The 55,675-nt window shown below is 59.9% G+C and carries 59 protein-coding genes and 3 tRNA genes (2 of these 62 running past the window's edge); 33 read left to right on the top strand and 29 right to left on the bottom strand.

The window, feature by feature from the left end; genetic code table 11:
• Positions 1-1,204: the 5' portion of a prolyl oligopeptidase family protein gene (locus tag ABTW55_RS22875; protein ID WP_060420872.1), read on the bottom strand. It extends 890 nt beyond the left edge of the window; only the first 1,204 of its 2,094 coding nucleotides appear in the window; its start codon is at positions 1,202-1,204; its stop codon lies beyond the left edge, outside the window.
• Positions 1,205-1,398: 194 nt separating this feature from the next.
• On the bottom strand, positions 1,399-1,962 hold the full coding sequence (locus ABTW55_RS22870) for a helix-turn-helix domain-containing protein (RefSeq protein WP_060420868.1): 564 nt from the start codon (positions 1,960-1,962) through the stop codon (positions 1,399-1,401).
• Positions 1,963-2,077: 115 nt separating this feature from the next.
• On the opposite strand from ABTW55_RS22870, the gene ABTW55_RS22865 reads away from it, so the two are divergent.
• Both ABTW55_RS22865 and ABTW55_RS22860 read left to right on the top strand, forming a co-directional pair.
• A complete protein-coding gene (locus tag ABTW55_RS22865; RefSeq protein WP_049197123.1) occupies positions 2,078-3,265 on the top strand; it encodes a benzoate/H(+) symporter BenE family transporter in 1,188 nt (395 codons plus the stop codon).
• A 100-nt stretch (positions 3,266-3,365) separates the two neighbouring features.
• Positions 3,366-3,869: a cupin domain-containing protein gene (locus tag ABTW55_RS22860; RefSeq protein WP_033638403.1), complete on the top strand. Its 504-nt coding sequence runs from the start codon at positions 3,366-3,368 to the stop codon at positions 3,867-3,869.
• Here the strand turns inward: ABTW55_RS22860 and ABTW55_RS22855 are convergent.
• Entirely contained in the window at positions 3,834-4,688 is an 855-nt protein-coding gene (locus tag ABTW55_RS22855; RefSeq protein WP_060420865.1) for an aminoglycoside phosphotransferase family protein, read from the bottom strand. The two genes, ABTW55_RS22860 and ABTW55_RS22855, sit on opposite strands and share 36 nt — an antisense overlap.
• A gap of 182 nt (positions 4,689-4,870) precedes the next feature.
• Here ABTW55_RS22855 and ABTW55_RS22850 point away from each other — a divergent pair, with 182 nt between their 5' ends.
• Complete coding sequence (locus tag ABTW55_RS22850) at positions 4,871-5,251, top strand: RidA family protein (RefSeq protein WP_041037983.1); 381 nt, start codon at positions 4,871-4,873, stop codon at positions 5,249-5,251.
• Between the two features lie 7 nt (positions 5,252-5,258).
• On the opposite strand, the gene ABTW55_RS22845 is transcribed toward ABTW55_RS22850, so the two are convergent.
• Positions 5,259-5,639 (bottom strand): nuclear transport factor 2 family protein, encoded by a 381-nt coding sequence (locus ABTW55_RS22845; protein ID WP_033638401.1) that lies wholly within the window; start codon positions 5,637-5,639, stop codon positions 5,259-5,261.
• A 275-nt stretch (positions 5,640-5,914) separates the two neighbouring features.
• Between ABTW55_RS22845 and ABTW55_RS22840 the strand changes: the two genes are divergently transcribed.
• Entirely contained in the window at positions 5,915-6,184 is a 270-nt protein-coding gene (locus ABTW55_RS22840; RefSeq protein WP_060420862.1) for a hypothetical protein, read from the top strand.
• On the opposite strand, the gene ABTW55_RS22835 is transcribed toward ABTW55_RS22840, so the two are convergent.
• Complete coding sequence (locus ABTW55_RS22835) at positions 6,181-6,573, bottom strand: nuclear transport factor 2 family protein (protein WP_033638399.1); 393 nt, start codon at positions 6,571-6,573, stop codon at positions 6,181-6,183. The genes ABTW55_RS22840 and ABTW55_RS22835 overlap by 4 nt on opposite strands.
• Before the next feature lie 201 nt (positions 6,574-6,774).
• Here ABTW55_RS22835 and ABTW55_RS22830 point away from each other — a divergent pair, with 201 nt between their 5' ends.
• The 4 genes from ABTW55_RS22830 (at position 6,775) to gstA (ending at position 9,772) form a co-directional block, all read left to right on the top strand.
• Complete coding sequence (locus tag ABTW55_RS22830) at positions 6,775-7,470, top strand: HD domain-containing protein (RefSeq protein WP_080431128.1); 696 nt, start codon at positions 6,775-6,777, stop codon at positions 7,468-7,470.
• A 94-nt stretch (positions 7,471-7,564) separates the two neighbouring features.
• Positions 7,565-7,828: a DUF3811 domain-containing protein gene (locus tag ABTW55_RS22825; RefSeq protein WP_004938373.1), complete on the top strand. Its 264-nt coding sequence runs from the start codon at positions 7,565-7,567 to the stop codon at positions 7,826-7,828.
• Positions 7,829-8,189: 361 nt separating this feature from the next.
• Positions 8,190-9,074, top strand: a complete 885-nt coding sequence (gene dapA / locus ABTW55_RS22820) for a 4-hydroxy-tetrahydrodipicolinate synthase (RefSeq protein WP_060420859.1) — start codon at positions 8,190-8,192, stop codon at positions 9,072-9,074.
• A 92-nt stretch (positions 9,075-9,166) separates the two neighbouring features.
• Positions 9,167-9,772, top strand: coding sequence for a glutathione transferase GstA (gene gstA, locus ABTW55_RS22815; RefSeq protein WP_033638396.1), 606 nt, complete (start codon positions 9,167-9,169; stop codon positions 9,770-9,772).
• A 39-nt stretch (positions 9,773-9,811) separates the two neighbouring features.
• Here gstA and pdxY read toward each other — a convergent pair whose 3' ends face one another.
• The 5 genes from pdxY to anmK form a co-directional block, all read right to left on the bottom strand.
• Positions 9,812-10,672, bottom strand: coding sequence for a pyridoxal kinase PdxY (gene pdxY, locus ABTW55_RS22810; protein WP_060420856.1), 861 nt, complete (start codon positions 10,670-10,672; stop codon positions 9,812-9,814).
• 83 nt (positions 10,673-10,755) lie between these two features.
• Positions 10,756-12,030 (bottom strand): tyrosine--tRNA ligase, encoded by a 1,275-nt coding sequence (gene tyrS / locus ABTW55_RS22805; RefSeq protein ID WP_060420852.1) that lies wholly within the window; start codon positions 12,028-12,030, stop codon positions 10,756-10,758.
• Between the two features lie 138 nt (positions 12,031-12,168).
• Positions 12,169-12,822: a pyridoxamine 5'-phosphate oxidase gene (gene pdxH / locus ABTW55_RS22800; protein WP_033648477.1), complete on the bottom strand. Its 654-nt coding sequence runs from the start codon at positions 12,820-12,822 to the stop codon at positions 12,169-12,171.
• Positions 12,823-12,911: 89 nt separating this feature from the next.
• A complete protein-coding gene (locus ABTW55_RS22795; RefSeq protein WP_004931294.1) occupies positions 12,912-13,214 on the bottom strand; it encodes an MliC family protein in 303 nt (100 codons plus the stop codon).
• 45 nt (positions 13,215-13,259) lie between these two features.
• Complete coding sequence (gene anmK / locus ABTW55_RS22790; RefSeq protein WP_039566363.1) at positions 13,260-14,381, bottom strand: anhydro-N-acetylmuramic acid kinase; 1,122 nt, start codon at positions 14,379-14,381, stop codon at positions 13,260-13,262.
• A 359-nt stretch (positions 14,382-14,740) separates the two neighbouring features.
• On the opposite strand from anmK, the gene ABTW55_RS22785 reads away from it, so the two are divergent.
• Entirely contained in the window at positions 14,741-15,205 is a 465-nt protein-coding gene (locus ABTW55_RS22785; protein ID WP_033638390.1) for a glycine zipper 2TM domain-containing protein, read from the top strand.
• 92 nt (positions 15,206-15,297) lie between these two features.
• On the opposite strand, the gene slyA is transcribed toward ABTW55_RS22785, so the two are convergent.
• A complete protein-coding gene (slyA, locus tag ABTW55_RS22780; RefSeq protein WP_004931301.1) occupies positions 15,298-15,729 on the bottom strand; it encodes a transcriptional regulator SlyA in 432 nt (143 codons plus the stop codon).
• Between the two features lie 180 nt (positions 15,730-15,909).
• Here slyA and ABTW55_RS22775 point away from each other — a divergent pair, with 180 nt between their 5' ends.
• From ABTW55_RS22775 to ABTW55_RS22765, 3 genes are read left to right on the top strand one after another with little or no spacing between them, the layout of a single operon-like run.
• Positions 15,910-16,146 carry a DUF1656 domain-containing protein gene (locus ABTW55_RS22775; protein WP_049234481.1) on the top strand — a complete coding sequence of 79 codons (237 nt, stop codon included), beginning with the start codon at positions 15,910-15,912 and terminating at the stop codon, positions 16,144-16,146.
• Positions 16,147-16,149: 3 nt separating this feature from the next.
• On the top strand, positions 16,150-17,013 hold the full coding sequence (locus ABTW55_RS22770) for an HlyD family secretion protein (RefSeq protein ID WP_033648187.1): 864 nt from the start codon (positions 16,150-16,152) through the stop codon (positions 17,011-17,013).
• 3 nt (positions 17,014-17,016) lie between these two features.
• The gene (locus ABTW55_RS22765) at positions 17,017-19,047 is read left to right on the top strand and encodes an FUSC family protein (RefSeq protein ID WP_060420849.1); all 2,031 of its coding nucleotides are present in this window, start codon (positions 17,017-17,019) and stop codon (positions 19,045-19,047) included.
• Here the strand turns inward: ABTW55_RS22765 and sodC are convergent, their stop codons facing one another.
• Positions 19,048-19,569, bottom strand: coding sequence for a superoxide dismutase family protein (sodC, locus tag ABTW55_RS22760; protein ID WP_033648185.1), 522 nt, complete (start codon positions 19,567-19,569; stop codon positions 19,048-19,050). It abuts the gene before it with no gap.
• Positions 19,570-19,809: 240 nt separating this feature from the next.
• Between sodC and ABTW55_RS22755 the strand changes: the two genes are divergently transcribed.
• Positions 19,810-21,654 (top strand): polyurethanase, encoded by a 1,845-nt coding sequence (locus ABTW55_RS22755; RefSeq protein ID WP_060420846.1) that lies wholly within the window; start codon positions 19,810-19,812, stop codon positions 21,652-21,654.
• A gap of 60 nt (positions 21,655-21,714) precedes the next feature.
• Here ABTW55_RS22755 and ABTW55_RS22750 read toward each other — a convergent pair whose 3' ends face one another.
• The 3 genes from ABTW55_RS22750 to ABTW55_RS22740 form a co-directional block, all read right to left on the bottom strand.
• The gene (locus ABTW55_RS22750) at positions 21,715-22,611 is read right to left on the bottom strand and encodes an aldo/keto reductase family oxidoreductase (protein WP_033638383.1); all 897 of its coding nucleotides are present in this window, start codon (positions 22,609-22,611) and stop codon (positions 21,715-21,717) included.
• A 99-nt stretch (positions 22,612-22,710) separates the two neighbouring features.
• Positions 22,711-22,950 (bottom strand): DUF1289 domain-containing protein, encoded by a 240-nt coding sequence (locus ABTW55_RS22745; RefSeq protein WP_015377731.1) that lies wholly within the window; start codon positions 22,948-22,950, stop codon positions 22,711-22,713.
• A gap of 23 nt (positions 22,951-22,973) precedes the next feature.
• Positions 22,974-23,903 carry a LysR substrate-binding domain-containing protein gene (locus ABTW55_RS22740; protein WP_195892170.1) on the bottom strand — a complete coding sequence of 310 codons (930 nt, stop codon included), beginning with the start codon at positions 23,901-23,903 and terminating at the stop codon, positions 22,974-22,976.
• A 139-nt stretch (positions 23,904-24,042) separates the two neighbouring features.
• Between ABTW55_RS22740 and ABTW55_RS22735 the strand changes: the two genes are divergently transcribed.
• From ABTW55_RS22735 to rnt, 6 genes are all read left to right on the top strand, one after another.
• Positions 24,043-24,684 (top strand): NAD(P)-dependent oxidoreductase, encoded by a 642-nt coding sequence (locus tag ABTW55_RS22735; RefSeq protein WP_060420840.1) that lies wholly within the window; start codon positions 24,043-24,045, stop codon positions 24,682-24,684.
• A gap of 138 nt (positions 24,685-24,822) precedes the next feature.
• Positions 24,823-26,460, top strand: coding sequence for a phosphoethanolamine transferase EptA (eptA, locus tag ABTW55_RS22730; RefSeq protein ID WP_060420837.1), 1,638 nt, complete (start codon positions 24,823-24,825; stop codon positions 26,458-26,460).
• Positions 26,461-26,563: 103 nt separating this feature from the next.
• Positions 26,564-27,184 (top strand): TetR/AcrR family transcriptional regulator, encoded by a 621-nt coding sequence (locus ABTW55_RS22725; protein ID WP_033654775.1) that lies wholly within the window; start codon positions 26,564-26,566, stop codon positions 27,182-27,184.
• A gap of 90 nt (positions 27,185-27,274) precedes the next feature.
• Positions 27,275-28,378: an alkene reductase gene (locus ABTW55_RS22720; RefSeq protein ID WP_060420834.1), complete on the top strand. Its 1,104-nt coding sequence runs from the start codon at positions 27,275-27,277 to the stop codon at positions 28,376-28,378.
• Between the two features lie 337 nt (positions 28,379-28,715).
• Positions 28,716-29,123 (top strand): lactoylglutathione lyase, encoded by a 408-nt coding sequence (gene gloA, locus ABTW55_RS22715; RefSeq protein ID WP_004931325.1) that lies wholly within the window; start codon positions 28,716-28,718, stop codon positions 29,121-29,123.
• 78 nt (positions 29,124-29,201) lie between these two features.
• Positions 29,202-29,885 carry a ribonuclease T gene (rnt, locus tag ABTW55_RS22710; RefSeq protein ID WP_016927925.1) on the top strand — a complete coding sequence of 228 codons (684 nt, stop codon included), beginning with the start codon at positions 29,202-29,204 and terminating at the stop codon, positions 29,883-29,885.
• Positions 29,886-29,953: 68 nt separating this feature from the next.
• Here the strand turns inward: rnt and ABTW55_RS22705 are convergent, their stop codons facing one another.
• Entirely contained in the window at positions 29,954-30,301 is a 348-nt protein-coding gene (locus ABTW55_RS22705) for a Grx4 family monothiol glutaredoxin (RefSeq protein ID WP_004931329.1), read from the bottom strand.
• Between the two features lie 416 nt (positions 30,302-30,717).
• Here ABTW55_RS22705 and ABTW55_RS22700 point away from each other — a divergent pair, with 416 nt between their 5' ends.
• Together ABTW55_RS22700 and sodB are read left to right on the top strand one after the other, a co-directional pair.
• Positions 30,718-31,536, top strand: coding sequence for a C40 family peptidase (locus ABTW55_RS22700; RefSeq protein WP_033638376.1), 819 nt, complete (start codon positions 30,718-30,720; stop codon positions 31,534-31,536).
• Between the two features lie 199 nt (positions 31,537-31,735).
• On the top strand, positions 31,736-32,314 hold the full coding sequence (gene sodB / locus ABTW55_RS22695; RefSeq protein ID WP_004931333.1) for a superoxide dismutase [Fe]: 579 nt from the start codon (positions 31,736-31,738) through the stop codon (positions 32,312-32,314).
• A gap of 61 nt (positions 32,315-32,375) precedes the next feature.
• On the opposite strand, the gene ABTW55_RS22690 is transcribed toward sodB, so the two are convergent.
• Positions 32,376-32,465 carry a YnhF family membrane protein gene (locus tag ABTW55_RS22690; protein WP_019455989.1) on the bottom strand — a complete coding sequence of 30 codons (90 nt, stop codon included), beginning with the start codon at positions 32,463-32,465 and terminating at the stop codon, positions 32,376-32,378.
• 324 nt (positions 32,466-32,789) lie between these two features.
• Between ABTW55_RS22690 and purR the strand changes: the two genes are divergently transcribed.
• A complete protein-coding gene (purR, locus tag ABTW55_RS22685) occupies positions 32,790-33,815 on the top strand; it encodes an HTH-type transcriptional repressor PurR (RefSeq protein WP_033638375.1) in 1,026 nt (341 codons plus the stop codon).
• Here purR and punR read toward each other — a convergent pair.
• Positions 33,812-34,756: a DNA-binding transcriptional activator PunR gene (punR, locus tag ABTW55_RS22680; protein WP_033648176.1), complete on the bottom strand. Its 945-nt coding sequence runs from the start codon at positions 34,754-34,756 to the stop codon at positions 33,812-33,814. The two genes, purR and punR, sit on opposite strands and share 4 nt — an antisense overlap.
• 123 nt (positions 34,757-34,879) lie before the next feature.
• On the opposite strand from punR, the gene punC reads away from it, so the two are divergent.
• Positions 34,880-36,091 (top strand): purine nucleoside transporter PunC, encoded by a 1,212-nt coding sequence (gene punC / locus ABTW55_RS22675; protein WP_049213019.1) that lies wholly within the window; start codon positions 34,880-34,882, stop codon positions 36,089-36,091.
• A 345-nt stretch (positions 36,092-36,436) separates the two neighbouring features.
• Positions 36,437-37,588 carry a cyclopropane fatty acyl phospholipid synthase gene (gene cfa / locus ABTW55_RS22670; protein WP_033638372.1) on the top strand — a complete coding sequence of 384 codons (1,152 nt, stop codon included), beginning with the start codon at positions 36,437-36,439 and terminating at the stop codon, positions 37,586-37,588.
• Positions 37,589-37,661: 73 nt separating this feature from the next.
• Here cfa and ABTW55_RS22665 read toward each other — a convergent pair whose 3' ends face one another.
• Positions 37,662-37,955 carry an I78 family peptidase inhibitor gene (locus ABTW55_RS22665; protein ID WP_016927929.1) on the bottom strand — a complete coding sequence of 98 codons (294 nt, stop codon included), beginning with the start codon at positions 37,953-37,955 and terminating at the stop codon, positions 37,662-37,664.
• A 54-nt stretch (positions 37,956-38,009) separates the two neighbouring features.
• A complete protein-coding gene (locus ABTW55_RS22660) occupies positions 38,010-38,660 on the bottom strand; it encodes a riboflavin synthase (protein WP_033638371.1) in 651 nt (216 codons plus the stop codon).
• Positions 38,661-38,898: 238 nt separating this feature from the next.
• On the opposite strand from ABTW55_RS22660, the gene ABTW55_RS22655 reads away from it, so the two are divergent.
• The 7 genes from ABTW55_RS22655 (at position 38,899) to ABTW55_RS22625 (ending at position 43,495) form a co-directional block, all read left to right on the top strand.
• Entirely contained in the window at positions 38,899-40,275 is a 1,377-nt protein-coding gene (locus ABTW55_RS22655; RefSeq protein ID WP_033638369.1) for an MATE family efflux transporter, read from the top strand.
• Between the two features lie 181 nt (positions 40,276-40,456).
• Positions 40,457-40,533: transfer RNA gene (locus ABTW55_RS22650), tRNA-Val, on the top strand.
• Positions 40,534-40,553: 20 nt separating this feature from the next.
• Positions 40,554-40,630, top strand: a tRNA-Val gene (locus ABTW55_RS22645).
• Between the two features lie 20 nt (positions 40,631-40,650).
• Positions 40,651-40,727, top strand: a tRNA-Val gene (locus tag ABTW55_RS22640).
• Between the two features lie 111 nt (positions 40,728-40,838).
• The gene (locus ABTW55_RS22635; protein WP_033646294.1) at positions 40,839-41,144 is read left to right on the top strand and encodes a cupin; all 306 of its coding nucleotides are present in this window, start codon (positions 40,839-40,841) and stop codon (positions 41,142-41,144) included.
• Between the two features lie 393 nt (positions 41,145-41,537).
• Complete coding sequence (gene pykF / locus ABTW55_RS22630) at positions 41,538-42,950, top strand: pyruvate kinase PykF (protein WP_033638367.1); 1,413 nt, start codon at positions 41,538-41,540, stop codon at positions 42,948-42,950.
• Between the two features lie 308 nt (positions 42,951-43,258).
• On the top strand, positions 43,259-43,495 hold the full coding sequence (locus ABTW55_RS22625) for a major outer membrane lipoprotein (RefSeq protein WP_004931354.1): 237 nt from the start codon (positions 43,259-43,261) through the stop codon (positions 43,493-43,495).
• Positions 43,496-43,634: 139 nt separating this feature from the next.
• Here the strand turns inward: ABTW55_RS22625 and ABTW55_RS22620 are convergent, their stop codons facing one another.
• From ABTW55_RS22620 to sufA, 7 genes are all read right to left on the bottom strand, one after another.
• Positions 43,635-44,648: a L,D-transpeptidase family protein gene (locus tag ABTW55_RS22620; RefSeq protein WP_033653930.1), complete on the bottom strand. Its 1,014-nt coding sequence runs from the start codon at positions 44,646-44,648 to the stop codon at positions 43,635-43,637.
• Positions 44,649-44,945: 297 nt separating this feature from the next.
• A complete protein-coding gene (gene sufE / locus ABTW55_RS22615) occupies positions 44,946-45,362 on the bottom strand; it encodes a cysteine desulfuration protein SufE (protein ID WP_033638363.1) in 417 nt (138 codons plus the stop codon).
• 36 nt (positions 45,363-45,398) lie between these two features.
• Complete coding sequence (gene sufS, locus ABTW55_RS22610; RefSeq protein WP_060420831.1) at positions 45,399-46,625, bottom strand: cysteine desulfurase SufS; 1,227 nt, start codon at positions 46,623-46,625, stop codon at positions 45,399-45,401.
• Positions 46,622-47,908 (bottom strand): Fe-S cluster assembly protein SufD, encoded by a 1,287-nt coding sequence (sufD, locus tag ABTW55_RS22605; RefSeq protein ID WP_060420828.1) that lies wholly within the window; start codon positions 47,906-47,908, stop codon positions 46,622-46,624. Before sufD ends, sufS begins: the two co-directional genes overlap by 4 nt.
• Positions 47,883-48,629, bottom strand: a complete 747-nt coding sequence (sufC, locus tag ABTW55_RS22600) for a Fe-S cluster assembly ATPase SufC (RefSeq protein WP_016927936.1) — start codon at positions 48,627-48,629, stop codon at positions 47,883-47,885. The genes sufD and sufC overlap by 26 nt, the downstream gene beginning before the upstream one ends.
• A 43-nt stretch (positions 48,630-48,672) precedes the next feature.
• Complete coding sequence (sufB, locus tag ABTW55_RS22595; protein WP_033638360.1) at positions 48,673-50,169, bottom strand: Fe-S cluster assembly protein SufB; 1,497 nt, start codon at positions 50,167-50,169, stop codon at positions 48,673-48,675.
• Between the two features lie 14 nt (positions 50,170-50,183).
• Complete coding sequence (sufA, locus tag ABTW55_RS22590) at positions 50,184-50,555, bottom strand: Fe-S cluster assembly scaffold SufA (RefSeq protein ID WP_004931368.1); 372 nt, start codon at positions 50,553-50,555, stop codon at positions 50,184-50,186.
• Between the two features lie 527 nt (positions 50,556-51,082).
• Between sufA and ABTW55_RS22585 the strand changes: the two genes are divergently transcribed.
• Positions 51,083-51,487, top strand: coding sequence for a hypothetical protein (locus ABTW55_RS22585; RefSeq protein WP_004931369.1), 405 nt, complete (start codon positions 51,083-51,085; stop codon positions 51,485-51,487).
• A gap of 45 nt (positions 51,488-51,532) precedes the next feature.
• Here the strand turns inward: ABTW55_RS22585 and menI are convergent, their stop codons facing one another.
• Both menI and ABTW55_RS22575 read right to left on the bottom strand, forming a co-directional pair.
• Complete coding sequence (menI, locus tag ABTW55_RS22580) at positions 51,533-51,949, bottom strand: 1,4-dihydroxy-2-naphthoyl-CoA hydrolase (RefSeq protein WP_016927938.1); 417 nt, start codon at positions 51,947-51,949, stop codon at positions 51,533-51,535.
• Positions 51,946-55,002, bottom strand: a complete 3,057-nt coding sequence (locus ABTW55_RS22575) for an FAD-binding and (Fe-S)-binding domain-containing protein (protein ID WP_060420824.1) — start codon at positions 55,000-55,002, stop codon at positions 51,946-51,948. Before ABTW55_RS22575 ends, menI begins: the two co-directional genes overlap by 4 nt.
• Positions 55,003-55,246: 244 nt before the next feature.
• On the opposite strand from ABTW55_RS22575, the gene ydiK reads away from it, so the two are divergent.
• Positions 55,247-55,675: the 5' end (the start) of an AI-2E family transporter YdiK gene (gene ydiK / locus ABTW55_RS22570; RefSeq protein ID WP_033646299.1), read on the top strand. It continues 672 nt past the right edge of the window; the window shows 429 of its 1,101 coding nt (coding positions 1-429); it begins with the start codon at positions 55,247-55,249; the stop codon falls past the right edge of the window.

Below are 55,675 nucleotides of genomic sequence, written 5' to 3'. Positions count from 1 at the left end.
GCAGGAACCCGCTGACGGTCAGGAAATAGGCGTTGCTCTCTTCGTCGATGCCGCCGGCGGAAAGGGTGCTGATGGCGCCGGGGTTGCCCAGCGGGCGACGTTGCCAGCTGCCGCCCTTCGGCGTCAGCACTTCCAGCCGGTTGACCACGTTATCCATGATGCTGAGGATCAGGTGATCGCGGGTGCCGCTGTAGCCGCTCAGCGCCTGCTCCGCCGTCGGGGTAAACAGCGACTGCAGCTCGCGCTTGCCCGCCAGATAGTCATCGAAGTTGGCCGCCAGCAGCGCGCCGGACGGATAGCGCTTGCCGCCCACCTCCCAGTCGCTGCTCGGTTTAATCAGCAGCCATTCACGGTGCGTATCCAGCTCGGCGTCGGCCGGGATGTCGATTTTGATCTGCCGGCCGTCCTGAGCCAGCAAGAAGTAGTCGCGGCGATAGAAATCCAGGCTGCGGCCGACGAAATCGCGCTCAAAGCCCGGCGTGCGATCGTGATAGGCGAAGACCGCCATGTCCTCGGGCTGCGCTTCGTACAGCGTTTCGGCGGCGCTCAGCGGCGTGCCGCGCCGCCAGCGTTTGGCGATGCGCGCGTAGCCGGACTGGGTCATCGATCCGGGGCCGAAATCGGTGGCGATGAACAGCGTGTCCCGATCGACCCAGGAAACCCGGCTTTTCGCCACCGGTACGTTGAAGCCGTCCTTGACGAAGCGTTTGGCCACCAGATCGAATTCGCGGATTTCGGTGGCGTCGCCGCCGTCCGGCGACAGCTGCATCAGGCAATAGCGGTATTCCGGCGCCAGCGGCTGCGAGCCCTGATAAACCCAATCCTTGCCCTCCGCCTTGCCCAACGCATCGATATCCAGCACCGTTTCCCAGGCCGGTTTGGCCTTGCGGTACTCGTCCAGCGTGGTGCGCCGCAGCAGGCCGCGCGGGTTAGCCTGGTCCTGCCAAAAGTTGTAATAGTACTCGCCGCGCTTGCTCACCCACGGGATTTGGGTGTCTTTATTGAGGATATCCAGCACCTCGCGCTCAATGCGCTGAAAGTCTTCGCCCTGGCCGAAACGCGCCACGGAGCGCTGATTTTCCTGCTGCACCCATTGCAGCGCTTTTTTACCCTGCAGCTCCTCCAGCCACAGGAATTCATCGCCGGCGGCCGCGCCGCCTTCCGCCGCCATCGCCAGGCGGATACTGTTGGGTAATGAAGTCATCGCGAATACGGCTCCTGCGGTTTGCGCACTGAGTTTAATAAACTGACGTCGATTGGTGACCGGCAAAATCAAGCTCCTTTTGAGTCGGCTGCAACGCCGCCCCGTCGTGGGCGACAGCCTGTGAAATAAGCGTCATTTTCAACAAGGTAGGCGTTTGGCGGCGCGGAGTCAAAGCCCACGGCCGCCGCGTTGAGTCAGGATTGAGGATAGTGGATCAGATCGTGGATACGCACCGTTTGTGAACTGGCGTTGCGGTAAGCGTGCGGCCGATCGGCCTGAAAGCGCATCGCCTCGCCGGCGGCCAGGCTGTGCCATTCGCCGTCTATCGCCAACTCCAACCGGCCGCTGATCACGATGACATGCTCGATCACGCCCGGCTCATGGGGCGACGACTCGCTGAGCGCGCCCGGCGCAAGATCGATGACGAACATATCGAAACCCAGCTGGCGATCGTAGGGAAACAGCGGCACCACGCGCATATCGGCGTTGTCCTGATCGTACACCGGCAGATCGCCGTAGCGGTGCAGCGTCGCCTGCTGCTGCGCGGGAGAAGCCTCGAGAAAGGCGGAGAACGCCACGTTGAAACCGGTGGCGATCTTCCACAGCGTCGCCACCGTCGGGCTGGACTCGCCGCGTTCGATCTGCCCGAGCATCGCCTTGCTGACGCCGGTGTATTCCGCCGCCTGCGTCAGGCTCCAGCCGCGCTGTATGCGCAGCGTGCGAAGGGTGTGCGCCAAGTGGCCGGCAAGTTCCTGCATCCTGTTCTCCTCTGCATGTCGGGCTCGATTATACCCGCTTGTGCGCTATAGCGCACGGTGCTATGCTGATTTCTCATCGTGCGTTATAACGCACAGTCACCGATTGGAGCACCTCATGCGCCCAGCCCTCTCCCTGCGCCACCTGACCCTGCCCGCCGTCATGGCCGGCTTTGTCGCCGTTCTGGTGGGTTACACCAGCTCTGCCGCGATCATTTTCCAGGCCGCCGCCGCTGCAGGCGCCACGCCGGCGCAGATCGGCGGCTGGCTGAGCGCGCTGGGGATCGCGATGGGCGTCACCTCGCTGGGACTGTCGCTTTACTACCGTACCCCGATCCTCACCGCCTGGTCGACGCCCGGTGCGGCGCTGTTGGTCACCAGCCTGCCCGGCACGCCGATCAACGAGGCGATCGGCGTGTTTATCTTCGCTTCCGGCCTGATCCTGCTGTGCGGCGTCACCGGGCTGTTCGCCCGCCTGATGGACTACATTCCGCAGGCGATTTCCGCCGCGATGCTGGCGGGGATCCTGTTGCGTTTCGGGCTGGACGCCTTCGCTTCGCTGCAGCTCAATTTCCCGCTGAGCGCCGGCATGGGGCTGGCCTATCTGCTCAGCCGCCGTTATCTGCCGCGCTACGCCATCGTGCTGACGCTGGCGGCCGGGCTGGCGATCGCCGCGCTGCAGGGCAATATCCAGCCGGCGCAACACGCGCCGGCGTTTGCCATGCCGGAATTTATCGCGCCGCACTTCAGTTGGCCGACGCTGCTGGGCATCGGCGTGCCGTTCTTCGTGGTGACCATGGCTTCGCAGAATGCGCCCGGCATCGCCACGCTGCAGGCGGCGGGCTACCGCGTCCCCACCTCACCGCTGATCGCCTGGACGGCGCTCACCGCGCTGCTGCTGGCGCCGTTCGGCGGATTCTCGGTGTGCATCGCCGCGATCACCGCCGCCATCTGCATGGGCCCGGACGTGCATCCCGATCCGCAGCGCCGCTATATGGGCGCGGTGGCCGCCGGCGGCTTCTACCTGTTGGCCGGGCTGTTCGGCGGCGCCATCGGCCTGCTGTTCAGCGCGTTGCCGGTCGCCCTGATCCACACCATCGCCGGGCTGGCGCTGCTCGGCACCATCGGTGGCAGCCTGCAGCGCGCGCTGCATGATGAGAAACAGCGCGACGCGGCGCTGATCGCCTTCCTCATCACCGCCTCCGGCGTCACGTTACTGGGCATCGGTTCGGCCTTCTGGGGCATCGTCGGCGGCGCGATCGCCCATCTGCTGCTGTCGCTGCCGCAGCGAACAAGCCAAGCATAACGGGCGGTCTACATTGACAAGTGCCGCCGTGGCGCCTTCACTTTCTCTGTCGTCTTGAGATCAATTCACAAAATAAGTGACGCCGTCACCAAGGAAGCCTATGACTGAGAAAGCTGCGCTGTTGGCTCAGCGCCTGATACGCAATGTCGAACGGGTAGATAAGCGGCACGATCGGCGGCCGCCGCTGTATGACAGCGTCGGCGCTCGCCTCGGCACCGGCACCGCCGCCGACAAGCTGGGCGCCTCTTTCGATTGTGTCGCGCCGGGTATGCGCTCCTGCCCCTACCATTTTCACTACGCTCAGGAGGAAATGTTCATCATTCTGGAAGGCAGCGGTACGCTGCGGGTGGCCGGAGAAATGCTGCCGATCGTCAGCGGGGATGTCATCTTCATTCCGCCGGGCCCGGAATACCCGCACCAGATCATCAACACCTCCGATGCGCCGCTGAAGTACCTGTCCGTCAGCACGCGCGAGCAGCCGGAGCTGGTGATGTACCCGGATTCCGGCAAATACCAGGCGATGGCGCGCGGCGCAGACGGCCAGCAGGTGCGCTACCTGCAGCGCCCTTCAACCTCGCTCGATTACTGGCAGGATGAACCCTGAATCGCCGCCCGGCAGCGGGAGATCCAGCGCGCGCGCCGCCAGCTCGGCGACGCGAAAGTCGATGTCCGCCGCCTGCCCGTCTTCCATGAACCAGGCGGCGGAGAGCCCCGACCAGGCGAGGATCCATTGCAGCAAGCGCCGGCGCTCCAGCCCAGCCAAGCGACAGACCTGTTCCACGCGGCGCTGGAAAATGGCCGGATCGGTGGCGATGCCGTAGTTGGGATTGCAGAAGATATTGGCGTAGTCGAAGCCCCGTTCGCCGTACAAACGCTTGGGATCGATCGCCAGCCAGCCGCGTTCGCCGAAGTCCAGCACGTTGTCATGGTGAATATCGCCGTGCAGCACGCTCTCTTCTCGCGGGCTGTGCAGCAATTCTGCCGCCGCCGTGGCACAGAGACGCAGCATGCCGCCGTGCGCCTGCGCCGCCGGCCACAGTGAGCTGAACCACTCCTGCAACGGGATCAGCTCGGGCAACGGTTCCGCTCGCGGCGCATGCAAGGCGGCGATCGCCCGGCACAGGATTTGCGTGGCCTGCTCATCGTCGCCGTCACGCACCAGCTGCGCCAACGAGCCTTCACCCTGCGCGCGCTCCAGCAGAATGCCGTCGTCATGCCACGCCAGCACCTGCGCGGCGCCTTTCCCACGCCACCAGCACATCAGTTGGCCACCGAAGCGCTCCTCCTGCTCGCGGGCGATCTTCAGCATCGCCGCCTCGCCCCGGTAACGCACCGGCATCAGCAGACTGCTGTGGGTTTCGAAGGCTTTGCCGTCCTGTTCCAGTTGCCAGCGTTGCAGGTAGGGAGTAAAAAGCGGGTTCATCGTCTCATGCGTCCTTGTGGCCGATCTGCGCCGCACTGTCACATTCAGGTGAAAGACGACGTATAAAATAAAGAGGGATGATACTCTCAAATATCATCGGTGCGCGGCGTCTGGCCGCCGTTTCCTCAGTATCCTAACCAAGTTTGTCGATTTTATTAACCGGTCTTGCGCGGGGTTTGATCATGACATCATTAAAACGCACGAATTATCCGCAGTTGCCTACGCCGGGCGGCCCCTATGTGCATGCGGTGCGCCACGGCGATCGCCTGTACGTGTCGGGATTGACGGCCTTCGCCACCGACGCGCAAGGCTTGAGCGCGCCGGAGCAAACGCAGGAGATCCTCGAGCAGTTAGCCACTATCGCCGCCAGCGAAGGCGTTAATCTTAAAGCGTTGATTAAAATCAGCGTGTTCCTGACCGACATCGCCGATCTGGCGGGCGTGCGCCCGGTGCTGTTTGACTATTTCGATGGCGCGCTGCCGGCCTGTTCACTGATGGCAGTCAGCGCGTTGTTTTCACCGCAGGTGTGCGTAGAGATAGAAGCGGTGATGGCGTTGCAATAATGCGCGGCTAGAGCGCGCCCTCATCCGGCACGCAGGGGCCGATCTTGAACCAGGCTTTGGCGATCCGCCCCTGTTCCACTTCGTAAATGGCGATGACATCCATTTTGCCACGCCCCTGCGGGAAGTTGCGCGTCACCACTTCCTGATCGACCACCATGTTCCCCACCGCCATGCGTTTTATCCGTTCACCGTACAGACTTGGCTCCTGGAAACGCACCAGATGGCGTTCGCGGATCGCCGCCTTGCCGCTGGCCAGCAGCGTGTCGGGATGCTCGTAATACTGCGCGTCGTCCGCCCAGCAGGCCATGAAGGCGTCGATGTCGCGGGCGTTATAGGCGTCAAGCTGTTGCTGAACCACATCCTGCGGGCGTGCCGTTTTATCGTTCATCACATCCTCCTGCCGAAGTTAACCGCCGCATGTATCGAACCCATCACGTTAACCGCCCGGTGCTGCAGCTTGATGACACGGCGAATGTTGAATAAAAACCCAAAAATAGCGAATAAATAACCTACCACGCTCGATGGACAATTCAAGCGTTCGGCATAAATTTTCTGCCCCGCGCCAGCGGCGGGGAAAACCGCATGGCACCGCGCGTTAATCTTTGCGGCGGTTAGGGAAATTCTGCTAATTTAGCGTGAACAGCCTGATGATAACGAAACGCTATGCAGCAAAAACCGGTGTTGGACGAAGCCAGACAGTTAAAGCGACTCAACGCCGCCACGCGGCGTCAATCCCATATGTATAAATGGATCGCGCTGATTGCGGCGCTGGATGCGCTGCTGGTGTTTTGGTATGACCGGGATATGCGCAACGTCACCTTCTCGGGAGCGGTTGCGCTGGTGTGCGGTTATCTGTGGATCTGCGATCGCAACAAGGCCCGGGGTTACCGGCGCGAGTTCGACCGCAAATTCGGCAAGCGCAGCGGCGATTAAGGCTGCATCGCTTCCAGCACTTTGGCGCTGTCGACGATCTGCACGAACTTCACGATTTTGCCGCCGCGCAGCGTATAAATATGCGCAAAAGAGGCGCTGAAGGATTTGCCGGTGGCCCGGTAGGTGCCGTGATAAAAACCTTGAGCGATCACATTGTCGCCGGCGTCGTAAAAGTGGTCGACATCGGCGCGGTAACCTTGCCATTCGCTGCCCAGGCGCTGATGCACGTTCTTGATGATATTTTCCGGGCCGATATAGGTACCGGCGTAGGGGAAACCGGCAGCTTCGGTCCACTCGGCATCGGGGGCCAGCGCCGCCAGCAGATTACGGCCGTTTTCTTCGGAGCTGCCTTCATAGGTTGCGCGCACTATTTCAAGAGGGGTTGGCATGTCTCTTCTCCCATGGCTGATGAGGATATTCCGGCCATCTCCGCGGACACAGGCTCTCACCAAGCGGAGACGGCGGAATGCGGCTATTCTAGGTTGCTTGTTTCGCTGCAAAAACCGCAGTTATGACAATAGTGGGTTGCACTTTAGTAAACAATAGCCGTTTTTCTGTCATTCTCCCGGCATCCGGCGCGGCTATGCTGATTGACCGATTTCCCCCAACAGGAGCTGAACGTGTCTTTACCCTCGCTGACGCAAGAGCTGTTACAACCTTTTTCCCCCTACCAGGCGCTGGCGCAAACGCTGCTGCCGCTCACCCTCGAGTCGGACGATGGTTCGCATGACGTGGCGCATCTGCACCGGGTCTGGAAGAACTGCCGCCGGATCAGCAAGCTGGAAGGCGGCGACCGGCGCATTCTCTGTGCGGCGGTGCTGCTGCACGACGCCGTCGCGGTGGAAAAGAATTCGCCGCAGCGCCATCTGGCCTCACGCATGGCGGCGGAGCAAGCCACGCTGACGCTGACCCGGCTGGAATGGGCGCCGGCGGATATCGCGGCGGTGGCTCACGCCATCGAAGCGCACAGTTTTTCCGCCGGCATCCCCCCGCAAACGCTGGAGGCGAAGATCCTGCAGGATGCCGATCGCCTCGACGCCATCGGCCTGATCGGCGTGGCGCGCTGCTTCTATATCGGCGGCCGCATGCGCAGCGCGCTGTACGACGCCGCCGACCCGCGGGCCGAACATCGTCAATATGACGACAAGCGTTTCAGCCTGGATCACTTCGAAACCAAGCTGTTCAAACTGCAAGACTGCTTCCAAACCGCCGCCGGGCGGCACATGGCCGAGCAGCGCACCGAACGCATGCGGCGCTTTGTCGACGATCTGCTGGAAGAGGTGTAATGCCGGCTTACCGCGCATTTCGTTATGCCCATAACATTTTCGGTCACATAACGCCGCTAAACTGTAGGTCAACTTCACCGAACGGGCGGCACAGATGAAAAAGTTGACGTTGAAAGAGATGACGGAAAGCGAACAGCGGGAAGTGAAAACCGAACTGGACAAGGCGCGCAAGAGCCACGGCAGGCCGCTGACCAACGCCGAACAGCACAAGGTCAAGGATGAAGTGGTGGCGCGCATCATGGCCGCCAGAGCGAAGCTCGCCAAGGCGGAGCGTGCAGAACGCAAGGCCAACCGCTATCGGCCGAGCGGCGACACCTTCAGTTGGTCCGCCACCATCGGCTCCCGCCCGCCGCGCTGAACCAGCCAAACTCTCCCCGCCGCTGCGGGGATTTTTATTTATTAGCCAAACTCATCCTCGCTACCGAATCATGAATAACAATGTTATCAATCTGTTGTAAATTGACAGCCTGATTAAGAATATTCATTATCACCCCACTTCCCCTTTTCACGAGACCGCCATGGCCTACCCACGCAACGCTGACATGCTGATGACGCCCGCGTTGCCCGTTGGCGGTTTGGCGGCGGTTAAATCGAAGAAACAGACGCTCATTTGACCGGGGCGAGCTGTCCCGTCAGATGAGCTGACTGGATGGCGCGCAACGCCCCGCCTTCAATTTTCTCATCTGGCTTCTCTGTCGGTCACACAGAAGGAATATTTTATGGCCTCATTTTCGGGTATTTGGGTGGCGATGGTTACCCCTTTCAATCACGATGCCGTCGATTTGCCGGCGGTGAAACGCCTGGCGCGGCACCTGCTTGACGCCGGCATCGATGGCCTGGTGGTCTGCGGCTCCACCGGTGAAGCCGCCGCGCTGAGCAAAGAAGAACAGATGGCGGTGCTCGACGCCGTGCTGGAAGTGGCGCCCGCACACCAGGTGGTGATGGGCCTTTCCGGCAATAACATGGCCGCCACGCTGCAGATGCAGCAGGCCATTCAACTGCGCGACATCGCCGGCGTGCTGATCCCGGCACCTTACTACATTCGCCCTTCGCAATGCGGCCTGATCGATTATTTCACCCAGTTGGCCGACGCCTCCAGCGTGCCGGTGATCCTCTACAACATTCCGCAGCGCACCGGCATCGCCATGGAGCTGGCCACATTGCGCCGGCTCGCGCGCCATCCGCGCATCACCGCCATCAAGGACTGCGGCGGCAATCCTGACGCCACCATGGCGCTGATCGCCGACGGCGAAATCGATGTGATGACCGGGGAAGACAGTCTGATCCTCACCACGCTGTGCCTCGGCGGCACCGGCGCCATCTCCGCCGCCGCGCATGTTCACCCGGAACGTTTCGTGCAGCTGGTGCAGCAGGTCGCCGCCGGCGATTTGGCCGCGGCGCGCAGCAACTTCTATGAGCTGCTGCCGATGATCCACCAGATGTTCAGCTTCCCGAATCCGGCGCCGGTCAAGACGGTGCTGGCTCAGCAGGGGCTGATCGCCAACGAGCTGCGCTCGCCGATGCAGGTAGCGCCGCAGGCGTTGCAACAGCAGATCGCCGCAACGCTGGCGCAGCTGCAGCCCGCCGAGGCGATCATCGGTTAAATTTGTTAGCTAAGCCGCTGTAATTTTGGCGCTATGGGACTACGATGAGAGGTTAAGCATGCCCGTCATTCGTCATCAACAAGGAGCTTCCGATGAAACTGTTCTATAAAGCCGGCGCCTGTTCGCTGTCCCCGCATATCGTGCTGCGTGAGGCAGGGCTGGATTTTACGGCGGAGAAGGTCGATCTGGCGCAGAAGAAGACCGAGAGCGGCGCCGATTACCTCGCCATCAACCCCAAGGGACAGGTACCGGCGCTGCTGCTGGATGACGGCAGCCTGCTGACCGAAGGCGTAGCGATCGTGCAATACCTGGCGGACCGCGTGCCCGATCGCAACCTGATCCCGGCGGCGGGCACCCTGTCGCGCTACCACGCGATCGAATGGCTGAACTACATCGCCACCGAACTGCACAAAGGGTTCAGCCCGCTGTTCAACCCGAAAACGCCCGAGGAATACCAAACCATCGCGCGCGCCAAGCTGGAGCAGCAGTTCAGCTATCTGGATTCGGTGCTGGCGAAGCAGCACTTCCTGTTGGGAAGCCGTTTCAGCGTAGCCGACGCCTATCTGTTCACCGTGTTGCGTTGGGCGTTCGCCCTGCAGTTCGACGTGCGCAAGCACGCCCATCTGGCGGCCTGGTTCGATCGCGTTGCGGCGCGCCCGGCGGTAGATGCGGCGCTGAACGCCGAAGGATTGAAGTAAAGTTTCAGCCCCGGCGGCTGTCGCCGGGGCTCGATGCACTTACAGCTTTACCGCTTTGAATTCGCTGAGCGGCTGCACGATCCGATCCTGCGCCGCCACCACCTGCAGTTCGTATTCGCCCATCTCCTGCGTGGTCAGCATCACCTCATACACGGCGGCGGTCACGTGCTCCAGCGCTTTGTCCAGCGCCTCGCCCTTCAGCAGATCCACCAGCAGCAGACCGCTGGTCAAATCACCGACGCCAACCGGTTGACGCGCGCCGAAGTCCACCAGCGGCCGGCTGATGTGCCAGGCCTCGTCCGCCGTCACCAGCAGCATTTCGAAGCAGTCGGCGTGATAGCCAGCGCGGGCCAGGTGCTTGACCAGCACCAGCCGCGGCCCCTTGGCGATCAGCACGCGGGCGGCCTGCACCGCGTCGGCCACGTTGGCGACGGCCATCTGGCTCAGCATCTCCAACTCCAGCAGGTTCGGCGCCACCATGTCGCTGCACGGCAGCGCCTGGCGGCAGTGAAACTCGGCCACGCCCGGCGCCACGATGCAGCCTTTTTCCGGATGCCCCATCACCGGATCGCAGAAATACCAGGCGTTCGGGTTCGCCTGCTTAACCTGACGCACGATCTCCAGAATATGATCGCCCTGCTCCGGCGAACCGATATAACCGCTCAGCACCGCATCACAGCGTTGCAGCTGCTCGATATTGGCAATACCCTGCGCGATCTCGGTCAGGTGGCTGGCAGGCATGACGCAGCCGGTCCACTGGCCGTATTGCGTATGGTTGGAGAACTGCACCGTGTTCAGCGGCCAGACATTGACGCCCATGCGGCGCATCGGGAATTCAGCCGCACTGTTGCCGGCGTGACCAAACACCACGTGCGACTGGATAGAAAGAATGTTTTTCATCGACAGAACTCGTTCGGAATACCGCAGCCGGGCGGCTGCGCAAAAATAAAGGGGCCACCAGGGCCCCTTACCGTCATTATTCGTTACTGCCAATCCACCAGGCAGTAGTGTTTCTTGCCGCGGCGCAGCAGCGTGTAGCGGCCGAACAGACGGTCCGCATCGCTGAAGCGGTATTCGGCATCCGATTGTTTTTCGCCGTTGATGGTCACCGCGTTGGAGCCGATCATGGTGCGCGCCTGGCCGCGTGACGGCACCAGTTCGGCATTCACCAGCGCCTGCTGCAGGTCGGCGTCGCGCTCCAGTTTAATGGTCGGCATGCCGTCCTGCGCCAGCTGGGCGAAGTCCGCTTCGGTCATGTCGTGCAGCGCGCCGGAGAACAGGCTCTGAGTGATGCGCTTGGCGGCCGCCAGGCCTTCCGCACCGTGCACCATGCCGGTCACTTCTTCCGCCAGCACGTACTGGGCGCGCGGCGCCTTGCCGCTGTTCTTGTCTTCTTCCTCCAGCGCGTTGATGTCTTCCAGGCTCATGAAGGTGAAGAACTTCAGGAAACGGTAAACGTCGGCGTCGGCGGTGTTGATCCAGAACTGGTAGAACTTGTACGGGCTGGTTTTTTCCGGCGCCAGCCAGACCGCGCCGCCTTCAGTTTTACCGAACTTGGTGCCGTCTGCTTTGGTGATCAACGGCACGGTCAGGCCGAACACCTGCTTCTGGTGCTGACGACGCGTCAGATCGATGCCTGAGGTGATGTTGCCCCACTGATCGGAACCGCCGATCTGCAGCTCCACCTGGTGGCGGTTATATAGCTCGGAGAAATCGTAGCCCTGCAGCAGGTTATAAGAGAACTCGGTGAAGGAGATGCCGGTGTCGTCGCGATTCAGGCGCTGCTTGACCGCTTCCTTGTTGATCATCTGGTTGACGGAGAAGTGCTTGCCGATGTCACGCAGGAAGGTCAGCACGTTCATGCCGCCGAACCAGTCGTAGTTGTTGGCCGCGATAGCGCTGTTGCTGCCGCAGTCGAAATCGAGGAACGGGGAAACCTGTTTGCGGATCTTCTCGACCCACTCGTTCACCGTATCGGTGGTGTTCAGCTTGCGCTCCGCCGCTTTGAAGCTCGGATCGCCGATGAGGCCGGTGGCGCCGCCCACCAGTGCTACCGGCTTGTGGCCGGCCAGCTGGAAGCGCTTCAGGCACAACAGAGGAACCAGATGGCCCAAATGCAAGCTGTCAGCGGTCGGATCGAAACCGCAATACAGTGCAATTGGCCCTTGCGCCAGTCGCTCCGCTAACGCTTCCTCATCCGTAACCTGGGCAACGAGGCCCCGCTCTTGCAGTTGTTTAATCAAGTTGCTGCTTGCCATCAATGACTCCATGTATAAACGAATGCACCTTTGCCGGTACACGGCCTTTCGCCCAGTGGCGAAATAAAAATTCAGGGTAGCGCATAGAATAAAGCGCCGGCGGCGTCAGCACCAGCGCTTAGAGGGGATTTTCCGTCTTCAGGGTGCCAGTCGGTCAATTTTCCAGTCATTCCCGTCCCGCTGATACAGGAAACGGTCATGCAGGCGATGGGCGCCGCCCTGCCAGAACTCGACGGAGTCAAATTTCACGCGGAATCCGCCCCAGAAACTCGGCAACGGCACCTCGCCCTGCTGGAACTTCTGCTTCAGCTCAAGGAATTTGCTTTCCAGCACGCCGCGCGCGGAAATGCGCGACGACTGCTGCGACACCCAGGCGCCGATCTGGCTGTCTTTCGGCCGGCTGTTGAAATACTTCAGCACTTCGAGGGTCGACAGGCGCTCCGCCTGGCCGAGGAAAATCACCTGGCGATCGAGCATGTGCCAGGGGAACAGCAGGCTGATATGCGGGTTGTGCGCCAGCTGCTGCGCCTTGCGGCTGCCGAGGTTGGTGTAGAACACCAGCCCCTGCTCATCGAAATGCTTGAGCAGCACAATGCGTTGATAAGGCTGGCCGTGTTCGTCGACGGTCGCGACGCACATGGCGGTGGGATCGGCCAGGCGCGCGTCGCAAGCCTGTTTCAACCAACGCTCGAACAGTTCGAGCGGGTTGGCGGTCAGATCGTTGCGGCGCAGGCCGCCTCGGGTGTATTCACGGCGCAGGTCCGCAACATCAAACTCACTCTTTTCAATCATCTGGGTTATCGACCAACTGAAAAAATCCGTCGTTACATTCTGCGCCTGCGGCGTCAGGAACTCAATCGCTCCGACGCCGCCGTCGACCTTCACTCCGTCAACACGCAGTCGCTCATGACTACCTTGCCGTTGCGCTCAAGATAGGCGTTACGGTCTTTCGACCAAAAAGTGTATTTGCCGTCGCTGTATTTGGCGCCGGTCAGCGCCAGCACCTGCTTGAGATGCAGCTGTTCGCCGTCCATCAGCAGGCTGACTTCGCTCGCCTTGCCGTCAAGCGCCACCGTCAGCGGCGTGGTGCCGCACTGGTAGTGCATCGTCTGGCTGCTTTGCGGCAGGATGTAGCTGCAGCCGGACAGCGCCAGCGCGCCGGCGACGAAAATGACTTTTTTCATGCTGTTGCTCCTTAGAAAAATCCTTCACAGGCTATCCTAACAGAGCTAACGGGCCCCCAATGGCAAAACCGGATAAATCCCACCCAACACCGTTTCACGGCTGGCGCCGGTCACCGAAGGCAGATTGCCGGCCTGGCCGGACAGCGTGCGGAAGGCCAGCCAGGCAAAGGCCAGCGCCTCCATGTCGTCGCCGCTGACGCCAAAATCATCGGTCAGCCCGACCTCCGTGCCCGGCAGCAGCGCCGACAGGCGCGCCATCAGCAGCGTGTTGCGCGCCCCGCCGCCGCAGACCAACAGGCGCTCGCACCCGCCGGCCAGCAACACCTGCTCGCTGATGCTGACCGCGGTCAGCTCCGTGAGCGTGGCCTGCACGTCGACCGGCGCAATCGCCGGCAATCCGGCCAGCTGCCGCTCCAGCCAGGCGATATTGAAATACTCGCGGCCGGTGCTTTTCGGCGCCGGCAGCGCGAAGTACGGATCCGCCAGCATCTGCTGCAACAGCGGCAAGCAGACTCGCCCCTGCATCGCCCAGCCGCCGTCCTGATCGTAAGGCTGCGCGCGGTGGCGCCATACCCAGGCGTCCATCAGCATGTTGCCCGGCCCGGTATCGAAACCGCGCACCGGCGTACCGGGCAACAGCAGAGAAAGGTTGGCGATGCCGCCGACGTTCAGCACCATGCGCCGCTCGACGGGATGCCCCAGCAGCGCCTGATGAAACGCCGGCACCAGCGGCGCGCCCTGCCCGCCGTAGGCCATGTCGCGCCGGCGGAAATCGCCGACGGTGGTGATATCGGTCAGCGCGGCGATGCGGTTGTTATCACCGAGCTGCATCGAGAAACGCGCGTCACCCTCCGGTTCGTGCCACACCGTCTGGCCGTGGCACCCGATGGCGGTGATCTGTTCTGCGTCGATGCCGGTTTGCTTCAGCAGGCCGAGCACCGCCTCGCCGAACAACGTGCCCAATCGCGCGTCCAGCCGGCCGACGGCGGCCAGCGTGGTTTGCTGCCCCTGGCACATGCCCAGGATCTCTTTTTTCAACGCCATCGGCATCGGATGGCTATAGCTGGCCTGCTGCGCCACCATGCGATCGTCGATCGCGGCCAATACCACATCGATTCCGTCCAGACTGGTGCCGGACATGACGCCTATATAGCGGCCTGACTTCATAGCAACATCCTCTAACCCGCGCGGTAAGCAAAATTCATCCTGACAAATAAACCAGAATTGCCGGATTAACGCCATGAATTATGATGCTTTTTTTACGGTTCGTGAGCCAGATGCCCCCCGACGCCGCTGTGGCACGGGTTATGTGTTAAACCGTGCCATAACAGGCGACGGAATGTCGCCAAGGCTGTCATAAAGGTAAACCGCGGTTTATTATTGGTTGAACAGAGAAAAGTTAAGCTGCATGCAGCGATGAAGCATGGCGGTGTGTCAACTTTCAGCCATACTTTGTCTATCGTTTTCACTGAATCTTGCCTGGGGAGCATTGCCAGGTTATGGACTACTACCATCAGGAGTTTTGTATGATCAAGCGTCTTCTCGTCGTTGCCGTCGCCGCCGTTACGCTGGCCGGCTGTGCCAATGAATCCATGTCCGGTGATGTCTACTCGTCCTCGCAGGCCAAGCAGGTGCAGAACGTCACCTACGGGACGCTGGTTTCCGTGCGTCCGGTTAAAATTCAGGGCGGCGAAGGCTCCAACGCCATGGGGATGATCGGCGGCGCGGTGATTGGCGGGCTGTTGGGCAACACCGTTGGCGGCGGCACCGGTCGTACGCTGGCTACCGCGGCGGGCGCTATCGCCGGCGGCGCGGCGGGCAACAGCATCGGTGAAGTGGCCGGCCGTACCTCCGGCTACGAGCTGGAGATCAAAACCGACCAGAAAGAGAACATCGTGGTGGTGCAGAAAGCGGGCGACACCAAGTTCAGCCCTGGCCAGCGCGTGCGCATGGCGCGCATGGGCGACACCATCACCGTTTCCCCGCTGTAAGCCAGCCGGCGACAAGCGGCAAACCGGAGGCAATCGCCTCCGGTTTTATTTCTGATGCTGTGAAACTGTAATCGTAGAAAATAAGAATATTATTATTTGTTCTGCAGTTCGGTGATATTTTGTTCTAACTTGCCAATCAGCCCTACCAACAGATGCACTTCGTCGGCGGTAATGCCGCTTAAAATCTCACTGCGCGTAGACGTGATCACACTGTCCACTTCCCTGATGATCGGATCGGCCGCTTCGGTCAGCTTGATGCGCTTCGCGCGGCGATCGTTGGCACAGGTGTGACGCGTGATCAGCCCTTTCTCCTCCAGTTGGTCCAGCGTACGGACCAGTGACGGTTGCTCGATACCGATCGCCTTGGCCAGCTGGATTTGCGACTGCTCCGGCGGCAAGCGATTGATATTGTGCAACGTGACCCAATGCGTTTGGGTCAGCTCCAACGGCTTGAGCCGATGATCGATGAGCGCGCGCCACACACGAACTAATCGTGCTAAATCTGAACCTAATGTTGACTCCACTTCCCCCTCCTTATAATTAGCATGCTAACATTACCTCCCAGAGCTTAGACTATTTTGGGTAACTCACATTAAAAACACAAATGTATATAATGTATATTGTGGAAATAGCCACTATTTTTAGCCGCTATTGTTTAATCGTTATGCAAATATTCAACATATTCACCCTTAGGGATTGTTAATGTGAATACATCATGGTTACACACCTCATCTCCCTTGCCCGATTTGGTCCTGGGAGCATCGCTTTATTTTCCACCTATATTTAAAGCTTTTTTACTAGGACTGCTCTTATGGCTGCTGATTCATCAGCTGCTGAGAGACTGGATGTATTCCGGTGAAATCTGGCATCCCATGTTGATGGACCTGTCCATTTTCGTTCTGACCGTCAGCGGTTCCTTATGGATTTTAGCGAGTTGGTAACCCATGCAGCATAAAACATTAAAATACTTCTCTACGGTGATCGTCTGCGCCATTGCCGTCTGCGCCGGTTGGTGGCTCTGGAATTATTATATGCAATCCCCATGGACCCGTGATGGAAAAGTGCGCGCCGAACTCGTCAATATCACCCCTGAAGTCTCTGGAAGATTAGAGAAAATAAGCGCGAATGACAATCAGTTCGTACCTGCGGGAAGTCTGATTTTTACCCTCGACCCGGTGCCCTACCAGATTGCGCTGGACAATGCCGAGGCCGCGGTGGCAAAAGCGCAATCCGATCTGGCCAAAGCGGACCACGAGGCTGCCCGCCGCCGCGGTTTAGCGCGTAACGTTATTTCCGCTGAAGATTTGGACGAGTCAAATTTAGCCGCGCAGGCAATGAAGGCCGCCTATAAAGCCGCCCTGGCCAATCTGGAACAGGCCAAATGGAATTTGAGCAAAACCAAAATTTACGCGCCAACCGACGGTTATATCACCAACCTGCAGGCGAGGGTCGGGAACTACGCCAACGCCGGTACGCCGCTGGTGGCGTTGGTGGATGTGCATTCGTTTTATGTGCTCGGTTATTTCGAAGAAACCAAGCTGAAGCATATAAAAGAAGGCAATAAAGCGGACATCGTTTTATATAACGGCAACACGCCGCTACAGGGGGAAGTAGAGAGCATCGGCCGCGCCATTTACGATCAGAGCGTTGACAGCAGCAACGATCTATTAATGGACGTAAAGCCTAATGTTCCTTGGGTGCGTTTGGCTCAGCGCGTGCCGGTACGGATAAAATTGCTCAACGTGCCCGCCGATTTGACGCTGGTCGCCGGCACCACCTGCACCATTTCGATTCATCAGCGGAACTAAAGTGTGAACCTGCCTTTTTTGGAGTGGAGCCGCAGCCCCTGGGGTAAGGCGACCGGCGGCCAATGGCGCTATGCGCTGCGCAACTCACTGGCGATGTGTCTGGCGCTATGGGTAGCCTTCGTGCTCGAACTCGACGAACCCTATTGGGCGCTTACCTCCGCCGCGGTGGTGAGCTTCCCCACCATCGGCGGCGTGACCAGCAAAAGCATCGGCCGCATCTTCGGCAGCCTGGTGGGCGCCGCCGCGTCGGTGGCGATCGCCGGCCACTGCCTGAACGATCCCTGGCTGTTTACGCTGTTCATCGCCGCCTGGATCGGGCTGTGCACCTACGTCTCCAACCATTACCAAAACAACGTCTCTTACGCCTTCGCGCTGGCGGGCTATACCGCCGCCATCATCGCCTTCGGTACGGTCAACGTCACCGATACCCAGCAAATCTTCGATATCGCGCAGGCGCGGGTTTGCGAAGTGATCACCGGCATTCTGTGCGGCGGGTTGATGATGATGATCCTGCCCAGCACCTCGGACGGCGAAGCCCTGCTGACCTCGCTGCGGCGCATGCAGCTGCGCCTGCTGGAGCATGCCGCCATGCTGTGGCAGCCGGAGATCACCGCGCAGATGCGCACCTCGCACGAAGGGGTCATCGGCCAGATCCTGACCATGAACCTGCTGCGCATTCAGGCATTCTGGAGCCACTACCGGCTGCGGCGGCAAAATAACCTGCTCAACTATCTGCTGCACCAACAGCTGCGCATGACCAGCGTTATCTCCAGCCTGCGCCGCATGCTGCTGAACTGGCCGGATCGCCCCGCCAATCTGATGCCGGTGCTGACACAACTGCTGGACGAGTTGCGCGATCCCGCCACCGACAAATACCGTTTGGCGCGCCTGCTTCAGCAGATCGCCCCGCAAGAGGCTACGGACTACCGCCATCGCGCCTTCTGGCTGCGGCTGCGCGATTTCTGTTGGCTTTACCTGCGCTGCAACCGCTGGCTGCGGCGGTTGGAAAGCGCCACGGCGGTCAGCGATCTCCAACCGCCGCGCGTCACTTCGCTGGCGCGCCATACCGACAGCTACGAAGCCGCCTACAACGGCCTGCGCACCTTTTTGTGCATTGTGATCGGCTGCGCCTACTGGATCAACACGCAGTGGGACGCCGGCAGCGCGGCGCTGACGCTCACCGCCATCAGCTGCGTGCTCTACTCGTCCACGCCTTCGCCGATCAACAGCGTCAGCACCTTGCTCAAGGCGGTGCTGCTGCTCTCGGTCGCCTGCTTCGTGGTGAAATTCGGTTTGATGATCCAGATTGACGACTTCTGGGTGTTCTGCGCCTTCCTGTTCCCGATCCTGGTGACCATGCAGATGCTCAAGCTGCAGAATCCGCCTTATGCCGCGCTCTGGGGGCAACTGATCGTCTTTATGGGCTCGTTCCTGACCGTCAGCAATCCGCCGAGCTATGACTACCAGTCCTTTATCAATGACAACATCGCTAAAATCGTCGGCGTGCTGCTGGCCGGGCTGGCGTTTCAGATCCTGCGCCCCAGTTCGGACAAACGCAAAAGCCGCCGCATTATCCGCGCGCTGCGGCGCGACTTTATCGATCAACTGAGCAAACGGCCGCAGCAGAGCGAAAGCCAGTTCGAATCGCTGATCTACCATCGCATCAGCCAGCTCAATCAAAGTCAGGATCAGGACGCTCGCACCTGGCTGCTGCGCTGGGGCGTGGTGCTGCTCAACTGCAGCCATATCGTCTGGCAGCTGCGCGACTGGCAAACCCGTTCCGATCCGCTGTCGGCGGTGCGCAACGTCTGTATCCACTGCCTGCGCGGCATCATGACGGAGAAAGGCGTGCAGCACAGTTCGCTGGACGCCACGCTGCAGGAGTTGCTGCGCATGAGCAACGCGCTGGCGCACCACCCGGAACAGGCGGCGCGCGATCTGGCCGGCCTGATCTGGCGGCTCTACTGCTCGCTGCAGCAGTTGCAACAGGCGATGGGCCAGCCCACCGCCGTACCGGCCGTTAGCGGCGGATAATCACTTGATCACACCGCAGGCGAAGCGTTCTCCGCCGCCGCCGAGCGGTTGTGGATGATCCGAATGGTTGTCGCCGCCGGCGTGCACCATCAGCGCTTTACCCTCAATGTCGCTGATTTTTTTCAGCCGCGGCGCCAACACCGGATAGTTCGCCATGCCGTCGGCGGTCACATAGATGGCCGGAAGGTCACCCAGGTGCCCGTCGGCATACGGCCCGAGGTGTTTTCCGGTCTTTTGCGGGTCGAAATGTCCGCCGGCCGCCAGCGCCGCCACCGCTTTGCCGTCCTTCATGCCCGGCTCGCAGCTGCCTTTCTCATGCACGTGGAAGCCGTGTACCCCGGCCGGCAATGCTTTCAGGCTCGGCGTGAACAGCAGGCCATACGGCGTTTCGCTGATGGCCACCTTGCCGATGTCCTGACCGATCCCCTGCCCGGTCACCAGGTGCATCTCGACGTCGGTTGTCGCCGCCTGAGCCGCACCACACGCCATCAGGCCGAGCGCTGCATACCAATAACGTTTCATCAATCAGTCTCCTTAATGACTATATCGAGCTATCAGTATAGGAGAGCCTGCGCCGGCACTGTTAACCAACGCACAATCTCGCTAATTTGATTCGCGGGCCTAATATTTAACACTAATAATAATTCTACCGATGTTGGTCCTCTGACCAGCTGTCGTTCGGCTAACGTTGTTTCCCTGTTTCCACCGCCGACGCATGTGAGTCCACTTACAGGCCCGCGGCATACTTCATAAGGAACTGATATGGGCATCTTTAGCTATAAGGATCTGGACGAAAAGGCGTCGAAAGCGCTATTTTCCGACGCCTTGGCCATCTCTACCTACGCTTACCACAATATCGATAACGGCTTCGATGAAGGCTATCACCAGACCGGTTTCGGGCTGGGCCTGCCGCTGACGCTGGTCACTGCGCTCATCGGCAGCACCCAATCGCAGGGCGGCCTGCCCGGCATTCCCTGGAATCCCGATTCCGAACAGGCCGCGCAGCAGGCGGTGAATAACGCCGGCTGGTCGGTGATCAGCGCCGCGCAGCTGGGTTACGCCGGCAAAACCGATGCGCGCGGCACCTACTACGGCGAGACCGCCGGTTACACCACCGCTCAGGCCGAGGTGCTGGGCAAATATGACAGCGAAGGCAATCTCACCGCCATTGGCATCTCATTTCGCGGCACCAGCGGCCCGCGCGAGTCGTTGATCGGCGATACCATCGGCGATGTGATTAACGATCTGCTGGCCGGCTTCGGGCCGAAAGGCTACGCCGACGGCTACACGCTGAAGGCCTTCGGCCAGTTGCTGGGCGACGTGGCGAAGTTCGCGCAGGCGCACGGGCTGAGCGGAGAAGACGTGGTGGTCAGCGGCCACAGCCTCGGCGGGCTGGCGGTCAACAGCATGGCGGCGCAGAGCGACGCCAACTGGGGCGGCTTCTACGCGCAGTCCAACTATGTCGCCTTCGCCTCGCCGACCCAGTACGAAGCCGGCGGCAAGGTGATCAACATCGGCTACGAGAACGATCCGGTGTTCCGCGCGCTCGACGGCACCACGCTGACCGGGGCGTCGTTAGGCGTACACGATGCGCCCCATGCCTCCGCCACCAACAATATCGTCAACTTCAACGACCACTACGCGTCGGACGCCTGGAACCTGCTGCCATTTTCCATTCTCAACATTCCGACCTGGCTGTCGCACCTGCCGTTCTTCTATCAGGACGGCCTGATGCGGGTGCTGAACTCCGAGTTTTATTCGCTGACCGACAAAGACTCGACCATCATCGTCTCCAACCTGTCGAACGTGACGCGCGGCAATACCTGGGTGGAAGACCTGAACCGCAACGCGGAAACGCACAGCGGGCCGACGTTTATCATCGGCAGCGACGGCAATGATCTGATCAAGGGCGGCAAAGGCAACGACTATCTCGAGGGGCGCGACGGCGACGATGTCTTCCGCGATGCAGGCGGCTATAACCTGATCGCCGGCGGCAAAGGCCACAATATCTTCGATACCCAACAGGCGTTGAAAAACACCGAGGTCGCCTACGACGGCAACACGCTTTACCTGCGCGACGCCAAAGGCGGCATTACGCTGGCGGACGACATCAGCACCCTGCGCAGCAAAGAAACCTCGTGGCTTATCTTCAACAAACAGGTGGACCATCAGGTGACCGCCGCCGGATTGAAATCGGACTCTGGCCTCAAAGCCTATGCCGCCGCCACCGCCGGCGGCGACGGCGATGACGTCCTGCAGGCTCGCAGCCACGACGCCTGGCTGTTCGGCAACGCCGGCAACGACACCCTTAACGGCCACGCCGGCGGCAACCTGACCTTCGTCGGCGGCAGCGGCGATGACATCCTGAAGGGCGTCGGCAGCGGCAATACCTTCCTGTTCAGCGGTGACTTTGGCCGCGATCAGCTGTATGGCTTCAACGCCACCGATAAGCTGGTGTTTGTCGGCACCGAAGGCGCCAGCGGGAATATCCGCGACTACGCCACGCAGCAAAACGACGATCTGGTGCTGGCCTTCGGCCACAGCCAGGTCACGCTGATCGGCGTCTCGCTCGATCACTTCAACACCGATCAGGTGGTGTTGGCCTAAAGATCGACGTAAAAAAGCCGGGTGCTTTCGCCGCCCGGCTTTGCTCTTTTTTACTCCGCCTTAAGGCACGTCATACCCCAGCGCCGCCTTGCGAATGCGGAACCACTGCTGGCGGTTCAGCACCAGTTTCTGCGCCTTCAGCGCCGAACGCACCCGCTCAATCTTGCCGGAACCGATAATCGGCAGCGGCGACGACGGCAGGCGCATCACCCAGGCGTACACCACCTGCTCGATGGTCTCGGCGCCGATTTCTTGCGCCACCCGCTGCAGCTCGTCGCGCAGCGGCTGGAACTCGGCGTCGTTGAACAGGCGCCCGCCGCCCAGGCAGGACCAGGCCATCGGCTTGATGCGCAGTTGCTGGCACTGGTCGAGCGTGCCGTCGAGAATAGCCGGTTGGTGAATCGGCGAGATCTCCACCTGATTGGTCGCCAGCGAGAACGGCAGGCGCGACTGCAGCAGCTGGAACTGCGCGGGCGTAAAGTTGGAGACGCCGAAATGGCGCACCTTGCCGCTTTTGTGCAGCGCAACAAAGGCTTCGGCCACGTCGTCGGCGTCCATCAACGGATCCGGCCGGTGGATCAGCAGCAGATCGAGGTAGTCGGTATGCAGATGGCGCAGCGATTGTTCCGCGCTCTGTACGATATGGTCGCGGTCGGTGATGTAGTGGCCGATCGGGTTGCCGGGCTTGGCGGTGGTGGCGATGCCGCATTTGCTCACCAGCTCCAGCGACTGGCGCAGCGCCGGCTTCAGGCGCAGCGCGTCGCCGAACGCCTGTTCGCAGGCATAGCCGCCATAGATATCGGCGTGATCGGCGGTGGTGACGCCCAGTTCGACATGCTGTTCGATGAACGTCAGCAGCTGCTGCGGCGACATGCCCCACTCCATCAACCGCCAGTAACCGCAAATCATGCGGGAAAATTCAGGCCCCTGCGGCGCGAGACGAATACGTTCTACCATTGCGAAAACCTCATGACATTAGTTGTCAGTCAGCATACACAAGCCGGTGAGGCACAGGGAAGCGGTAAGCCACACGAACGTGCGGCAGATCAGGAAAGGTTAAAACAGCGACGGCTGCTCCGGCAGCGGCTCGTCGGGCGCTTTATTGGCGCGCTGCAGGCGCAGGAAGCGTTGACGGCACAGGCGCAGCACCTCGCGCTTTTGCGCGTCGCTCATGTTCATCCAGCCAAAACGCTCCTCGCGGCTGCGCAGGCAGCCACGGCAGAATCCGCGATCGTCGGCCTGGCAAATGCCGCGACACGGGCTGGGAATGTCGAAAAACTCAAGCTGCTGCGCCACGGGGCTCCTCCTGCGTTCTCTTGCTAATTGAAGACGCCATCGCCGCCGCTGGCAAGTCCCTTTTCGCCATTGCGGCGAAAATAGTCGCGCAAATAGCGCAGCGCCTGGCGGCTTTTCTCCGGCACGTTGCGCTCGAGCGTCAGCGCGTGCAGCCGCAGCGGCGCCGGCCGCCACTCAGGCAACAGCAGCAACAGCTCGCCGCGCTGAAGCTCGTCGCCAATTTCATACAGCGGCTGAACGGAAATGCCCAGCCCGGCGCGGGTAAAGGCGCGCATCACGTTCATGCTCTCGCTGACGATCTGCCCTTCCGCCAGCCGCAGCTTAACCTGCTGGCCGGACTGGTGCAGCAAGTCCAGATGGGCCCCGCTGTAGCCGCTGGAGATCCAGCGGTGCTGCACCAAATCCTGCGGCCTTTCCGGCACCCCATGCTGGCTGAGATAACGCGGCGCGGCGCACAACACCATCGGCCACGCCGTCAGCGGATGCGCGATCATATTGGCGTCCGCCAGTTGACGGTTGGCCCGCAGCGCGATGTCGACCCGCTGCTCTATCATATCGACGATGCGATCGTCCGCCAGCACCCGCAGCGTCAGCTTGGGGTGCGCCTGCAACAGCGGCGCCAGCGCCTCCGCAAGCGATCGGCCGCCGATGCCGACCGGAGTGGCGATGCGCAGCTCGCCCACCAGCGTATCCCGCAATTCCGCCAGCCGCTGCTCCGCCTGCTGCGCCTGTTGCAGCATCGCCTCGCAGCCGGGGTAAAACGCCGCCCCGGCCTCGGTCAGCGCCAGACGGCGGGTGGAGCGATGCAGCAACGGCACCCCAAGCGCCTTCTCCAGCGAGCGCATGTGCTGGCTGACCGCCGACGGCGTCATGCCCAGCCGCCGCGCCGCGCCGGCCAGCGATCCCTCCGCCACCACGGTGGCGAATACCGCCATTCGATTGAGTTTATCCACGATTATGAAGTTTTACTTAATCAAGAAAGCATGAATATGGCACTAATCACGGCTATTGTTAAGGACTAGAGTAAACACCACGCAGCAGGCACATCGGCCTGCGTCACGATACTGAACCTATCCCCGAAGGAGCATGCAGATGAAAGTAGCCATTATTGGAGCAACCGGTTTTGTTGGCCGCCGCGTGGTGGATGAAGCGCTGGCTCGCGGTATTCAGGTAACGGCAATCGCCCGCCAGAAAAAAGATTTGCCGGAGCAAGCCAACCTGACCGTCGCGCTGGGCGACGTTGCCGATACCGCCTGGCTGGCGGGGCAATTGCGCGGTCAGGATGCGGCGATCAGCGCCTACAACCCCGGCTGGGGCGAAGACAACCTGTATGAGAAAACCACCCGAGGTACCCAACAGATCCTCACCGCGGTCGAACAGGCCGGCGTCAAGCGCCTGCTGGTGGTCGGCGGCGCCGGCAGCCTGGAAGTGGCGCCCGGCGTTGAACTGGTAGATACGCCGCAGTTCCCGGAAAATATCCGCCCCGGCGCGCAGGCAGTGCGCGATCTGCGCAACAAACTGCGCAATGAATCGGCGCTCGACTGGACCTATCTCTCGCCGGCCGCCCTGCTGGAGCCGGGCAAACGCACCGGCCAGTTCCGCCTCGGCACCACGCAACTGCTGATGAACGGCGAAGCGCCGGCCAGCATTTCGGTAGAAGACCTGGCGGTCGCTATCGTTGATGAAATTGAAAAGCCTCAGTTTATTCGCGCGCAATTCACCGCCGCCTACTAAACCGCCCCACCGCCAGGCCGCCCGGCCTGGCGTTTTCCGCGCAGGCTCCGCCGCCAATATTCTGAGTTTCTAAGGTTTCCTTAAGTTTCATCCGGTAGATTTCAAAGCATTATCTACTTTCAGGATCCCGATTCGGCAATGTGGTTACGTCAACGCTTACGGTGCAACAGCCTCGGTTTTACCCTCGCCACCGCCCTGTTCTTCACTCTGTTTCAAAACGCGTTATTCCTGCATCGCGCCTGGTCGTATATCACCTTCGATAGCGTCCACAGCGTGATTTTCGCTGCCAGCATGCCGGTGGTGATCTTCTGTGCGCTGAATATCATCTTCAGCGTGTTGACCGTGCCCTACCTGCGCAAGCCGCTGATCATCTTTTTCTTGCTCGGCAGCGCCGCAGCCAACTATTTCATGTTCAGCTATGGTGTGGTGATCGACGGCAACATGATGCAAAACGCCTTCGAAACCAACCCTCAGGAGGCGACGGCGCTGCTGACGCCGCGCATGGGATTGTGGCTGGCGCTGCTCGGCATTCTGCCGGCGGTAGCGGTCTGCTTCACCCAGATTCGCCAGACTCGCCCCTGGTGGTACATGGTTGGACTGCGCGCCGCCAACGTCATGCTGTCGCTGGCGGTGATCCTGATCGTCGCCGCGCTGTTCTACAAAGACTATGCTTCGCTGATCCGCAACAATAAAAGCGTGGTGAAGATGTTGACCCCTTCCAACTTCGTCGCCGGCACCATCAAGTTTACCGAACAGCGTTACTTCACCCGCAATCTGCCGCTGGTCAAGATCGGCGAGGACGCGCGCAAAGGGCCGCTGATCGCCGGGCAGGCCAAGAAAACGCTGGTGATCCTGGTGGTGGGCGAAACCGCCCGCGCCGAAAACTTCTCCCTCGGCGGCTATCAACGCGAAACCAACCCGCGCCTGAAGCAGGACGATGTGATCTACTTCAAGAACGCCAGTTCCTGCGGCACCGAAACGGCGATCTCCGTGCCCTGCATGTTCTCCAACATGCCGCGCAAGGAGTACGACGCGACTCAGGCAACGCATCAGGAAGGCATGCTCGACGTGCTGGCGCATGCCGGCGTCAGCGTGCTGTGGCGCGATAACGACGGCGGCTGCAAAGGCGCCTGCGACCGGGTGCCGCACATCGACATGACCAAGCTGAAACTGCCGCAGGACTGCGACGGCGAGGTTTGCATGGACAACGCGCTGCTGTATAAACTGAACGACTATATCAATGGCCTGAAAGACGACGGCGTGATCGTGCTGCACCAGATGGGCAGCCACGGCCCGGCTTACTACCGCCGCAGCACGCCAGAATTCCAAACATTTTCGCCGACCTGCAACAGCAATCAGATCCAGGATTGCAGCCATGAACAGCTGGTGAACACCTACGACAACTCCATCCTGTATACCGACGCGATGCTCGATGCCACCATCAAGCTGCTGCGGCAGTATGACGACCGGTTCAATACCGCGCTGGTCTATTTGTCCGATCACGGCGAATCGCTGGGGGAAAACGGCATGTATCTGCACGGCACGCCCTATGTCTTCGCGCCGAGCCAGCAGACGCACGTGCCTTTCCTGATGTGGATGTCGGCCGACTATCAGCGCAATTTCGGCGTCGATCGCCAGTGCCTGAACGCGCTGGCGGAAAAGGACGACGTGTCACAGGACAACCTGTTCCACACCCTGTTGGGCATGCTGAACGTACAGACCCGCGAATATCAATCCCGGCTGGATATCCTGCAGCGTTGCCGCAACGCGGCGTAAGGGCTTAACTTCCGCGTGCCGCTGGGGCACAATAGTTTGCAGACAACCGGCGTTTTGTGCGCCGGTTTTTTTATTCCCATTGACCTAGACCAATCGGTCTATTATGCTCGGCACCATGATGACCAAATCAACGCATTGCAACGTGGACACACGTGAACATCTGCTCGCCACCGGCGAAACCCTCAGCCTGCGCCTGGGCTTTACCGGCATGGGGCTGAGCGAACTGCTGGCCACCGCGGGCGTGCCGAAAGGCTCGTTCTACCACTATTTTCGCTCGAAGGAAGCCTTCGGCGAAGCGATGCTGCAACGCTATTTCGCCCATTATGATGCAGAAATGCAGGCGCTGTTTGCCGACAGGCGCGGCGATGCCCGCCACCAGCTGCTCGGCTATTACGCTCAGGCCATCAGCTACCACTGCCGCAGCGAATGCCACAACGCCTGCCTGGCGGTGAAGCTTTCCGCCGAGGTGAGCGATCTGTCGGAACCGATGCGTCATGCGCTGGAAACGGGCACCGCTCGCGTGATCGGCCACCTGCAGGAGGCCATCGAGCGCGGTATCGCCGAGGGCTCGCTGTCGGTGGCCATGAGCCCCGCGGCGACCGCAGAAACGCTGTATTCACTGTGGCTCGGTGCCTCGCTGCGCGCCAAGATCCGCCACTCGCTGGCGCCTCTGACCAGCGCGCTGGAAAGCATCGAGTTGCTGCTGCGCCCGCCGCAAGCGTAACGGTAACAATTTCTTTTTATTGAAAATGCAGTTCGTGGTTTTTTTATCGCCCATTACTAGACGACCGGTCTATTAAATACAGGATGCACTATGAAGACTGAAAAATTGCTCTCTCCGCTGAAGGTTGGCGCCATCACCCTGCCCAACCGCGTGTTTATGGCTCCGCTGACGCGTTTGCGCAGCATCGAGCCGGGCGACATTCCTACGCCGCTGATGGCGGAATATTATGCACAGCGCGCCAGCGCCGGCCTGATCGTGACCGAAGCGACCCAGGTTTCCTTCCAGGCGAAAGGCTACGCCGGCGCGCCGGGGTTACATACGCCGGAGCAGATCGCCGCATGGAAAAACATCACGCAGGCAGTGCATGACAACAACGGCCATATTGCCGTGCAGCTGTGGCACGTAGGCCGCATCTCCCACGCCAGCCTGCAGCCGGGCGGGCAAGCACCGGTCGCCCCTTCGGCAATCAACGCCGAAACCCGCACCACCGTGCGTGATGAAACCGGCGCCTGGGTGCGCGTGCCGACCTCCACGCCGCGTGCGCTCGAAACCAGCGAGATCCCGGGCATCGTCAACGATTTCCGCCAGGCGACCGCCAACGCGCGGGAAGCCGGCTTCGACTTCATCGAACTGCATGCGGCGCACGGCTATTTGCTGCATCAATTCATGTCACCGGCCTCCAACCAACGTACCGATCAATACGGCGGCAACATCGAGAATCGCACTCGCCTGACGCTGGAAGTGGTCGACGCCACCATCGCCGAATGGGGTTCCGAACACATCGGCATCCGCATCTCGCCGCTGGGACCGTTCAACGGGCTGGACAACGGTGAAGATCAGGAAGAAGCGGCGCTGTATCTGGTGGAAGAGCTGAATAAGCGCAACATCGCTTACCTGCACATCTCCGAACCGGACTGGGCCGGCGGCAAACCGTACTCCGACGCCTTCCGCGACTCGGTGCGCGCCCACTTTAACGGGGTGATCGTCGGCGCCGGCGCCTACACCGCCGAGAAAGCCGAAGCGTTGATCGAAAAAGGCTTCATCGACGCGGTGGCCTTCGGCCGCAGCTACATCGCCAACCCGGATCTGGTAGAGCGTTTCCGTCAGCACGCTCCGCTGAACGAACCTAAGCCGGAAACCTTCTACGGCGGCGGCGCCGAAGGCTATACCGACTATCCGTTTCTGGCGAAGTAACCCTTCCTGACCCCAACGGCCACGCAATTGCATGGCCGTTTTTTTGTGCGCCGCGCGCAAAAAAGCCCGCACGAGGCGGGCCGGTGTTCCCTGGTGTTGTTCTCTATTGCCGTTCAAGTTTTACACGATTGCCGCTGGAATAGATAATTGATTGTGCAGATCAATTACTCTGTATCGATCGGTACGCTCGATCAATATTTAGACAGCGTTGACGGAAAACTAATACGTGACATCGTCACTCACTCGTCACGTTGAATTCCCTTGCGGGACAAGGCTATACTCGCTTGTGCTTCAATCCACCCGCCGTCTGCCACGGCACAGCCAATTCAGAGGAATTATGCGCTTACTCCATACCATGATCCGCGTCGGTGATCTGCAACGCGCCATCGACTTCTACACCAAGGTATTAGGCATGCGCCTGCTGCGCACCAGCGAAAACCCGGAGTACAAATACTCCCTGGCTTTCGTCGGCTATACGGAAGAGAGCGAAGGCGCAGTTATCGAACTGACCTATAACTGGGGCACCGACAGCTACGACATGGGCACCGCCTTCGGCCACCTGGCGCTGGGCGTGGACGACGTTGCCGCCACCTGCGACAGCATCCGCCGCGCAGGCGGCAAGGTCACCCGCGAAGCCGGCCCGGTGAAAGGCGGCACCACGGTCATCGCCTTCGTCGAGGATCCGGACGGTTACAAAATCGAGCTGATCGAAAACAAACACGCCGGCCAGGGCCTCGGCCACTAAGCCTCCCCTTCAGGGCGCGCTGCGCCCTGCTGATTCTCCGCGCGATAGCGCCTGCAACCGGGCGCAAAATTTGCCATAATGCGCGCTGCATTCGATGAAGATAAGAAACTGATGGCCGAAAAAAGTGATCTTAACGCCCTGAGTGGTCGTTTTCGTGGGTTTTATCCCGTAGTAATAGATGTTGAAACCGCCGGCTTTAACGCCAATACCGATGCGTTGCTGGAGATCGCCGCCGTCACGCTGAAAATGGATGAAGATGGCTGGCTGCAGCGGGACGAGACCCTGCACTTCCACGTGGAGCCTTTCGAGGGCGCCAACCTGCAGCCGGAAGCGCTGGCGTTTAACGGCATCGATCCGCACAACCCGCTGCGCGGCGCGGTCAGCGAATATGACGCGCTGCACGCTATTTTCAAAGCGGTGCGCAAAGGGCTCAAGGATCGCGGTTGCAACCGGGCCATTATCGTGGCGCACAACGCCAACTTCGATCACAGCTTCCTGATGGCCGCGGCCGAACGCGCCGGCCTGAAGCGCAACCCGTTCCATCCGTTCGCTACCTTCGACACCGCCGCGCTGAGCGGCCTGGTGCTGGGCCAAACGGTGTTGGCGAAGGCCTGTATCGCGGCCGGTATGCCGTTCGACAGCAGCCAGGCGCATTCTGCGCTGTACGACACCGAGCAAACCGCCCTGCTGTTTTGCGAGCTGGTTAACCGCTGGAAACGTCTCGGCGGTTGGCCGCTGCCCGCCGGCGATCTCGCCGAATAAGCCCAACGAAAAAGGCGGCCCAGTTTGCACTGGCGCCGCCCGTTACGCGATAACCGCAAGCCCGTCGATTAAGACTGCTGGTCTTCCTGCGCTTTATACTTTTCTGCCGTTTCTTTGATCAGCTGCTGCAGTTCGCCGCGCTGATACATTTCGATAATGATATCGCAACCGCCGACCAGCTCACCGTCTACCCACAGCTGCGGGAACGTCGGCCAGTTGGCGTATTTTGGCAGCTCGGCGCGGATGTCCGGGTTCTGCAGAATGTCCACGTAAGCGAAACGCTCGCCGCAGGCGGACAGCGCTTGCACAGCCTGTGCGGAGAAGCCGCAGCTCGGCAGCTTTGGCGAACCTTTCATGTACAGCAGAATCGGGTTTTCAGCGATCTGGTGCTGAATTTTTTCAAGTGTCGTCGTCATTTATTGCTTCCTCAAGCCACATTTCATGGCTACAACATGCATCACGCGGGCTATTGTAGCGGCTGGAACAGTCGCAAGAAAACGCCATCTTTTGCAAGGATATTCACCCGCCGCCGATCGCGTTTCACCGGCCACGTCATTCCGGTCAAAACATACGTTGAGAATAACATTTTTAATCCGACCATTTCACTAATATATTGCGCGGCGGTGACGGCGCGGATTAATTATATCCATAACCCCCCGCCGGCGCTTTTTCATACACCAACGGGCTGATTTTGAACCAAAAAAAATGCCATTAACGTTTTCTCACAATATGGATTATTATTTATGAGTTCTTCGCTGTTTTATATGGCGAAATTCGGGAATACTGTAACTCTTTCGATATCCGTTTCGGGGCCAAGGTTGGTGACGTCGACATGCGTTTAATTCTTACGCTCTTTGCGCTGCTGTTTACGCAGCTCTTCTTCAATTTGGCGCACGCTGCGCCACAGGCGCGTGTTGCCGCCGAGCAGCGTAAAAGCCATGCTAATGAAGCGCGGCCCGATGACCGCAGAAAAAAGAAAGCGGACAAAACCGCTAAAAAAGCCAAAGTGACGGCCCCCGCGAAAAAAACCAAGACCGCCAAGGCGAAAAGCGAGAAAAGCGCGAAAAAGATCGCCAGCGCCAAACCCAAGGCCAAAGCGCAGAAAACCGCCAAGATTAAAGTCACCCCGCCGAAAAAGGGCTACAAAAAAGGCTATGGCCGCCACCGCGAAGCCGGTATGGCCACCGCCAAGCTGGCGCGTGATGAAAAACCGTTGAAACTCAGCCCGGCGCACAAAAAACGCTATCAGCATGCCAAGCAGACCGCGATGGCCAAGCTGATGGGCCAGATGGGCAAACCTTACCGCTGGGGCGGCAGCTCGCCGCGCACCGGTTTCGACTGCAGCGGCCTTATCTATTACGCCTATAAAGACGTGGTAAAAATCAAGATGCCGCGCACCGCCAACGAGATGTACCACCTGCGCGACGCGGCGCCGATCAAGAAAAGCGAACTGGAAAGTGGCGATCTGGTGTTCTTCCGCATCAACAACCGCGGCGTGGCGGATCATGTCGGCGTTTATCTCGGCAACGGCAAATTCATCCAGTCGCCGCGCACCGGCGAAGAGATCCGCATCAGCCAGCTCGACAACGACTATTGGCAAAACCACTACATCGGCGCGCGCCGCGTAGTAACGCCGAAAACCATTCGTTAATTCCCTGCTCTGCGCGGTTGCGGCCCCGGTCGCAACCGCCTGCTCAAGCTATCACCCATCACACCGCCTCACGCGCATTTCTCGCTTTTCTTCCTGTTTTTTATGATGAAAATTGTTAAGATTGAAAGACCACAATAAAAAACGGCCCATTCGGCTCCCGCTCCGGCGGAAAAAGAGTGGCGCTGTAAAGGAGGAAGCAATGTCGTTTGAATTACCTGCATTACCGTATGAGAAAAACGCGCTCGAGCCGCACATCTCCGCCGAGACCCTGGAATACCACTACGGCAAACACCACAACACCTACGTGGTTAACCTGAACAACCTGGTGAAAGGCAGCGAGTTCGAGGGCAAATCGCTCGAAGAGATCATCAAGACCTCAAACGGCGGCGTCTTCAACAACGCCGCGCAGGTGTGGAACCACACCTTCTACTGGCACTGCCTGTCGCCACAGGGCGGCGGTGAACCGCAGGGCGAACTGGCGGCGGCGATCGTCAAATCCTTCGGTTCTTTCGCTGCGTTCAAAGAGCAGTTTACCGATGCCGCAGTGAAAAACTTCGGCGCCGGTTGGACCTGGCTGGTGAAAAAACCGGACGGCGCGCTGGCGATCGTCAACACCTCCAACGCGGCCACCCCGCTGACCGGTGAAGACAAACCGCTGCTGACCGTTGACGTGTGGGAACACGCGTATTACATCGATTACCGCAATGCGCGTCCAAAATACCTGGAAAACTTCTGGGCGTTGGTCAACTGGACCTTCGCAGCGGAAAACCTGGCGTAAACGCAGGTTCTGAGGTGATGAGGCGCAGCCAGGCTGCGCCTTTTTTATAACCGGGGGTAAATCAGTTCAACGCGGCAACGAAGCTGAAAGCGATAATGACCGCCAAGGCGCAGACGGTGGTGAACAGCGACATCTTCAATTCGGTATCCATGACAACTCCTTTAAAATGGGCTTTCCTAAGGATAAAAGGCGTACAATTAGTACGTCAAATCATTTTCCCACAGTTCGCCGATAAAATCTTGTTATCATTTCCCGGTTTATAATCTCGATTACCTCTTCCACTTTTGTTCAATATGCGACAAAATTCGCAGTTCACAACTGCGTACCGGCATCCATGCCCCTCCTGATTAAGCGCTGAAGACTTCAACACACTAAAAACTCAGTTTTCGCTTCTCTGGAGAAGGATCTACGTAGGCAAACGATTAACATCACACTTACATGCTGTAAACATGTGAGTTCAGGAGTCATTCCTTACATGGCAACGATTAAAGATGTGGCCAAACGCGCGGGCGTTTCCACCACCACCGTTTCGCACGTCATCAATAAGACTCGTTTCGTCGCCGAAGAGACCAAAGCGGCCGTGTGGGCCGCCATCAAAGAGCTGCACTACTCGCCGAGCGCCGTGGCGCGCAGCCTGAAAGTCAATCACACCAAGTCGATCGGCCTGCTGGCCACCTCGAGCGAAGCGCCCTACTTTGCCGAAGTGATCGAGGCGGTGGAAAACAGCTGCTACAGCAAAGGCTACACCCTGATCCTGTGCAACTCGCACAACAATCTGGACAAGCAGCGCGCCTACCTGGCGATGCTGGCGCAAAAGCGCGTCGACGGCCTGCTGGTCATGTGCTCCGAGTACCCGGATCAGCTGCTGGGCATGCTGGAAGATTACCGCAACATCCCGATGGTGGTGATGGACTGGGGCGCCGCGCGCGGCGACTTCACCGACACCATCATCGATAACGCGTTCGAAGGCGGCTATCTGGCCGGCCGTTACCTGATCGAGCGCGGCCACCGCGATATCGGCGCCATTCCGGGCCAGCTGTCGCGCAACACCGGCGGCGGCCGTCACCAGGGCTTTATGAAGGCGCTGCAGGAAGCGCATATCGACATTCGCGAAGAGTGGATCGTCCAGGGTGACTTCGAGCCGGAGTCCGGCTACAAGGCGATGCACCAAATCCTGTCGCAAAAACAGCGGCCGACCGCGGTATTCTGCGGCGGCGACATCATGGCGATGGGCGCCATCTGCGCGGCCGACGAGCTGGGGCTGCGGGTGCCACAGGATATTTCCGTGATCGGCTACGACAACGTGCGCAACGCCCGCTACTTCACCCCGGCGCTGACCACCATTCACCAGCCGAAAGAGCGTCTGGGCGAAATGGCCTTCACCATGCTGCTGGATCGCATTATCAGCAAACGCGAAGAGTCGCAGGTGATCGAAGTGCATCCGAAGCTGATCGAACGCCGCTCGGTCGCCGACGGCCCATTCATCGACTACCGCCGCTAATCCCCGGCGCCGGAAGCCTGCGCGGCTTCCGGTTCCACCTCGCTCAGCCACTCCTGATTCAGCGTCTCCCCATCGCCCAGATACGCCAGCAGCCAGCTCATCGCCGGTGACGGTTTATCCTGCTGCCAGGTCAGGCAGCAAGGGCTGGCGGGAAACGGCTGCTGCAGCTGCAACGCCGTCAGCTCACCGCGCTGCACCCGCGGCAGCGCCCGATGCGCCGGCATCATGCCGACGCACAGCCCGGCGCACAAACAGTCGAGCGCCGAAGTCCAGTCCGGCACCACCAGCCGCCGCTGGTTATCCAGCGTCCAGGTGACGCGCTTGGGCAGATTGCGCGAGGTGTCCTCCAGGCAAAGCGAAGGGTACGGCCGCAGCTGATCGTCATTCAGCGGCCCCGTCAACTGCGCGAGAGGATGTTGCGGGCTGGCTACACACAGCCAGTTCATATAACCCATGTCGCGGAAGGCGAAGCCGCCGCCGACCGGCACCGCGCGCGTGGCGCCGATCGCCATGTCCGCCCTGCCGTCCACCAAGGCATCCCACACGCCGTTGAACACCTCGGGTTGCAGCATCAATTCGACGTCGGGGAAATGACGGTAGAAATCCAGCACCAGTTGGCGGCTGCGCTGCGGTTTGACGATGATGTCGACCGCAATATTCAGCTGGCCGCGCCACCCGTTGGCCACCTGCTGACAGTGGCGGCGGGTGTCGAGCATTTTTTTGATAACAACTCGCGCATCTTTGATAAACAGCGCACCGGCGGGCGTCAACTCCACATCGCGATGACGCCGCTCAAACAGCGGCACCGCCAGCCATTGCTCCAGCTGCCGTACGGTATAGCTGACCGCCGACGGCACCCGGTGCAGCTCCTGCGCCGCCGCGCTGAAACTGCCGGTGCGCGCCACCGCATCGACCACTTCAAGAGAATATTCAGACCACATCGCCTTGCCTTCAATTTTTTTAACAGCACTTTGCAAATATTACCGTTTCACAAGCAGAGATCCAGCCGGATACACTGGCCGGCGCTAAAAACCTGCGACATTAAAATATTAACGAGAAATACCATGCGAAATTCCTTTGGCTTTATGTTCTACCTCGCCGGCCTGAGCATGCTGGGTTATCTGGCGACCGATATGTACCTGCCCGCCTTCGGCGCCATGCGGGAGGAACTGCAAATTTCCGCCGGCGCGGTGAGCGCCAGCCTGAGCATCTTCCTGGCCGGCTTCGCCTTCGCGCAGCTGCTGTGGGGGCCGCTCTCCGACCGTCTGGGCCGCAAACCGGTATTATTGATCGGGCTGACGCTGTTCGCCCTCGGTTGCCTGGGCATGCTGTGGGTGGAAAACGCCGTGCAGCTCTGGATCCTGCGCTTTATTCAGGCCGTCGGCGTCTGCGCCGCCGCCGCCATCTGGCAAGCGCTGGTGGTTGACCGTTACCGCGAAGGCCAGGCCAACCGCGTGTTCGCCACCATTATGCCGCTGGTAGCGCTGTCGCCGGCGCTGGCACCGCTGCTCGGCGCCTGGTTGCTGAACCACGCCAGCTGGCGCGCGATCTTCGCCGCGCTGTTGGCCATCACCGCGCTGCTGCTGCTGCCGACGCTGCTGCTCAAAGAGCGCGCCAAAACGCAACCCAGCGCCGATGCGCCAAAAAACGGCGTCAGCTTCTGGCAACTGTTGAGATCCCCGGTGTTCAGCGGCAACGTCGCCATGTACGCCGCCTGCTCGGCCGGCTTCTTCGCCTGGCTGACCGGCTCGCCGTTCATCCTCGGTGATATGGGCTACAGCCCGAACGATATCGGCCTGAGCTATGTGCCGCAAACGCTGGCCTTCCTGCTGGGTGGCTACGGCTGCCGCGCCGCGCTCAAGCGCATCAATGGCAAAACCCTGCTGCCGTGGCTGCTGGTAGCTTATGGTGTCAGCATGGTGGCGCTGTATCTGGTGGCCACCCTGACCGATCCGACGCTCACCACGCTGCTGATCCCATTCTGCGTGATGGCGCTGGTCAACGGCGCCGGCTACCCGATCATGGTGGCGAATGCGCTGATGCCGTTCCCGGAAAGCAGCGGCAAGGCCGCCGCGCTGCAAAATACGCTGCAGTTGGGGCTGTGCTTTGTGGCGAGCATGCTGGTGTCGGCATTTATTGCCCAGCCGCTGTTGGCGACGGTGACGGTGATGGTGTCTACGGTAATCCTGGCCGCGCTGGGGTATTTCCTGCAGCGGGGAAAAGCGGCCGATGCGCAGCAAAAGCCGCAGCGGGAACATGCTAACTCAGCGTCATAATTGCCAAGTTTAATAATCACTTAAAGAATATGCGTGCCGAGTGCGATTTACAGTTGAGTCAACGCCTCGGCACGCCTATACTCAAAAACAACCTTGTAAAGTAACACCTTATAATCTCTATATCTCAATTAGCGCTTGTGTACGCGCTTTGCGTCACACTCTTTTTTTTAAGGATGCGTTTATCCCGCGCCGTTCGCGCCGGGTCGCTTCTTTAAATTTCCTCTGTTCATAGTCGGATATCAGACGCCGCGGGCCTATTTTCCGCCGGTAAACGTATGCACCCGCAGAAATTGTCTAAGCTGTTTCCTAACGGGTCATCAGTCAGAAGAAGGTGATGGAGAAGCTATGAGTTCATCGTGTATAGAAGATCTGAGCATCCAGGACAATCAGTGGTACCGTATCGCGCACGAAATGCTCGGCCTGGCCGGCATTGAAATCAACGGTTCGCGCCCCTTCGATATTCAGGTTAAAAACCCCGATTTCTTTAAACGCGTCTTGCAGCAAGGTTCGCTGGGCCTGGGCGAAAGCTATATGGACGGCTGGTGGGAATGCGAGCGGCTGGATATGTTCTTCCAGCGCGTGGTCAGCGCCGGGCTGGAGAAGAAACTCCCCCACCACCTGAAAGATACCCTGCGTATCGCCGCCGCGCGCCTGACCAATCTGCAATCGAAAAAGCGCGCCTGGATCGTCGGCAAAGAACATTACGATCTCGGCAACGATCTGTTTACCCTGATGCTCGATCCTTACATGCAATATTCCTGCGGCTACTGGAAAGACGCCACCACGCTGGAGGAGGCACAGGAAGCCAAGCTGCGGATGATCTGCGAGAAACTGCAGCTGCAACCGGGCATGCGCTTGCTGGACATCGGCTGCGGCTGGGGCGGCCTCTCCGCCTATGCGGCAAAAAATTACGGCGTATCGGTGGTCGGCGTGACCATCTCCGCAGAACAGCAGAAGCTGGCTCAGGCGCGCTGCGCCGGGTTGGATGTGCAGATCCTGCTGCAGGATTACCGCGATCTGCATCAGCAGTTCGATCGCATCGTCTCGGTCGGCATGTTCGAGCACGTCGGGCCGAAAAACTACCGCACCTATTTCAATGTGGTAGAACGCAATCTGGCGCCGCACGGTCTGTTCCTGCTGCACACCATCGGCTCCAACAAAACCGACATGAACGTCGATCCGTGGATCAACAAGTACATTTTCCCGAACGGCTGCCTGCCTTCAGTGAGCCATATCGCCGAAGCCAGCGAAGGCCATTTCGTGATGGAAGACTGGCACAACATCGGCGCCGACTACGATCGCACGCTGATGGCCTGGTTCGAGCGCTTCAAACAGGCGTGGCCGCAGCTTGCACCGCGCTATTCCGAACGCTTCGAGCGGATGTTCAGCTATTACCTGAACGCCTGCGCCGGCGCGTTCCGGGCGCGCGATCTGCAGCTGTGGCAGGTGGTGTTCAGCCCGAAAGGCGTTGAAGGCGGCATCCGCGTCGCCCGCTAAGCGCTTGCCCGACAAAAAAGGCCCCGGCAGCAATATCGCCGGGGCCTTTTTTTGCTCGTTCGACGCGTACGGCTTAGCCGCAGTAGACGCGGATGATTTTATCGTCGCTGTCGCCAAGGAAGTTCAGGCGGCGCAGGTTGAAATCCATGGTGACGGCAGAGTTGTACGGAATGGCGCGCACCTTGGCGTCGATCCGCACGCCTTCCAGCGAGGTCATCGGTTTGCCGACGAAGTTTTGATACTGCGAAGCGCCGCAGGTATCATCCGCATCGGCCATTTGCGCGCCCGCGCCCTGCTCAGGCGAACTGCTGCAGGCGCTCAGCGCCAGCAACGCGGTTAACAACAACGTTTTCCCATAAAACTTCACGCGTTTCTCCTCTCTGCTTATGATTCGATTCCGGCGGCAACGCCCGAATCGCTGTCAGTCTTTGTGCGCCGGCGCCATCGCCGCCGCCAGCGCCGCTTCCCGATTGGCCAGCACGCGCTCGACGGTGTCCACCACCGCCTGCGTTTGCGGATCGATCTCGATGTTCACCTTGTCACCCAGGCGTTTCTTACCCAGCGTGGTGCGATCCAGCGTTTCCGGGATCAGGTGCACGCAGAAACGGTTATTCACCACTTCGCCGATGGTCAGGCTAATGCCGTCGATGCCGATGAAGCCTTTGTGCAGCACATATTTCATCAATTCGGCATTCGGCATGCGCAGCCATACCTGCCGGTTATTTTCCGAGGTATAAATCTTGGCCACTTCCGCCGTGCAGATAATATGGCCGGACATCAAATGGCCGCCAATTTCGTCATTGAACTTCGCCGCGCGCTCGATATTGACGATGTCGCCCAGCGCCAGATCGCCGAGGTTGGTCAGGCGCAGCGTTTCCTTAATCAAATCGAAGCTGACGCGGTTGCCTTCCACCGCGGTGACGGTCAGGCAGCAGCCGTTATGGGCCACCGACGCGCCCAGCTCCAGCCCCGGCAGCAGCTCGGCAGGCATTTCGATCACGTGGGTGCGGAAATTGGGTTTCTCATCAATGGCGACCAGCGGCGCGGTGCCTTGTACGATACCGGTGAACATATGTGCCTCTTTTACTAAATAGGTTAAAACGCTATCGGCAGTTTGCCCCAGTTGGCGCTGAAAACCAAATCCGCGACGGCAAAAAACGAATGGCTGCGCATTTAATAACTATTTATCTGCGGCGTTTGCTTAACGACGCCGAGCAGGTACAATCTTTTTGACAAAATTCCGCTATTTTAATAGTTGTCCTCTCGCGGCAGCCCTCCCTCCCACATATATAAATAGAAAAGGTGTATGCGTGCAGAAGTACTTAATTGAAGCGCGTAGTTTATTGGCTCTCGCTATCCCGGTCATCATCGCGCAAATATCGCAAACCGCCATGGGCGTGGTGGATACCATCATGGCCGGCGCTTACAGCGCCACCGACATGGCGGCGGTTGCGGTCGGCACTTCAATCTGGCTGCCGGCCATCCTGTTCGGCCACGGCCTGCTGCTGGCACTGACCCCGGTTATCGCCCAGCTCAACGGCGCCGGGCGTCGCGATCGCATCGCTCACCAGGTGCGCCAGGGTTTTTGGCTGGCTTCCGGCGTGTCCGTGCTGCTGATCGTCGTGCTGTATAACTGCAAGTTCGTCATCGACATGATGCACAACATCGATCCGCAACTGGCGGATAAAGCCGTCGGTTATCTGCACGCCATCATGTGGGGGGCGCCGGGTTACCTGTTCTTCCAGGTGATGCGCAACCAGTGCGAGGGGCTGTCCAAAACCAAGCCCGGCATGGTGATCGGCTTCCTCGGCCTGCTGGTGAATATCCCGATCAACTACATCTTCATCTACGGCAAATTCGGCATGCCGGAGCTGGGCGGCGTCGGCTGCGGCGTCGCCACCGGCAGCGTCTACTGGATCATGTTCCTGATGATGCGCGGCTACGTGAAGCGCGCGCCGTCGCAGCGCGACATCAAACGCCAAACCGGCGATCTCGGCGGCCCGGACTGGGCGGCGCTGAAACGCCTGATCGGCATCGGCATGCCGGTGGCGCTGGCGCTGTTCTTCGAAGTCACGCTGTTCGCCGTGGTGGCGCTGCTGGTGTCGCCACTGGGGATCGTCGCGGTCGCCGGCCACCAGATCGCGCTTAACTTCAGCGCGCTGATGTTCGTACTGCCGCTGTCGCTGGGCGTCGGCGCCACCATCCGCGTCGGTTATCGTCTGGGGGAAGGCTCGGTCGAAGGTGCGCGCGTCGCCGCTTACTCCGCCATCGGCGTCGGCATCACCATGGCCGTCTGCACCGCGCTGTTTACCGCCGCCTTCCGCGAACCGATCGCCCTACTGTACAACGACAGCCCGGCGGTGGTGGCGATGGCCTCGCAGCTGATGCTGCTGGCGGCGCTGTACCAGATCTCGGATTCTGTCCAGGTGATCGGCAGCGGCGTGCTGCGTGGTTATAAAGATACCCGCGCGATCTTCTTCATCACCTTCATTGCTTATTGGGTGTTGGGCCTGCCGAGCGGCTATCTGCTGGCGTTAACCGACGCGGTGGTGCCGGCGATGGGGCCGAGCGGTTTCTGGATTGGCTTTATCATCGGCCTGACCTTCGCCGCCATCATGATGGCGCTGCGCATGCGCTGGCTGCAGAAACAGCCGACCACCGTCATCCTGCAGCGATCCACGCGCTGAATCCGCTCCCGGCCGGTTTCATCCCCGGCCGGGCTGCGGTTTGCGGAAAAAAACGCCGGACTGCGCACAACCTCAGCAATCGCGTGAAATACCAAATAAAATTGCGCTTTTCCCCTTGCCAGCACGCGGGTAGCTCGTTAATATTCGTCCCCGCTGTCAGCCATGACAGACAGGAAAAGATGCGTCCGTAGCTCAGTTGGTTAGAGCACCACCTTGACATGGTGGGGGTCGGTGGTTCGAGTCCACTCGGACGCACCAAATTCCTGAAGCAGTACAGTGCGTCCGTAGCTCAGTTGGTTAGAGCACCACCTTGACATGGTGGGGGTCGGTGGTTCGAGTCCACTCGGACGCACCAAATTTCAGAAGCAGCGCAGTGCGTCCGTAGCTCAGTTGGTTAGAGCACCACCTTGACATGGTGGGGGTCGGTGGTTCGAGTCCACTCGGACGCACCATATTGCTGATTCACCTCCCCCTGTCGCGTTATACTTCCCGTTATTTCGTCTCTGCCCGACCGCCTGCTCGTTATGTCGATCGCGCCGTGCTACCGTCATCAGGAACGCCACATGACCACTTTTACCGCCAAAACCGCCTTTTTACCGCTCGACAATGGCCTTGCACGCCGTGAAGGCGTGATGAGCGATGGTTCGCCGGCGGCGGAAGTGCGTTTCGAAGCCGGCGCCTTCGGCCAGTTGCAAAAGCCCCCGCACGCGCTGCAAACCCGAGTGATATCCGGTGAATTCGAGTTCACTCTCGGCGGCGATACGCGAGTGGTGCGGGCCGGCGAGAGCCTGATATTGCCGGCCAACGTCGCCAGCGGCTGCTTCTGCCTGAGCGCCGGCGTGCTGCTGGAAATCCCCCTACCGCGGTAAGCCATATTTACAGAAAGGTTATTTGCGCAACAAGCGGCCCACAACGCGTTGCATTTGCGCCACATTTGGCCCCGTTTTGCTATATCCGCCGCACCGCCGCGGTTTTTTATTTTGTTTCCCGCCGCTTAGCCTTTATAATGCGCAACGTCTATCAGTTGAATGGTTTCAGCCCTTGATCTGCGAAAACGCAATAACAACACGATGTGATCTTACCCCGTTGCGCAGCATCCCCGCGCCCCCGCGCGGGCTGAATTTTTCCGCCCCACTTCAACTGTCGTCACCTATCCTTAACTATGTTTTTCACCACCAGGCACGGCCCAAATTCCCTACCGGCGTAAACCGCGCCGGTCAAATTCGTTTTTTTATCCATCACAACTTGTAGAAAACTCCGCCATGAAAAAGACCAAAATTGTTTGTACCATCGGTCCAAAAACCGAATCGGAAGAAATGCTGACCAACCTGCTCAATGCGGGCATGAACGTGATGCGTCTCAACTTCTCTCACGGCGACTATGAAGAGCACGGCAACCGCATCAAGAACATGCGCGCCGTGATGGCGAAAACCGGCATCAACGCCGGCATCCTGCTGGATACCAAAGGCCCGGAAATTCGCACCATGAAACTGGAAGGCGGCAAAGACGCCTCGCTGGTCGCCGGCCAAACCTTCACTTTCACCACCGACCAGAGCGTGATCGGCAACAGCGAACGCGTGGCGGTCACCTACGCCGGCTTCGCTGCCGACCTGAAGATCGGCAATACCGTGCTGGTTGACGACGGCCTGATCGGCATGGAAGTCACCAACGTGACCGAGAACGAAGTCGTTTGTAAAGTGCTGAACAACGGCGACCTGGGCGAGAACAAGGGCGTCAACCTGCCGGGCGTATCCATCCAGCTGCCTGCGCTGGCCGAAAAAGACAAACGCGACCTGATCTTCGGCTGCGAGCAAGGCGTCGACTTCGTGGCGGCGTCCTTCATCCGCAAACGCTCAGACGTGCTGGAGATCCGCGAACACCTGAAAGCCCACGGCGGCGAGCAAATCCAGATCATCTCCAAGATCGAAAACCAGGAAGGCCTGAACAACTTCGACGAAATCCTCGAAGCGTCCGACGGCATCATGGTTGCCCGTGGCGACTTGGGCGTGGAGATCCCGGTCGAAGAAGTGATCTTCGCCCAGAAGATGATGATCGAGAAATGCAACCGCGCGCGTAAAGTGGTGATCACCGCCACCCAGATGCTCGATTCCATGATCAAGAACCCGCGCCCTACCCGCGCGGAAGCCGGCGACGTTGCCAACGCCATCCTGGACGGCACCGATGCCGTCATGCTGTCCGGCGAGAGCGCCAAGGGCAAATACCCGCTGGAAGCGGTCAACATCATGGCGACCATCTGCGAGCGTACCGATCGCGTGATGCCAAGCCGCATCGACGCCCTGAACGATCGCCGCAAGCTGCGCATCACCGAAGCGGTGTGCCGCGGTGCGGTTGAAACCGCCGAGAAACTGGACGCGCCGCTGATCGTGGTCGCCACCAGCGGCGGCAAGTCGGCGAAATCCGTGCGTAAATACTTCCCGAACGCGGTGATCCTGGCGCTGACCACCAATGAAACCACCGCGCACCAGCTGGTACTGAGCAAGGGCGTCATCCCGCAGATGGTCAAGGAAATCGCCTCTACCGACGACTTCTACCGCATCGGTAAAGAAGCCGCCCTGGCCAGCGGCCTGGCACAGAAAGGCGACGTCGTGGTGATGGTTTCCGGCGCGCTGGTGCCGAGCGGCACCACCAACACTGCCTCGGTACACGTGCTGTAATATAAAACGTGACATAATTGCCTTGATCAAAACGCCGCTTTGCGGCGTTTTTTTTATCGGCAGTAAACTATTTTTCTCAAAACGCAACCGCGATCCGCTCATTATTTAGCTAATAAAGAATCGGAGTAGTCCCATGGAAGCCGGCTGTTTTCCCTCGTTTTTTTAACTAATTTGTAAAACCAGATGCAAGTTTGAGCGAACGATCAAAATAAAGCACCTCAACACTAAAAAATTATTCTCTTTCGAAAAAAGTTTGTGTAATACTTGTAACGCTACATGGAGATTAACTCAATCTAGAGGGTGTTATAATGAATCGTACTAAACTGGTACTGGGCGCGGTAATCCTGGGTTCCACTCTGCTGGCTGGCTGCTCTAGCAACGCTAAAATCGATCAACTGTCTTCTGACGTTCAGACTCTGAACGCTAAAGTTGATCAGCTGAGCAACGACGTGAACGCAATGCGTTCTGACGTTCAAGCTGCTAAAGACGACGCAGCACGCGCTAACCAGCGTCTGGACAACCAAGCTCACGCTTACAAAAAGTAAGATAGCTTTGGTTATTGAAAACGGCGCACATTGTGCGCCGTTTTTTTTGCCTGTCCCTTGGACTGGTTTTTCCTGCACCGCAGGCAAAAAAAGAGGCTCAGCACGCTGAACCCCTCTTCGACCACACAATCCTGCAAACTTAGTTCACGGAACTGATTGGCGCTGCCTTGAATGGGCTCTTATTCGCCTCAGGCGTCGCTGCAGGCGTCAAACTCACCGCCGACGGGCTCTCCCCTACGTTGACCAGCACCGGCATGCCAGAACGGCGTACAACCGCGCTATCGAACACGGCGCGATCGGTCTGAGCATCCGCAGCGAAGGCTTTCTCCGCTTTAGACAACGCAATCGGCATGGTCTGCGGATCGTCGCTTTCTACCCGCGACAGCGGCTGATGCACTTCCACATAGCGTTTGCCGTCCGGCTCAACCGAAATCTTCACCGGATCGTTGATCACCTGCACCCGCGTACCGCGCGGCACCTGATTGAACAGCGCTTCGATATCCGTCGGACGCAGACGAATGCAGCCGGAGCTGACGCGCATGCCGATACCGAAGTTGGCGTTGGTGCCGTGGATCAGGTATTCACCGCGCCCCATCGCCAGACGCAGGGCGAACAACCCCATCGGGTTCTCAGGGCCGGCCGGCACCACCGCTGGCAGCGTCACGCCCTGGGACTGATAGCGTTTACGGATATTGGCGGTTGGCGTCCAGGTCGGGTTAGGGATCTTCTGGCTGACGGAGGTCACCTCCAGCGGCGTGTGCATCCCGGTCTGGCCGATACCGATCGGATAGACGATCACTTTGTTCTCGCCTTTCGGGTAGTAGTAAAGACGCAGCTCGGCCAGGTTGACGATGATCCCTTCACGCTTGGTGTCAGGCAGCAGCATTTGGGTCGGAATGGTCAGCACCGTACCCGGCTTGGGCAGGAACGGGTCAGTGCCGGGGTTGGCTTCCAGCATGCCCAGCAGGCCGATCTTGTAGTCGGCGGCGATCGCCTCCAGCGGACGGCCGTCGTTTGGCACGGTATAAGTGGTGTTTTCACCGATCAGACGGCTGTCCGGCGGCGGCAGCGGGTACTCGGTCGCACTGGCGGCCTGAGTGCCGGCCAATACGGTGGCGAAGACCATGCCCATTAAACTCAACGCACGTTTCATTATCATCCCTATATTTTTTTATGACGGTTCGCCCCCAAGGCTAACGAGCGCCTGGCGGTGGGTAAATCAGACAATACCTGATTAATACTAGCAACGCTGGTATCAAAGGCAATAAGTCCTCTAAAAATCAACACGTTATAACGTAATCGCCGCCGCTGATTGTCAACGAAACGTCAATAGGTAAGCTGCTGAAATATCACTGAATTGGGAGCATTGCCGGGAGGAAAACTGCGGATTGTAAAGACTCATTGACAAAGCGAAGGTATCAATGAGCCTTGAGGATGCGGGCGTTATGGGTCAGGCCAGCTGCGCCGCTTTGCTGCGAATGGCGCGGATCATCGCTTCCAACCCCTGTGAACGCGAAGGCGTCAGATGTTGGCTGAGCGCCAGCTCGCCGAAAAACGGCCGCACATCGAGATCGACGATCTGCTGTGGCGTCAATTGACGATAAAGAATAAACACCACCGCCAGCAGCCCTTTGACGATCGCCGCGTCGCTGTCGCCGTGAAACTCGACCTGCCCCTGCTCATCACGGCGCATCACGATCCATACCTGGCTCTGACAGCCGGAGATCAGGTTGCCGGCCTGCCGCTCGGCCTCGTCCAGCGGCGGCAATTTGGCGCCGAGTTCAATCACGTACAGGTATTTCTCCTCCCAGTTCAAACAGCGGGAGAAATTACGCACCAATTTATCTTTGTCCGGCAAATTCGCCATGGGGATCCTTTTGTACCGCCGGGGACGCGCCCCGGCCTAGCCTAATAGCTGATGAATGCGTTGCAGCCCGGCCACCAGCCGGTCCACCTCTTCGCGGGTATTATATAACGCCAGCGAAGCGCGGCACATGCTCGGCACCTGATAAAACGCCATCAGCGGCATTGCGCAGTGATGGCCGGTGCGAATGGCGATGCCGTACTGGTCGAGGAAGCTGCCGACATCATAGGCATGGTGCTCCCCCAGGTTGAAGGCGATCACCCCGGCGCGATGGGCCGGACCATAAACTTTCAGCGTCGGCACCTGCCTGAGCGCCTCCAGCGCGTAGTGCATCAGCGACTGTTCATAATCGTGGATCGCATTCAGGCCCAGGGCTTCAACGTAATCGAACGCCGCCCCCAGCCCCATGATGCCGGCGGTGTTCGGCGAACCGGCCTCGAAGCGCCACGGCGGATCGGCGAAGGTGGTGCCCGCCGTCAGGCTGACCTGGCGGATCATCGAGCCGCCCCCTTCCCACGGCGGCATCTTCTGTAACAACGCCTGGCGGCCGTACAGCATGCCGATGCCGGAAGGGCCGTACAGCTTATGGCCGGAAAATACGTAAAAATCGCAGTCCAGCGCCTGAACATCGACGCGCTGGTGCATTACCGCCTGCGCGCCGTCCACCAGCACCGTCAGCTCCGGCGCCAGGGCTCTGGCGCGGGCGATGATGTCGCGTACCGGGTTGACGGTGCCCAGCACGTTGGAGACCTCGGTCAGCGCCAGCAGTTTGCAGGACGAGTCGACCAGCTCCGGCAGCAAAGCCAGATCCAGCGTACCGTCCGGCTGCAGCGGCCACACCCGCAGCTGCAGCCCGCGCTCCTGCGCCAGCATCTGCCACGGCACGATATTGGCGTGGTGCTCCATCTCGGTGATGAGAATCGCATCGCCCGGCTGCAGCAGGTGGCGGCCAAAGCTGTTGGCCACCAAATTGATGCCTTCGGTGGTGCCCTTGACGAACACCATCTCTTCCGCTGAAGCGGCGTTGATAAAGCGTGCCGCCTGTTCCCGCACCGCTTCCATCTGCTGGGTCGCCTCGGCGCTCAGGGTGTGGATGCCGCGATGCACCGCCGCATAACCGTGGCAGTAGAACTCCAGCTCGCGGTCGATCACCGCCTGCGGTTTCTGCGCGCTGGCGGCGCTGTCGAGATAGGCCAACGGTTGGCCGTTCACCTCACGCGCCAGCAGCGGGAAATCGCCGCGCACGCGTTCAATCGGATAACTCATTCAGCCTCCCCCGGCAGGCGCTGGGCGATACGCGCCAGCACCCGTTCCCGGATGGTGTCATTGGCGATGCCTTCGGTGAGCTCGGCGGCGAAGGCGAAAATGATCATCTGCTGCGCCGCGTGTTTGTCGATGCCGCGCGACTGCAGATAGAACAGCTGCTCTTCATCGATGCGCCCCACGGTGGCGCCGTGGCTGCATTTGACGTCGTCGGCGTAGATCTCCAGCTGCGGCTTGGTATCCACCTCCGCCACCTTGCCCAACAGCAGGTTATGGTTGGTCATCTGGCCGTCGGTTTTAATCGCGTGCTTGGCCACTTTGATCATGCCGTTGAACACCGCCTTGCCGCGATCGCTGACCACGGTTTTATGCAGCTGGCGGCTTTCGCAATAGCCCTTGTTGTGCTCCAGATAGGTGCGGGTATCGCAGATCTCTTTGCCCACCGGCAGCACCAGGCTGTTGATCACCAGATTTGCGCCTTCGCCGTTCAGCTGCGCGCTGGTGTTGTGGCGCGTCAGGCCGGCGCCCAGCAGGAAACTGTCGCTTTTCACCCGCGCGTCGCGGCCGATAACCAGATCGTTGTGGGCAAAGTGGTAGCTCGGCTGGCTTTCAAACGCCAGCTTGCAGTGCAACAGCCCGGCGTTGTCCGCCACGTTGGCGGTCAGGCGCGCGCCGGTGAAGTGCGCGGCCTCGCCCAGGCTGACGTAGTGTTCAATCACTTCCGCCTCGGCCCCGCGCCCGATCTCCAGATGGTGACGATGATGCACGGTGTTCACTTCCCCGGTGGCGCCGCGTCCGCTGCTGATATGCATCAGGTACAGCGGGCGGGCCGGGACCTTGCCGGCCGGCAAGCGAATCAGGCTGGTTTCCTGCGCCAGGCTTTCGGTCAGGTGCAGGAAAATTTCCGGCTGGATCGGCTCCGGCAGCGCCTGCGGCGTGCCGTAGGCGGTCAATTCGAACTGGTAGTCGCCCAAATCGCCATCGCTCAGCGCGGCGCTGTAGCGGCCGTCGATAAACACCAGCCGACAGGCATCGATGCCGAGCGCCAGCGCCTCAAGCTGCTCAACGCTCACCGGCGCGGGCTGCGGTTCGAGGAACTGCTGCTCCAGCAGGCTCTCCAGCGGCGTGTATTTCCAGTTTTCATGCTTGCGCGTCGGCCAGCCGAGGCGCAGCGCCTGCTGCCAGTGCGCCAGCGCATGCGGCGAACGCTCGCCGCCGCGGCCTTCGAACAGGCGATACAGCTGCTGCAGCGCGTTTGAATTACTGTTGGTCGGTAAGCCAGCCATAGCCCTGCTCCTCCAACTGTTTCACCAGCGAGAAATCGCCGGATTTGACGATGCGCCCCTGGGACAGCACGTGTACGTAATCCGGCTGGATGTAGTCCAGAATGCGCTGATAGTGGGTGACGATGATAAACGCGCGCTTGCCGTCCCGCAGCGAGTTGACGCCGTTGGCGACGATCTTCAGCGCGTCGATGTCCAGGCCCGAGTCGGTTTCATCGAGAATGCACAGATCCGGCTCCAGCGCCGCCATCTGCAGAATGTCGTTGCGCTTTTTCTCGCCGCCGGAGAAGCCGACGTTGACCGAACGGGTCAGCAGATCGGCCGGCATATCCAGCAGCGCGATTTTCTCTTCGATGAAATCGGCGAAGTCAAAACGGTCCAGCGGCTCCTGCTCGCGGTATTTGCGCACCGCGTTGACCGACGTCTGCAGGAAGAAGTGGTTGCTGACACCGGGGATCTCCACCGGGTACTGGAAGGCCAGGAACACGCCCTCGCCGGCGCGATCTTCCGGATCCAGCTCCAGCAAATCCTTGCCTTTGAAAGTGACTTCCCCTTCGGTCACTTCATACTCTTCACGCCCGGCCAGCGTGGCGGACAGCGTGCTCTTGCCCGAGCCGTTCGGCCCCATGATGGCGTGCACTTCGCCCGGTTTGATCTCCAGATCCAATCCCTTGAGGATCTCGTTGCCTTCCACGCTGACTTTCAAATTCTTGATGCTTAACATGCTGTGTCCTCAGATAGCGCCGGCGGCGCTAAAAATGCGGCGATTAACCCACGCTGTGTTCCAGGCTGATGGCCAGAAGTTTCTGCGCCTCGACGGCGAACTCCAGCGGCAGCTCGGAGAAAACGTCCTTGCAGAAGCCGTTGACGATCATCGAAATGGCGTCATCCTCGCTGATGCCGCGCTGCAGGCAGTAGAACAGCTGGTCGTCGCCGATCTTCGAGGTGGTGGCTTCGTGCTCCAGCTGAGCGCTGTTGTTGCGCGCTTCAACGTAAGGGAACGTGTGGGCGCCGCTGTCCGGCCCGATCAGCATCGAGTCGCACTGGGTAAAGTTACGGGCGTTTTCCGCCCCCGGCAGGATTTTCACCAGGCCGCGATAGGTGTTCTCGCTGTGGCCAGCGGAGATGCCTTTGGCGATGATGGTCGACTTGGTGTTTTTGCCGATGTGGATCATCTTGGTGCCGGTATCGGCCTGCTGATGGCCGCTGGTCAGCGCCACCGAGAAGAATTCGCCGATCGAATTGTCGCCCTGCAAAATCACGCTCGGGTATTTCCAGGTGATGGCCGAGCCGGTTTCCGACTGGGTCCAGGACATTTTCGAGCCGGCGCCTTCGCACAGCGCGCGCTTGGTGACGAAGTTGAGGATACCGCCCTTGCTCTCGCCGCCGGAGAACCAGTTCTGCACCGTCGAGTATTTCACTTCGGCGTCTTTATGCAGGATCACTTCCACCACCGCCGCGTGCAGCTGATAGCTGTCGCGCACCGGGGCGGAACAGCCCTCGATATAGCTGACGTAGCTACCTTCGTCGGCGATCAGGATGGTGCGCTCGAACTGGCCGGTTTTGGCGGCGTTGATGCGGAAGTAGGTCGACAGTTCCATCGGGCAGCGTACGCCCTTCGGCACATAAACGAAGGTGCCGTCGGAAGCCACCGCGGCGTTCAGCGCGGCGAAGAAGTTATCGTTGGACGGCACCACGCGCCCCAGGTACTGACGCACCAGATCCGGGTATTCCTGGATCGCTTCGCCGAACGAGCAGAAGATAACTCCGCTCTCCGCCAGTTTTTCACGGTAAGTGGTAGCGACAGAGACCGAGTCGAAGATGGCGTCCACCGCCACCTCGCTGCCCTCGCGCACCGGCACGCCGAGCTGGTTGAACGCCAGCTCCACTTCGCTGGTCAGGTAATCTTTTTCCGTCGCCGCGCCCGGTTGCTGCTCGGCGCCGGGTTGCGAACCGCAGGCGTCGTCGCAGCTGCCGCAGGACGGCGCCGAATAGTAACTGTAGTCCTGGTAGTTCAGGCGATCGTAATTGGCCTTCAACCAGTGCGGCTCTTCCATCTGCAGCCAGGCGCGGTAGGCCTCGAGGCGGAATTCCAGCATCCACTCGGGTTCGTTACGCTTGGCCGAGATGGCGCGCACCACCTCTTCGTTGATGCCTTTGGCCAACTCATCGGTTGCCAGCTGGGTGAAGAAACCTTCTTTGTAGCGACCTTCGCTGACCCAAGCCTGCACTTCATTAGGCATTTCTACATTGCTTCGTGTCATGTTGATTGCATCGCTCAAACGCCAAAGCTCTCGCCGCACCCGCAGGCATGCTGAGCTTTAGGGTTGTTAAATTTGAATATCTGATTCAGCCCTTCGCGGACGTAATCTACCGTGGTGCCATCGATGAACGGCATGGCCTTCAGCGGCACATAGAGTTTGGCGCCGTCGCGCTCAAACAGCAGATCGTCATCGGCGGGTTCGCGGGTCAGATCCAGCACATAGGCAAAGCCGGCGCAGCCGGATTGTTTCACCCCTAGCTGCAGCCCTTTCACCTGCGGATCCTGCTGCATCAGTTTGGTTATTTGTCGTACGGCGCTGTCGCTGAGCGAAATGCCTTGCCAGACATTTTCATCCAGAGAAAAAGTGCCGACATTTTCCGTTTGCATAGGGTCTACCTCACACTCGTGTTTGGCCACAGCCAATCTGGGTTGCTTATATGTTAGTGATAACGATTATCACTTCAACCGTTTGTTTTGCGGGGGTATCCGCCGCGAGCGCGGTTTTTCGCTGCGGCGCGCGGCAAGCCAACGGGACACCCGTGGCGGCTTGCGGCGTCTGGCGGCAAGGCGTGCATGCTATCCCTATGAATTTGTTCTCTATCCTGCATCACCGTACCGCACTCCCCGGTGGCCCGTCAGCGTTACAGCGCCGCGGGGCGTTGACGATCTAAACATTCATAGAAAATACCTATTTCTGCATTCTGTCTGTCGTAAATGTGCGTTTATCGGCATTTCGTGGCGCGGCGCAAGCGCGCGCCCTCAGGTTAAAGTTTAGTCGCTCAGGATTAAATTGGGTCGTCGACGGCCTTTTACACCCCCGCGCGATGAAAAAACGCCGCGCCGGGGATTGATCGGCAACGCGGCAGTTTATATGATAATGATTATCATTCAATTGTAATTTGAGCGCGAAGCCAATGACTCTTTCGATCAACGCATGGTTGCTGGGCAAGATTGATGACTACAAATTCAGCGTGCGCGACGCCACGGTGGACTTTTACATGGCCGAAGCGGCGCTGCGGCGCCCGGAATGCAATATCGACCACCTGAAGCGGTACAACAGCGTCAGTCTCACCATGGCCAATCTGTGTCTGGAGAACGGCGACGACGACAGCTACCTGCATGCGCTCAGCAAGCTGCACAACCGGCTGATCGTCGAGATCAACAACCCACAGCGCTGCCAGCTTTTTCGGGTGCAAAGCTACCACTTCGCTCGCCACACGCTGACGCTGATCTGCCAAAAATATGCAATGGAAGGCACCTGGGAGAAGGCAAACGCGTTTCAGAAGGACTTCGTCAAACGCGTGCCGTTTCAGCTGTAAGGCGCAAGGCTCCGCAGGCCGATCGCCTGCGGAAACCGGCGGGAATCAGTCGATGACCGCCGTGGTCAGACGCGAGGTGCAGCACAGCCGATCGCGCGCGTCGAAGATCTCGATTTGCCACACCTGATGACGGCGGCCAACGTGCAGTGCGCGGCACACCCCGCGCACCTGGCCATCGAACACCGCGCGCAGGTGGTTGGCGTTGATCTCCAGCCCCACCACTTTCTGCTCGCCCTCGCTGCACAGGTAACCGGCCATCGATCCCATCGATTCCGCCAGCACCACCGACGCCCCGCCGTGCAACAGCCCGAACGGCTGCCGGGTGCGGCCATCGACCGGCATGGTGGCCTCGAGGAAATCCTCGCCCAGCTGGGTAAACTCGATGCCCACATGGCTGACCATGCAGCCGTCGCCGGCGCGGTTCAGCTGCTCCAGCGATGTTTCACGTTTCCACAATTTCACTCAATCATCTCCAGAAGTGCCTGTAAGGGGTGGCGCACGCCATTGCCCTCGATGCGTTTCACCTGGCTGCGGCAGGAATAGCCGGTCGCCAGGCAGCGCTGCCGAGGCAAACGCTGCAGCGTCGGGTGCCATGATAGCTCATAAATGCCGAGCGAGTTTTGCAGGTTCTTGGCTTCATGGCCGTAAGTGCCCGCCATGCCGCAACAGCCGACGCTGACGTTCTCCAGTTTGGCGCCGAAGCGGGCGAAGATCGCCGCCCACTGTTGGCCGCTGGCCGGCAGCGCGGTGGTTTCGGTACAGTGGCCGAACAGATACCAGGGTTCGCCGGTCGCCGGCTGTTCGGCGCGATCCGCGATCCTCTGCTGCAGCCATTCGTGCACCAGCAGCACCTGGAAATCGCCGCGTTCGGCGCCGAGGATCTCGCGGTATTCGTCGCGGTAGCACAGCACCAGCGCCGGATCGACGCCCACCAGCGGCATGCCGAGCTGCGCCACGCGGTTGAGGAAATCGGCGGTTTTGCGCGCGGTGCGGGCAAAGCGCGTCAGGAAACCCTTCACATGCTGCGCCTTGCCGTTCGGCGAGAACGGCAGCAGCACCGGTTTATAGCCGAGCTTCTCCACCAGCCGGACAAAGTCCGCCACCACTTTGGCGTCGTAATAGCTGGTGAACGGATCCTGGACGATCAGCACGTGTTCTGCGCGCTGCTCGGCGCTCAGCCCTTCCAGCTGCTCCAGCGTCAGGGTGGTCGCGCGGTGGCCGGACAGCTGCTGACGCAGCGTCGGGCTGGACAGCAGCGGCAGATCGACCATGCCGATGGCGTTGCGGCTCATCTCCCGCAGCCACGGCTGCCTGAAGAAGAAGTTGAACACCTTCGGCGCGCGGGCCATCAATGGGGTATAGCTCTCCACGCCGGCGACCATGTAGTCGCTTACCGGGCGCAGATAGCGGGTGTGGTAGAGCTGCAGGAAGCGCGAACGGAATCCTGGCACGTCAATCTTGATCGGGCACTGGGTGGAGCAGGCCTTGCAGGCCAGGCAACCGGACATCGCCTCTTTCACTTCGTGCGAAAAGTCGTACTCGCCCTTGCCGGCGTGCCAGCTGTTGCGGGTCTTCTCGATCAGGCCGCGCAGGCTGAGGCGCTGCTGCGGCAGCTGTTTCTCCAGCGCCAACGGATCGACGCCCTGCTCGGCCAACAGACGCAGCCACTCGCGCACCAGCGTCGCTCGCCCTTTCGGTGAATGAATGCGGTTGCCGCTGATCTTCATCGACGGGCACATCGGGCTGCGCACGTCGAAGTTGAAGCACAGGCCGTTGCCGTTACACTCCAGCGCGCCGCGGAACGAGGTGCGCACCTCGACCGGGATCTGGCGATCGAAGGTGCCGCGTTTGACCGCGTCCACCTGCATCATTGGTGCATCCACCGCCAGCGGCGCACAGACCTTGCCCGGGTTCAGACGGTTATCCGGATCGAACGCCGCTTTGATGCGGCGCAGCTCCTCATACAGCGTTTCCCCGAAGAATTCAGGGCTGTATTCCGCGCGGAAGCCCTTGCCGTGCTCACCCCACAGCAGGCCGCCGTATTTGGCGGTCAGCGCCACCACCCGATCGGAGATATGCTTCATCAGCACTTCCTGCTGCGGGTCGCACATATCAAGCGCCGGGCGCACGTGCAGCACCCCGGCGTCGACGTGGCCGAACATGCCATAGCTCAGGTTATGGTCGTCGAGCAGTTGGCGAAATTCGACAATATAGTCCGCCAGGTGTTGCGGCGGCACGCAGGTGTCCTCGGCGAATGGAATCGGCTTGGCGCGCCCTTTGGCGTTGCCCAGCAGCCCGACCGCCTTCTTGCGCATGTTATAAATGCGCTCGATGCCCGCCAGATCGCCACAGATCTGGTAACCGATCACGCCGCCCTGCCGCTGCGCGATCAATTCGTCCAGCCGTTGACACAGGGTTTCCATCTGGCCGTCGATCAGCGCCCGATCGTCGCCGGCGAACTCGACGATGTTCAGCCCGAGCATCTCTTTATCCGGCACATCGGCGATCAGTTCGTTCACCGAGTGCCAAACGATGTCTTCACGCGCCAGGTTCAGCACCTTGGAATCAATGGTTTCCACCGACAGCGCCTTGGCTTCGACCATAAAGGGCGCATTGCGCAGCGCCGAATCGAAGGAATCGTATTTTACGTTAACCAAACGGCGCACTTTCGGCAGCGGCGTGATGTCCAGCCGCGCCTCGGTGATAAACGCCAGCGTGCCTTCGGCGCCGGTCAGGATGCGCGTCAGATCGAAGGTTTGCAGATCGTCGCTCAGCACGTGGCGCAGATCGTAACCGGTGAGGAAGCGGTTGAGCTTGGGGAATTTCTCCAGGATCAGCGCGCGCTGCTCGCGGCAGCGGTTCAGCACCGTGCGGTAGATACGCCCTTCGGCGGTCTCGTCCAGAGCAATCGTTTCCGCCAGCGCCGTCGGCATGGCGCGGGTATCGATCATCTCGCCGCCCAGCAGCACCGCCCGCAGGCCCAACACGTGATCGGAGGTTTTGCCGTACACCAGCGAGCCCTGACCGGAGGCGTCGGTATTGATCATGCCGCCCAGGGTGGCGCGGTTGCTTGTGGACAGTTCCGGCGAGAAGAAGTAGCCGAACGGCCGCAGATATTGATTCAGCTGATCCTTGATCACCCCGGCTTCGACTTTTACCCAGCCTTGTTCGACGTTGATCTCCAGAATGCGGTTCATATGGCGCGACATATCGACCACGATGCCGGTATTGAGCGACTGACCGTTGGTGCCGGTGCCGCCGCCGCGCGGGCTGAAGGTCAGCGCATTGAATCGCTCTTCCCCGGCCAGGCGGGCGATCAGCGCCACGTCGGCGGTGGAACGGGGGAACACCACCGCATCGGGCAACAGCTGATAGATGCTGTTGTCGGTGGCCATCGTCAGCCGGTCGGCATAGCTGGTGGCGGTATCGCCGTTGAATCCGTTTTGCTTCAGTGCTTCCAAAAAGTCGAGCACCCGTTGAACGAGGCCGGGTGCCTGAGAAATCTGTGGGATCATTCGCTTTTTTGACCCTGTCCGTCTATTTTTTATGCGCTGATGTACGCTGAATCGGGCCTTTAATTCAGACCCACCCTATTTTTTAGTGACACTAAAAACTAACATACTCGTTTAGTGAAGGCATTCACATTATTACCGCCCTGCGAACGCCGCCACAGGCGGCCGCCCGGCGGTAATAAACCGACCGACAGGCACCCGATTCGCCGGTGCCAGGGATTTAATTGACCAGGATGAGAAGCCACTGATGCCACTCCCGCAATCGCGTTACGACTTACCGCGAATTATTTTCGGCGTGCTGTTTATCGCCATCATGATCGTCGCCTGTTTTTGGGTGATCCAACCGTTCATTCTCGGCTTCGCCTGGGCGGGAATGGTGGTGATCGCCACCTGGCCGCTGCTGCTCAAACTGCAAAAGCTGCTGTGGGGCCGCCGCTCGCTGGCGGTGCTGGTGATGACCCTGCTGCTGATCCTGCTGTTCATTTTGCCTATCTCTCTGCTGATCAGCAGCGTGGTGGATAACAGTGCGCCGCTGATCGCCTGGGCCAGCTCGCCGGGCAAACTGCACATTCCCGATCTCGCCTGGCTGCAGTCCGTGCCGATGATCGGCGACAGGCTCTATACCAGCTACCATACGCTGGTTAACGCCGGCGGCGCCGCGCTGCTGGCGAAGGTG

The organism is Serratia sp. SM04, assembly GCF_040280225.1.
Lineage (GTDB): Bacteria > Pseudomonadota > Gammaproteobacteria > Enterobacterales > Enterobacteriaceae > Serratia > Serratia sarumanii.
Note: the sequence above shows the minus strand (reverse complement) of the source record. Positions and strands in the feature narration are given on the sequence as shown.

Bases quoted from the DNA above. Each gene is read 5' to 3' on its own strand.
- ABTW55_RS22870 (WP_060420868.1), bottom strand. From the start codon at position 1,962: ATGCAGGAACTTGCCGGCCACTTGGCGCACACCCTTCGCACGCTGCGC.
- ABTW55_RS22865 (WP_049197123.1), top strand. From the start codon at position 2,078: ATGCGCCCAGCCCTCTCCCTGCGCCACCTGACCCTGCCCGCCGTCATG.
- ABTW55_RS22860 (WP_033638403.1), top strand. From the start codon at position 3,366: ATGACTGAGAAAGCTGCGCTGTTGGCTCAGCGCCTGATACGCAATGTC.
- ABTW55_RS22855 (WP_060420865.1), bottom strand. From the start codon at position 4,688: ATGAACCCGCTTTTTACTCCCTACCTGCAACGCTGGCAACTGGAACAG.
- ABTW55_RS22850 (WP_041037983.1), top strand. From the start codon at position 4,871: ATGACATCATTAAAACGCACGAATTATCCGCAGTTGCCTACGCCGGGC.
- ABTW55_RS22845 (WP_033638401.1), bottom strand. From the start codon at position 5,639: ATGAACGATAAAACGGCACGCCCGCAGGATGTGGTTCAGCAACAGCTT.
- ABTW55_RS22840 (WP_060420862.1), top strand. From the start codon at position 5,915: ATGCAGCAAAAACCGGTGTTGGACGAAGCCAGACAGTTAAAGCGACTC.
- ABTW55_RS22835 (WP_033638399.1), bottom strand. From the start codon at position 6,573: ATGCCAACCCCTCTTGAAATAGTGCGCGCAACCTATGAAGGCAGCTCC.
- ABTW55_RS22825 (WP_004938373.1), top strand. From the start codon at position 7,565: ATGAAAAAGTTGACGTTGAAAGAGATGACGGAAAGCGAACAGCGGGAA.
- dapA (WP_060420859.1), top strand. From the start codon at position 8,190: ATGGCCTCATTTTCGGGTATTTGGGTGGCGATGGTTACCCCTTTCAAT.
- gstA (WP_033638396.1), top strand. From the start codon at position 9,167: ATGAAACTGTTCTATAAAGCCGGCGCCTGTTCGCTGTCCCCGCATATC.
- pdxY (WP_060420856.1), bottom strand. From the start codon at position 10,672: ATGAAAAACATTCTTTCTATCCAGTCGCACGTGGTGTTTGGTCACGCC.
- tyrS (WP_060420852.1), bottom strand. From the start codon at position 12,030: ATGGCAAGCAGCAACTTGATTAAACAACTGCAAGAGCGGGGCCTCGTT.
- pdxH (WP_033648477.1), bottom strand. From the start codon at position 12,822: ATGATTGAAAAGAGTGAGTTTGATGTTGCGGACCTGCGCCGTGAATAC.
- ABTW55_RS22795 (WP_004931294.1), bottom strand. From the start codon at position 13,214: ATGAAAAAAGTCATTTTCGTCGCCGGCGCGCTGGCGCTGTCCGGCTGC.
- anmK (WP_039566363.1), bottom strand. From the start codon at position 14,381: ATGAAGTCAGGCCGCTATATAGGCGTCATGTCCGGCACCAGTCTGGAC.
- ABTW55_RS22785 (WP_033638390.1), top strand. From the start codon at position 14,741: ATGATCAAGCGTCTTCTCGTCGTTGCCGTCGCCGCCGTTACGCTGGCC.
- ABTW55_RS22770 (WP_033648187.1), top strand. From the start codon at position 16,150: ATGCAGCATAAAACATTAAAATACTTCTCTACGGTGATCGTCTGCGCC.
- sodC (WP_033648185.1), bottom strand. From the start codon at position 19,569: ATGAAACGTTATTGGTATGCAGCGCTCGGCCTGATGGCGTGTGGTGCG.
- ABTW55_RS22755 (WP_060420846.1), top strand. From the start codon at position 19,810: ATGGGCATCTTTAGCTATAAGGATCTGGACGAAAAGGCGTCGAAAGCG.
- ABTW55_RS22750 (WP_033638383.1), bottom strand. From the start codon at position 22,611: ATGGTAGAACGTATTCGTCTCGCGCCGCAGGGGCCTGAATTTTCCCGC.
- ABTW55_RS22735 (WP_060420840.1), top strand. From the start codon at position 24,043: ATGAAAGTAGCCATTATTGGAGCAACCGGTTTTGTTGGCCGCCGCGTG.
- eptA (WP_060420837.1), top strand. From the start codon at position 24,823: ATGTGGTTACGTCAACGCTTACGGTGCAACAGCCTCGGTTTTACCCTC.
- ABTW55_RS22725 (WP_033654775.1), top strand. From the start codon at position 26,564: ATGCTCGGCACCATGATGACCAAATCAACGCATTGCAACGTGGACACA.
- ABTW55_RS22720 (WP_060420834.1), top strand. From the start codon at position 27,275: ATGAAGACTGAAAAATTGCTCTCTCCGCTGAAGGTTGGCGCCATCACC.
- gloA (WP_004931325.1), top strand. From the start codon at position 28,716: ATGCGCTTACTCCATACCATGATCCGCGTCGGTGATCTGCAACGCGCC.
- rnt (WP_016927925.1), top strand. From the start codon at position 29,202: ATGCGCGCTGCATTCGATGAAGATAAGAAACTGATGGCCGAAAAAAGT.
- ABTW55_RS22705 (WP_004931329.1), bottom strand. From the start codon at position 30,301: ATGACGACGACACTTGAAAAAATTCAGCACCAGATCGCTGAAAACCCG.
- ABTW55_RS22700 (WP_033638376.1), top strand. From the start codon at position 30,718: ATGCGTTTAATTCTTACGCTCTTTGCGCTGCTGTTTACGCAGCTCTTC.
- sodB (WP_004931333.1), top strand. From the start codon at position 31,736: ATGTCGTTTGAATTACCTGCATTACCGTATGAGAAAAACGCGCTCGAG.
- ABTW55_RS22690 (WP_019455989.1), bottom strand. From the start codon at position 32,465: ATGGATACCGAATTGAAGATGTCGCTGTTCACCACCGTCTGCGCCTTG.
- purR (WP_033638375.1), top strand. From the start codon at position 32,790: ATGGCAACGATTAAAGATGTGGCCAAACGCGCGGGCGTTTCCACCACC.
- punR (WP_033648176.1), bottom strand. From the start codon at position 34,756: ATGTGGTCTGAATATTCTCTTGAAGTGGTCGATGCGGTGGCGCGCACC.
- punC (WP_049213019.1), top strand. From the start codon at position 34,880: ATGCGAAATTCCTTTGGCTTTATGTTCTACCTCGCCGGCCTGAGCATG.
- cfa (WP_033638372.1), top strand. From the start codon at position 36,437: ATGAGTTCATCGTGTATAGAAGATCTGAGCATCCAGGACAATCAGTGG.
- ABTW55_RS22660 (WP_033638371.1), bottom strand. From the start codon at position 38,660: ATGTTCACCGGTATCGTACAAGGCACCGCGCCGCTGGTCGCCATTGAT.
- ABTW55_RS22635 (WP_033646294.1), top strand. From the start codon at position 40,839: ATGACCACTTTTACCGCCAAAACCGCCTTTTTACCGCTCGACAATGGC.
- pykF (WP_033638367.1), top strand. From the start codon at position 41,538: ATGAAAAAGACCAAAATTGTTTGTACCATCGGTCCAAAAACCGAATCG.
- ABTW55_RS22625 (WP_004931354.1), top strand. From the start codon at position 43,259: ATGAATCGTACTAAACTGGTACTGGGCGCGGTAATCCTGGGTTCCACT.
- ABTW55_RS22620 (WP_033653930.1), bottom strand. From the start codon at position 44,648: ATGAAACGTGCGTTGAGTTTAATGGGCATGGTCTTCGCCACCGTATTG.
- sufE (WP_033638363.1), bottom strand. From the start codon at position 45,362: ATGGCGAATTTGCCGGACAAAGATAAATTGGTGCGTAATTTCTCCCGC.
- sufS (WP_060420831.1), bottom strand. From the start codon at position 46,625: ATGAGTTATCCGATTGAACGCGTGCGCGGCGATTTCCCGCTGCTGGCG.
- sufD (WP_060420828.1), bottom strand. From the start codon at position 47,908: ATGGCTGGCTTACCGACCAACAGTAATTCAAACGCGCTGCAGCAGCTG.
- sufC (WP_016927936.1), bottom strand. From the start codon at position 48,629: ATGTTAAGCATCAAGAATTTGAAAGTCAGCGTGGAAGGCAACGAGATC.
- sufB (WP_033638360.1), bottom strand. From the start codon at position 50,169: ATGACACGAAGCAATGTAGAAATGCCTAATGAAGTGCAGGCTTGGGTC.
- sufA (WP_004931368.1), bottom strand. From the start codon at position 50,555: ATGCAAACGGAAAATGTCGGCACTTTTTCTCTGGATGAAAATGTCTGG.
- ABTW55_RS22585 (WP_004931369.1), top strand. From the start codon at position 51,083: ATGACTCTTTCGATCAACGCATGGTTGCTGGGCAAGATTGATGACTAC.
- ABTW55_RS22575 (WP_060420824.1), bottom strand. From the start codon at position 55,002: ATGATCCCACAGATTTCTCAGGCACCCGGCCTCGTTCAACGGGTGCTC.